This is a genomic window from Pseudomonas oligotrophica (assembly GCF_021726475.1).
In the GTDB taxonomy this organism is placed as follows: Bacteria; Pseudomonadota; Gammaproteobacteria; order Pseudomonadales; family Pseudomonadaceae; genus Stutzerimonas; species Stutzerimonas oligotrophica.
This window is the reverse complement of the sequence record NZ_JAKJRU010000004.1, coordinates 227,551-285,221: the sequence shown is the minus strand read 5'-3', so window position 1 is coordinate 285,221 and position 57,671 is coordinate 227,551. Positions and strand designations below refer to the sequence as shown.

42 protein-coding genes and 1 pseudogene (2 of these 43 only partly in view) are annotated in these 57,671 nt (G+C 61.5%); 25 read left to right on the top strand and 18 right to left on the bottom strand.

Going from position 1 to position 57,671, the window contains the following annotated elements:
• The 5 genes from ligD (L3N39_RS10625) to fdhE form a co-directional block, all read left to right on the top strand.
• On the top strand, positions 1-599 hold the 3' portion of the coding sequence (ligD, locus tag L3N39_RS10625) for a non-homologous end-joining DNA ligase (protein WP_237257300.1). The gene continues 325 nt to the left of window position 1, outside the view; only the last 599 of its 924 coding nucleotides appear in the window; its start codon lies off the left edge, out of view; it ends in the stop codon at positions 597-599.
• A 411-nt stretch (positions 600-1,010) separates the two neighbouring features.
• Positions 1,011-4,076 (top strand): formate dehydrogenase-N subunit alpha, encoded by a 3,066-nt coding sequence (gene fdnG / locus L3N39_RS10620; protein WP_237257299.1) that lies wholly within the window; start codon positions 1,011-1,013, stop codon positions 4,074-4,076.
• Between the two features lie 13 nt (positions 4,077-4,089).
• Positions 4,090-5,028 (top strand): formate dehydrogenase subunit beta, encoded by a 939-nt coding sequence (gene fdxH, locus L3N39_RS10615; protein WP_237257298.1) that lies wholly within the window; start codon positions 4,090-4,092, stop codon positions 5,026-5,028.
• Positions 5,025-5,729 carry a formate dehydrogenase subunit gamma gene (locus tag L3N39_RS10610; RefSeq protein WP_237257297.1) on the top strand — a complete coding sequence of 235 codons (705 nt, stop codon included), beginning with the start codon at positions 5,025-5,027 and terminating at the stop codon, positions 5,727-5,729. The genes fdxH and L3N39_RS10610 overlap by 4 nt, the downstream gene beginning before the upstream one ends.
• On the top strand, positions 5,726-6,667 hold the full coding sequence (gene fdhE / locus L3N39_RS10605; RefSeq protein WP_237257296.1) for a formate dehydrogenase accessory protein FdhE: 942 nt from the start codon (positions 5,726-5,728) through the stop codon (positions 6,665-6,667). The genes L3N39_RS10610 and fdhE overlap by 4 nt, the downstream gene beginning before the upstream one ends.
• Positions 6,668-6,688: 21 nt before the next feature.
• Here the strand turns inward: fdhE and L3N39_RS10600 are convergent, their stop codons facing one another.
• The 3 genes and pseudogenes from L3N39_RS10600 to L3N39_RS18900 all read right to left on the bottom strand — a co-directional run.
• Complete coding sequence (locus L3N39_RS10600) at positions 6,689-7,450, bottom strand: helix-turn-helix domain-containing protein (protein WP_237257295.1); 762 nt, start codon at positions 7,448-7,450, stop codon at positions 6,689-6,691.
• 146 nt (positions 7,451-7,596) lie between these two features.
• Positions 7,597-9,000, bottom strand: coding sequence for a DegQ family serine endoprotease (locus tag L3N39_RS10595; RefSeq protein ID WP_237257294.1), 1,404 nt, complete (start codon positions 8,998-9,000; stop codon positions 7,597-7,599).
• A gap of 757 nt (positions 9,001-9,757) precedes the next feature.
• Positions 9,758-9,922: pseudogene (locus tag L3N39_RS18900) on the bottom strand (transposase); the annotation flags it as partial.
• Between the two features lie 275 nt (positions 9,923-10,197).
• On the opposite strand from L3N39_RS18900, the gene L3N39_RS10585 reads away from it, so the two are divergent.
• The 8 genes from L3N39_RS10585 to L3N39_RS10550 all read left to right on the top strand — a co-directional run bounded on the left by L3N39_RS10585 (position 10,198) and on the right by L3N39_RS10550 (position 27,224).
• Positions 10,198-11,433, top strand: a complete 1,236-nt coding sequence (locus tag L3N39_RS10585; RefSeq protein WP_237257293.1) for a Druantia anti-phage system protein DruA — start codon at positions 10,198-10,200, stop codon at positions 11,431-11,433.
• Between the two features lie 18 nt (positions 11,434-11,451).
• Positions 11,452-13,119: a competence protein CoiA family protein gene (locus L3N39_RS10580; protein WP_237257292.1), complete on the top strand. Its 1,668-nt coding sequence runs from the start codon at positions 11,452-11,454 to the stop codon at positions 13,117-13,119.
• Positions 13,116-15,008, top strand: a complete 1,893-nt coding sequence (locus tag L3N39_RS10575; RefSeq protein ID WP_237257291.1) for a hypothetical protein — start codon at positions 13,116-13,118, stop codon at positions 15,006-15,008. The genes L3N39_RS10580 and L3N39_RS10575 overlap by 4 nt, the downstream gene beginning before the upstream one ends.
• A gap of 158 nt (positions 15,009-15,166) precedes the next feature.
• Complete coding sequence (locus L3N39_RS10570; protein ID WP_237257290.1) at positions 15,167-16,036, top strand: hypothetical protein; 870 nt, start codon at positions 15,167-15,169, stop codon at positions 16,034-16,036.
• A gap of 14 nt (positions 16,037-16,050) precedes the next feature.
• Complete coding sequence (locus tag L3N39_RS10565) at positions 16,051-21,558, top strand: DEAD/DEAH box helicase (RefSeq protein ID WP_237257289.1); 5,508 nt, start codon at positions 16,051-16,053, stop codon at positions 21,556-21,558.
• A gap of 234 nt (positions 21,559-21,792) precedes the next feature.
• Positions 21,793-22,875 (top strand): hypothetical protein, encoded by a 1,083-nt coding sequence (locus tag L3N39_RS10560; RefSeq protein WP_237257288.1) that lies wholly within the window; start codon positions 21,793-21,795, stop codon positions 22,873-22,875.
• Positions 22,876-23,190: 315 nt separating this feature from the next.
• Positions 23,191-25,203, top strand: a complete 2,013-nt coding sequence (locus tag L3N39_RS10555) for an ATP-dependent nuclease (RefSeq protein ID WP_237257287.1) — start codon at positions 23,191-23,193, stop codon at positions 25,201-25,203.
• Positions 25,200-27,224: a UvrD-helicase domain-containing protein gene (locus L3N39_RS10550; RefSeq protein WP_237257286.1), complete on the top strand. Its 2,025-nt coding sequence runs from the start codon at positions 25,200-25,202 to the stop codon at positions 27,222-27,224. The genes L3N39_RS10555 and L3N39_RS10550 overlap by 4 nt, the downstream gene beginning before the upstream one ends.
• Before the next feature lie 59 nt (positions 27,225-27,283).
• Here the strand turns inward: L3N39_RS10550 and L3N39_RS10545 are convergent, their stop codons facing one another.
• Positions 27,284-29,788 carry a nuclease-related domain-containing DEAD/DEAH box helicase gene (locus L3N39_RS10545; RefSeq protein ID WP_237257285.1) on the bottom strand — a complete coding sequence of 835 codons (2,505 nt, stop codon included), beginning with the start codon at positions 29,786-29,788 and terminating at the stop codon, positions 27,284-27,286.
• Positions 29,789-29,967: 179 nt separating this feature from the next.
• The gene (locus L3N39_RS10540; RefSeq protein ID WP_237257284.1) at positions 29,968-30,246 is read right to left on the bottom strand and encodes a helix-turn-helix domain-containing protein; all 279 of its coding nucleotides are present in this window, start codon (positions 30,244-30,246) and stop codon (positions 29,968-29,970) included.
• Positions 30,247-30,699: 453 nt separating this feature from the next.
• Between L3N39_RS10540 and L3N39_RS10535 the strand changes: the two genes are divergently transcribed.
• Positions 30,700-31,260 carry a hypothetical protein gene (locus tag L3N39_RS10535; RefSeq protein ID WP_237257283.1) on the top strand — a complete coding sequence of 187 codons (561 nt, stop codon included), beginning with the start codon at positions 30,700-30,702 and terminating at the stop codon, positions 31,258-31,260.
• Positions 31,261-31,310: 50 nt separating this feature from the next.
• Here L3N39_RS10535 and L3N39_RS10530 read toward each other — a convergent pair whose 3' ends face one another.
• Genes L3N39_RS10530 through L3N39_RS10515 form a run of 4 tightly spaced genes read right to left on the bottom strand, consistent with a single transcriptional unit; the run spans position 31,311 to position 36,617 of the window.
• A complete protein-coding gene (locus tag L3N39_RS10530) occupies positions 31,311-31,721 on the bottom strand; it encodes a hypothetical protein (protein ID WP_237257282.1) in 411 nt (136 codons plus the stop codon).
• A 6-nt stretch (positions 31,722-31,727) separates the two neighbouring features.
• Positions 31,728-33,845, bottom strand: coding sequence for a hypothetical protein (locus L3N39_RS10525; RefSeq protein ID WP_237257281.1), 2,118 nt, complete (start codon positions 33,843-33,845; stop codon positions 31,728-31,730).
• A complete protein-coding gene (locus L3N39_RS10520) occupies positions 33,832-35,352 on the bottom strand; it encodes a tyrosine-type recombinase/integrase (RefSeq protein WP_237257280.1) in 1,521 nt (506 codons plus the stop codon). The genes L3N39_RS10525 and L3N39_RS10520 overlap by 14 nt, the downstream gene beginning before the upstream one ends.
• Positions 35,353-35,363: 11 nt before the next feature.
• On the bottom strand, positions 35,364-36,617 hold the full coding sequence (locus L3N39_RS10515) for a tyrosine-type recombinase/integrase (RefSeq protein WP_237257279.1): 1,254 nt from the start codon (positions 36,615-36,617) through the stop codon (positions 35,364-35,366).
• A 533-nt stretch (positions 36,618-37,150) separates the two neighbouring features.
• On the opposite strand from L3N39_RS10515, the gene L3N39_RS10510 reads away from it, so the two are divergent.
• Together L3N39_RS10510 and L3N39_RS10505 are read left to right on the top strand one after the other, a co-directional pair.
• Positions 37,151-37,792: a cupin domain-containing protein gene (locus L3N39_RS10510; protein WP_237257278.1), complete on the top strand. Its 642-nt coding sequence runs from the start codon at positions 37,151-37,153 to the stop codon at positions 37,790-37,792.
• Positions 37,793-37,922: 130 nt separating this feature from the next.
• Complete coding sequence (locus tag L3N39_RS10505) at positions 37,923-39,110, top strand: MFS transporter (RefSeq protein WP_237257277.1); 1,188 nt, start codon at positions 37,923-37,925, stop codon at positions 39,108-39,110.
• 41 nt (positions 39,111-39,151) lie between these two features.
• Here the strand turns inward: L3N39_RS10505 and L3N39_RS10500 are convergent, their stop codons facing one another.
• The 3 genes from L3N39_RS10500 to L3N39_RS10490 form a co-directional block, all read right to left on the bottom strand.
• Entirely contained in the window at positions 39,152-40,336 is a 1,185-nt protein-coding gene (locus L3N39_RS10500; protein WP_237257276.1) for an MFS transporter, read from the bottom strand.
• 80 nt (positions 40,337-40,416) lie between these two features.
• On the bottom strand, positions 40,417-41,406 hold the full coding sequence (locus L3N39_RS10495) for a GlxA family transcriptional regulator (RefSeq protein WP_237257275.1): 990 nt from the start codon (positions 41,404-41,406) through the stop codon (positions 40,417-40,419).
• 89 nt (positions 41,407-41,495) lie between these two features.
• Entirely contained in the window at positions 41,496-42,383 is an 888-nt protein-coding gene (locus L3N39_RS10490) for a helix-turn-helix domain-containing protein (RefSeq protein ID WP_237257274.1), read from the bottom strand.
• Between the two features lie 150 nt (positions 42,384-42,533).
• On the opposite strand from L3N39_RS10490, the gene L3N39_RS10485 reads away from it, so the two are divergent.
• The 6 genes from L3N39_RS10485 (at position 42,534) to L3N39_RS10460 (ending at position 48,587) form a co-directional block, all read left to right on the top strand.
• On the top strand, positions 42,534-44,567 hold the full coding sequence (locus L3N39_RS10485; RefSeq protein ID WP_237257273.1) for an FUSC family protein: 2,034 nt from the start codon (positions 42,534-42,536) through the stop codon (positions 44,565-44,567).
• On the top strand, positions 44,564-44,767 hold the full coding sequence (locus L3N39_RS10480; RefSeq protein WP_237257272.1) for a DUF1656 domain-containing protein: 204 nt from the start codon (positions 44,564-44,566) through the stop codon (positions 44,765-44,767). Before L3N39_RS10485 ends, L3N39_RS10480 begins: the two co-directional genes overlap by 4 nt.
• Position 44,768: 1 nt before the next feature.
• Positions 44,769-45,674, top strand: coding sequence for an efflux RND transporter periplasmic adaptor subunit (locus L3N39_RS10475; RefSeq protein WP_237257271.1), 906 nt, complete (start codon positions 44,769-44,771; stop codon positions 45,672-45,674).
• Positions 45,671-47,134 (top strand): efflux transporter outer membrane subunit, encoded by a 1,464-nt coding sequence (locus L3N39_RS10470; protein WP_237257270.1) that lies wholly within the window; start codon positions 45,671-45,673, stop codon positions 47,132-47,134. The genes L3N39_RS10475 and L3N39_RS10470 overlap by 4 nt, the downstream gene beginning before the upstream one ends.
• Positions 47,135-47,161: 27 nt before the next feature.
• On the top strand, positions 47,162-48,109 hold the full coding sequence (locus L3N39_RS10465; protein WP_237257269.1) for a LysR family transcriptional regulator: 948 nt from the start codon (positions 47,162-47,164) through the stop codon (positions 48,107-48,109).
• A gap of 244 nt (positions 48,110-48,353) precedes the next feature.
• The gene (locus L3N39_RS10460) at positions 48,354-48,587 is read left to right on the top strand and encodes a DUF2790 domain-containing protein (protein ID WP_237257268.1); all 234 of its coding nucleotides are present in this window, start codon (positions 48,354-48,356) and stop codon (positions 48,585-48,587) included.
• Between the two features lie 42 nt (positions 48,588-48,629).
• Here the strand turns inward: L3N39_RS10460 and L3N39_RS10455 are convergent, their stop codons facing one another.
• The 3 genes from L3N39_RS10455 to L3N39_RS10445 all read right to left on the bottom strand — a co-directional run bounded on the left by L3N39_RS10455 (position 48,630) and on the right by L3N39_RS10445 (position 52,671).
• Complete coding sequence (locus L3N39_RS10455) at positions 48,630-49,673, bottom strand: hypothetical protein (protein ID WP_237257267.1); 1,044 nt, start codon at positions 49,671-49,673, stop codon at positions 48,630-48,632.
• A gap of 166 nt (positions 49,674-49,839) precedes the next feature.
• Complete coding sequence (gene ligD / locus L3N39_RS10450; RefSeq protein WP_237257266.1) at positions 49,840-52,350, bottom strand: DNA ligase D; 2,511 nt, start codon at positions 52,348-52,350, stop codon at positions 49,840-49,842.
• Positions 52,351-52,371: 21 nt separating this feature from the next.
• Positions 52,372-52,671 (bottom strand): hypothetical protein, encoded by a 300-nt coding sequence (locus L3N39_RS10445; RefSeq protein WP_237257265.1) that lies wholly within the window; start codon positions 52,669-52,671, stop codon positions 52,372-52,374.
• A gap of 275 nt (positions 52,672-52,946) precedes the next feature.
• On the opposite strand from L3N39_RS10445, the gene L3N39_RS10440 reads away from it, so the two are divergent.
• A complete protein-coding gene (locus tag L3N39_RS10440; RefSeq protein ID WP_237257264.1) occupies positions 52,947-53,216 on the top strand; it encodes a DUF1652 domain-containing protein in 270 nt (89 codons plus the stop codon).
• 7 nt (positions 53,217-53,223) lie between these two features.
• Here L3N39_RS10440 and L3N39_RS10435 read toward each other — a convergent pair whose 3' ends face one another.
• Both L3N39_RS10435 and L3N39_RS10430 read right to left on the bottom strand, forming a co-directional pair.
• Positions 53,224-53,511 carry a DUF2061 domain-containing protein gene (locus L3N39_RS10435; protein ID WP_237257263.1) on the bottom strand — a complete coding sequence of 96 codons (288 nt, stop codon included), beginning with the start codon at positions 53,509-53,511 and terminating at the stop codon, positions 53,224-53,226.
• A gap of 114 nt (positions 53,512-53,625) precedes the next feature.
• Entirely contained in the window at positions 53,626-54,156 is a 531-nt protein-coding gene (locus tag L3N39_RS10430) for a ferritin-like domain-containing protein (RefSeq protein WP_237257262.1), read from the bottom strand.
• Positions 54,157-54,353: 197 nt separating this feature from the next.
• Here L3N39_RS10430 and L3N39_RS10425 point away from each other — a divergent pair, with 197 nt between their 5' ends.
• Complete coding sequence (locus L3N39_RS10425) at positions 54,354-55,466, top strand: mechanosensitive ion channel family protein (protein WP_237257421.1); 1,113 nt, start codon at positions 54,354-54,356, stop codon at positions 55,464-55,466.
• A gap of 9 nt (positions 55,467-55,475) precedes the next feature.
• On the opposite strand, the gene L3N39_RS10420 is transcribed toward L3N39_RS10425, so the two are convergent.
• Positions 55,476-55,976 (bottom strand): CinA family protein, encoded by a 501-nt coding sequence (locus L3N39_RS10420; RefSeq protein ID WP_237257261.1) that lies wholly within the window; start codon positions 55,974-55,976, stop codon positions 55,476-55,478.
• 295 nt (positions 55,977-56,271) lie between these two features.
• Here L3N39_RS10420 and glgA point away from each other — a divergent pair, with 295 nt between their 5' ends.
• Positions 56,272-57,671 carry the 5' portion of a glycogen synthase GlgA gene (gene glgA / locus L3N39_RS10415; protein ID WP_237257260.1) on the top strand. Its footprint extends 163 nt past the window's final position, so 1,400 of the gene's 1,563 nt are visible here — the first part of the coding sequence; its start codon is at positions 56,272-56,274; the stop codon falls past the right edge of the window.

The following is a 57,671-nucleotide window of genomic DNA, read 5'->3' as shown; positions in this document are numbered from 1 at the left end:
CGGTGCAGATGGGCACCCTCGAATTTCACACCTGGAACGCCCGCAGCGACCGCATCGAGCGGCCGGACCGGGTGATCTTCGACCTCGATCCCGACCCGGCACTGCCCTGGGCGCGGATGGTCGAGGCCACCGAGCTGACCCTGGCGCTGCTCGACGAACTCGGCCTGCGCGCCTTCCTCAAGACCAGCGGCGGGCGCGGCATGCACCTGGTGGTGCCGCTGGACCGGTATTCCGACTGGGACTGCGTACGCAGTTTCGCCCAGGCCGTAGCCCAGCGGCTCAGCCGCGAGCAGCCCGCGCGGATCGCCAGCAAGATGGGCGCGCAGAACCGCGTCGGACGGATCTTCGTCGATTACCTGCGCAACCAGCGCGGCGCCAGCACCGTGGCGGCCTACTCGGTACGCGCACGGCCCGGTCTCGGCGTGTCGCTGCCGGTGGGCCTGGCGGAGGTGCGGCAGCTGGAAGGCGCCGATCAGTGGCGGCTGGACAACGTCAGGGACTACCTGAAAGCGCGCAGCACCGATCCCTGGGCCGACTACGCCAGCACGCGCCAGCGACTGGGGCGGGAACTGCTCGAGCGATTGCGCGAAGGCGGGTAGGCGGCCCTCTGGGCGATGTTGTGGGCGGGGCGTTTCGATGGGGGCGATTCGCGGTCGAGACCGCTCCCACAAGCAAGGGCACCCGGTTCTCCAGCCGATGACTCGCGCCCGCGCTGGCTGGCGCGCTGGCGCGCTGGCGCGCGGGAAGCATCCAGGCTGCGGTAGCGGTGCTGGGTGCTGGGTGCTGGGTGCTGGGTGATGGGTGATGGGTGATGGGCAGTGATCTTGTGGGAGCGGTCTCGACCGCGAACCGGCGGGAGCGACAACCCCGCCACAACCAGCTTCACCTCGCTCCCTCAGCGTACGCCGCATCCCCGGCGGTAGAGCCGCCCGTCATTCAGCCTGAACCTCTGCCAGCCGGCCCCAGTCGACCCTACCAGTTGGGCCGAGCATTCATGACAGGAGATACCGATGACGGTACGAGTATCCCGGCGGCAGTTTCTCAAGTTCGGCGCAGCCGGGCTGGGCGCGTCGAGCATGGCGATGATGGGCTTCGCTCCGGACGAAGCGGTCGCCTCGGTGCGGCACTTCAAGCTCAGCGGCGCGCGGGCCACGCGCAACATCTGCACCTACTGCTCGGTGGGCTGCGGCATGTTGCTCTACTCGCGCGGCGATGGCGCGATCAACGTGCGCGACGAGATCTTCCACGTCGAAGGCGATCCGGACCATCCGGTCAGCCGCGGCTCGCTGTGCCCGCGCGGCGCCGGCGTGCTCGACTTCATCAAGAGCGACTCGCGGGTGCGCTACCCGCAGGTGCGCGAACCGGGCACCGACGAATGGAAGCGCATCTCCTGGGACGAGGCGCTCGGCCGCATCGCCCGGCTGATGAAGGACGACCGCGACCGCAACTTCCAGACCCACGACGAGGAGGGCAGGCTGGTCAACCGCTGGATGACCACCTCGATGGTCGCCGCCTCGGCCTGCACCAACGAAACCGCCTACCTGACGCAGAAGATCACCCGCGCACTGGGCATCCTCAAGCTGGACAACCAGGCGCGCGTCTGACACGGACCGACGGTGGCAGGTCTTGCCCCTTCATTCGGTCGCGGTGCCATGACCAACTCCTGGGTCGACATCCGCAATGCCAACATCGTGCTGTCCATGGGCGGCAACTCGGCCGAGGCGCACCCGGTGGGCTTTCGCTGGGTGATGCATGCCAAGGAGCGCAGCAACGCGATCCTGATCTCCATCGACCCGCGCTACAACCGCACCACGGCGGTGGCCGACTACCACACCTGGATCCGCACCGGCACGGATATCGTCTTTCTCGGCGGGCTGATCAGCCACCTGATCGAGAACGACCTCTATGCCCGCGAATACGTGCATGCCTACACCGATGCCGCGCACCTGGTGAAGGAAGGCTTCGGCTTCGAGGATGGCCTGTTCACCGGCTACGACGAGGCACGCCGTCAGTACGACAAGTCGAGCTGGAACTTCGAGCTGGACGAGCAGGGCTTCGTTCGCCGTGACGAGACGCTGCAGCACCCGCGCTGCGTGTTCCAGCTGATGCGCCGGCACTACAGCCGCTACACCGTGGAAATGGTCGAGAAGGTCTGCGGCATCCCGCAGAAGACCGTGCGGCAGATCTGGGACCTGATCGCCCAGAGCGCCGCGCCGGACAAGACCATGACCATTCTCTATGCGCTCGGCTGGACGCAGCATTCGGTCGGCGCGCAGATGATCCGTACCGGCGCCATGGTCCAGCTGCTGCTGGGCAACATGGGCATGCCCGGCGGCGGGGTCAACGCGTTGCGCGGGCACTCCAACATCCAGGGGCTGACCGACATCGGCCTGCTGTCGAACCTCCTGCCCGGCTACATGGTGCTGCCCAACGCCAAGGCCCAGCGCTACGCCGACTACATCGGCCAGCGCGTGCGCCAGCCGCTGCTGCCCAACCAGGTGTCCTACTGGAAGCACTACGAGCGCTTCTTCGTCAGCATGATGAAGGCCTTCTACGGCGAGGCCGCCACGGCCGACAACGACTGGTGCTACGACTGGCTGCCGAAGTTGTCCGAACCGCTCTACGACGTGCTCTACGCGGTCAACGACATGACCAGGGGCCAGATGACCGGGGCCTTCTGCCAGGGCTTCAACATCCTCGCCGCCTTTCCCAACAAGGCCAAGGTGCTCGACGGGCTGTCGAAGCTGAAGTGGCTGGTGGTGATGGACCCGCTGGCCAATGAGACGGGTGAGTTCTGGAAGAACCACGGCGACTTCAACGACGTCGACCCGGCGCAGATCCAGACCGCGGTGTTCCGCCTGCCGACCACCTGCTTCGCCGAGGACGACGGCTCGATCACCAACAGCTCGCGCTGGCTGCAGTGGCACCACCGCGCCGCGCCGCCGCCGGGTATGGCGATGACCGATACCGGCATCCTCGCCGGCGTGTTCCTGCGCTTGAAGAAGCTCTACGAGGAGGAGGGCGGGGCCTTCCCCGAGCCGATCCTCAACCTCGCCTGGGACTACAGCGACGAGGCCCACCCCTCGGCCGCGGAGATCGCCCAGGAGTACAACGGCCGCGCGCTGGCGGACGTCGAGGACCAGGGGCGGGTGATCCGCCGCAAGGGCGAGCTGCTCAACGACTTCGGCGAGCTGCGCACCGATGGCTCGACGTCCTGCGGCTGCTGGATCTATTCCGGCGCCTGGACCGAGCAGGGCAACATGATGGACCGGCGCGACAATTCCGACCCCTACGACATCGGCGTGACCCTGGGCTGGGCCTGGGCCTGGCCGCTGAACCGCCGCATCCTCTACAACCGCGCCTCGGCACGCCCGGACGGCACGCCCTGGGACCCGGCGCGACGGCTGGTCTGGTGGAACGGCGAGCGCTGGGTCGGTGCCGACGTGCCGGACTACCCCATCGCGGCGAAACCGGAGGACGACGTCAAGCCGTTCATCCTTACCGAGAGCGGCACCGGGCATTTCTTCGCCAGCGAGTGGCTGGGCGAGGGGCCGTTCCCGGAGCACTACGAGCCACTGGAGTCGCCGATCGACAACAACCCGCTCAGCCCGACCAACCCGCTGGCCTATCACAATCCGGTCGCCCGCATATTTGCCGAAGATCGCGACACCTTCGGTACCAACAAGGAGTTCCCCTACGCCGCGACCACCTACCGCCTGACCGAGCACTTCCACTACTGGACGACCCACGTGCTGCTCAACGCCATCGTCCAGCCGGAGAAGTTCGTCGAGATCGGCGCGGTGCTGGCCGAGGAGCTGGGCATCGCCGCCGGCGACAAGGTGCGGGTGCGCTCCAAGCGCGGGCATATCGATGCCGTGGCCGTGGTGACCAAGCGCCTGCGCCCACTGCAGGTGGACGGGCGCACCGTGCACCAGATCGGCATTCCCATCCACTGGGGGTTCACCGGCGTGGCGAAGAAGGCGCACCTGACCAACACGCTCACGCCCTTCGTCGGCGACGGCAACACCCAGACCCCCGAATTCAAGTCGTTCCTGGTGAACGTCGAGAAGCTCTGAGAGGAGGCGACCGATGCAAGGCAGCCAGATAAACCTGCAGAACATCATCGCCCGCTCGGCGACCACGACGCCTTCGCCGCATCTGCGCGAAGGCGGGGTGGAGAAGGTGACCAAGCTGATCGACGTGTCGGTGTGCATCGGCTGCAAGGCCTGCCAGGTCGCGTGCATGGAATGGAACGACCTGCGCGACGAGGTCGGCGAATGCGATGGCACCTACAACGCACCGCAGGACCTCACGCCGTCGTCCTTCGAAGTGATGCGCTTCTCCGAATACGAGAACGAGGAGGGCGACCTGGAGTGGCTGATCCGCAAGGACAATTGCATGCACTGCGCCGAACCGGGCTGCCTGAAGGCTTGCCCGTCGCCGGGGGCGATCGTGCAGTACGCCAACGGCATCGTCGATTTCAACCAGGAGAACTGCATCGGCTGCGGCTACTGCGTGGCCGGCTGCCCGTTCAACATCCCGCGCATCTCGAAGAAGGACAACCGCGCCTACAAGTGCACGCTCTGCTCGGACCGCGTCTACCACGGGCTGGAACCGGCCTGCGTGAAGAGCTGCCCGACCTCGGCGATCGTCTTCGGCACCAAGGAGCAGATGCTCGACTACGGCGCGCACCGCGTCGACAAGCTCAAGGAACGCGGCTTCCAGAACGCCGGCATCTATGACCCGGCTGGCGTCGGCGGCACCCATGTGGTGTATGTGCTGCAGCATGCCGACAAGCCGGAGATCTACAGCGGCCTGCCGAAGGACCCGCACATGAGCCCCATGGTCGAGGTGTGGAAGGGCATCACCAAGCCGATCATGTCGGCGGTGCTCGGCGTCTCGGTGCTGGCCGGCTTCTTCCACTACATGACCAAGGGGTCGAAGGAAGAGCCCGAGGACGACCCCGATCCGGAGCTGGCCGCCGAGGCGCGCGCGCTCGACCGGCATGACGAGGAGCGCCGCCCATGAGCCATTCCAACGTACGCAAGGGCATCCTGCGCTACGGCCCCTGGGCGCGGGCCAACCACTGGATCATCGCCATCAGTTTCGTGCTGCTCACCCTCAGCGGCCTGGCGCTGTTCTACCCGGCCTTCTTCTGGCTGACCGCGCTGTTCGGCGGCCCCCAGGCCACGCGCATCGTGCATCCCTTCATCGGCGTGTTCATGAGCCTGTTCTTCGTGGTCCAGGCGGTGCGCTTCTTCAAGGCCAACCTGTTCCGCCGCTACGACGTGCAGTGGTCGCGGCAGCTCGGCGACGTGCTGAGCAACCGCGACGAGTGCCTGCCGCCGGTGGGGCAGAACAACGCCGGGCAGAAGCTGGTGTACTGGATCTTCCTGCTGTGCGTGCCGGCGCTGCTGATCAGCGGGGTCATCATCTGGCAGCCGTACTTCGCCATGCAGATGCCGCGCAACCTGCTGCGCTTCGCGGCGATGCTGCATGCGCTGGTCGCCTTCGTCGCCATCGTCACGCTGATCATCCATGTGTACTCGGCGATCTGGGTCAAGGGCTCGATTCGCGCGATGACCCGGGGGCGCGTGAGCCATGCCTGGGCCCGCCACCACCACCGCCTGTGGTACGAGGAAGTCATGCGCGGCGAACGGCGCGGCGACGACAGTGCGCTGCCCGGCCACGAACCCACCGACAGCCAAGCCAGGAGAAGCCGTACATGAAGCCCAACGCAGGAGCGCACGCATTCGGCAGTGCGCCGGCGATCATCATGGACCCGCCGCAGGTCGCGCTCGCCGATGCGCAGCTGTTCGCCCGCCGTGCCGCGCGTCTGCGTGAGCTGGTGATCCGCGTGCCGGCGCTGGACGAATACCTGGCCTTCATGGCGCGGCTGGTCCAGGCGCAACACCTGGCGTTGAGCGAGCACGAACCAAGCTGGCGGCCGCAGCCCGGGGCCTTCGACCAGGCCTTGGCGCACGGCCTGCCGCCCCTGGGGCACGTCGCGCTGCGCCGCGACCTGGACTGGCGCGCCGACCTGCAGGCGATCCTCGCCAGCCTCGAGCTGCATGTCGGGCAGCGCCAGCGCCCGCTGCTCGACCAGCTGCGCCAATTGCCCCAGGCGCAACTCGAGGCGCTGGCCGAGGCGGCGCTCGACGGCCGCGCCGCCGAGCCCGCGCTGCGCGGCGTGCAGCCTCTGGTCGCCGCCGCGCTGCAGGTCGCCTGGGTGCGCCTGGCCCTGCAGTTGCCTCGTGCACCGGCACGGCCGGGCGGCGAGGCACGCGGCCTGTGCCCCTGTTGCGGCTCGGCACCGGTGGTCAGCGTGGTGCACAACGAGCAGCATCGCAGCGGCGTGCGCTACCTGCATTGCGGCCTGTGCTCCACGCAATGGCACCTCGAACGCCTGCGCTGCAGCCTCTGCGGCGAAGGCGGCAAGCTGCGCTACCTGGCGCTGGACGACGAGGATGGCAAGCCGTTCCTGCCGGTACAGGCCGAGGCCTGTGGTGACTGCGGCGGCTACCGCAAGCTGGTGTCGCGTGACCTGGACGGGCATGCCGAAGCGCTCGCCGACGACCTGGCCAGCCTGGCGCTGGATCTGGCGCTGGGGGAAGGGGGGGAGTATGCGCGCGGCGGCTTCAACCCGCTGCTGGTGATCGGCGACTAGTGGCCGCCGCGCGCATGACGGTCAGCAGCAGGCCACCGACGCGCTGTCGCAGGGGTCTTCCAGCGAACGGCACTGCAGCAGGCCGTGCAGGGCGGGCGGGTCGAGCAGGTGAACCTCGCGCCCGGTGCACTCGAGCAGGCCGAGCTGGCGGTAGCGGGTGAACAGGCGGCTGATGGTCTCGGTGGTCAGCCCCAGGTAGTTGCCGATCTCCGCCCGGGTCATCGGCAGGTTGAGGTAGGCGGCCGACAGCCCGCGGCGGCCCTGGCGGGCCGCCATGTCCAGCAGGAAGGCCACCAGCCGCGGGCCGGCGGGTTCGCGATTGTTGCCCAGGTGTTCCTTTTCCCCCTTCAGTTCGCGGCTGAGCGCGCGCAGCAAGGTGCTGCGCAGGTGCGCATCCGTGGCTGCCAGCTGCTCGAGCTTGGCCAGCGGAATGATGCACACCACCGAGGCCTCCAGTGCCATCGCGTGGCTCGGGAAGCTGCGGTCGGCCAGTGCATCGAGCCCCAGCAGCTGGCCCGGCATGGCGAAGCCGGTGATCCGCTCGCTGCCGTCGGCACCGAAGGTGTAGGTCTTGAAGGCTCCGGTGCGTACCGCATACACCTGATGCATGGGGTCGCCGTAGTGGTAGAGGTGCTCCTGCCGGGGCAGGCGTCGGTTGTGTCTGATGATGCTTTCCAGCCCAGGGAGGTCTGCTTCCTGCAGTCCGCCCGGCAGGCAACTTCTGCGCAGCGCGCAGCTGCGACATTTGTTCAGGTCATGCACGACGGTGTCTTGGGTGTGCATCGCAAGCTCCTTGGAGAGTCTTCGCAAACAGACTCAACGCTTAATCTAGAGCCAGAAACGGCAGCTTGCCATGACAGAAACACTTGAAAAAAAGAGGCCCGCGGAGTTCGCGGGCCTAGTGGGGGGAGTATCGAGGGGAAAAACGATCAGTTGGGCAGGCGGAAGGTGATGAAGCTGGCGCGGCCCTGGCGCAGCACTCGCATGGACACCGAGCGGTTCTTCGGCAGCTGCGCGACCACGTCGTTGAAGGTCTTCACCGAATCGATCGCCTGGTTGTTCAGGTGGGTGATCACGTCACCCGGGCGCAGCCCGATCATCGCCGCCGGGCCGCTCTGCAGCTCGCGGATGACCACGCCCGAATCGATCTCCATGCCGCGCTTCTGCTCGTCGGACAGCTCCGCAACGGCCACGCCGAGGCGGTTGTTGCTCGCCGCCGCGCCTTCGCCCGGTTCGCCGGCACTGGCCAGGCTGTCGTCATCGGGGAGGGCGCCGATCTCGATGTCGAGCTTCTTGCGCTCGCCGTTGCGCACCACCTGGAAGGTCGCCTCGGTGCCCGGCTTGAGCGAACCGACCAGGTGCGGCAGGTCGGCGGACATGATGATCGGCTTGCCGTTCATGCTGACGATGACGTCGCCGACCTGCAGGCCGCCCCTGGCCGCCGGGCTGCCGTCCATGACCTGCGCCACCAGCGCACCGGCCGGGCGATCGAGCCCGAAGGAATCGGCCAGGTCCTTGTTCACTTCCTGGATCGACACGCCCAGCCAGCCGCGGCTGACCTTGCCGCTGTCACGCAGCTGGTTGGCCACGTCCATTGCGACATCGATCGGGATGGCGAACGACAGGCCCATGAAGCCGCCGGAGCGGGTGAAGATCTGCGAGTTGATGCCGACGACCTCACCCTCGAGGTTGAACAGCGGGCCGCCCGAGTTGCCCGGGTTGATCGCCACGTCGGTCTGGATGAAGGGCACATAGCTCTCGCCCGGCAGGCTGCGGCCGGTGGCGCTGACCACGCCGGCAGTCACGGTATGGTCGAAACCGAACGGCGAACCGATGGCCACCACCCATTCGCCGGCCTTCAGCGAATCGGACTTGCCGAGCCTGACCGTCGGCAGGTCGTCGGCATCGATCTTCAGCAGGGCCACGTCGGTGCGCGGGTCGGCGCCGATCAGCTTGGCCTGCAGCTCGCTGCGATCGGGCAGGCGCACCATGATCTCGTCGGCATCGGCGATGACGTGGTTGTTGGTCAGCACGTAGCCGTCTTCGGAAATGATGAAGCCCGAACCAAGCGATTGCGCCTCGCGCGGCTGCTCCTGGCCCGGCGGAAAGCCACGGCGGAAGAATTCGCGGAACGGCGGCGGGATGTCTTCCAGGTCGGGCATCTGCATCTGGCCACGCGCCGGACGGTTCTGCTTGGTGCTGATGTTCACCACGGCGGGCGAAGCCTGGTCCACCAGCGGCGTGAAATCGGGCAGCTGGGCATGGGCGATGAGCGCCTGCCCGAACAGGACGATGCCGGCAGTGACGCCCAGCAATTTCTTTTGAAGGCACATGGGCTTCGTGTTCTCCCTGTGAAGCATGGATGGCGGGTGTCTGGTTCGACAGCCTGCCAGCGGTTGTTGCGTCGTTACGGCAAGCAATCTACGCCAGCGAAGGTCAAAATCGTGTGATGCCGATGTAAAGGAAAAGTAAGCATGGCGCTTTTGCAACGAACCGGACAACCCGCAGGGAACAAAGCGGGGCGGCAGTGCAAGAGAAAGTGGCAGGGAAAAGCTCCCAGTCAGCGTGCGCCATATTCAGATATGCAATTTAACTTATGGGCGATGTCATCTGTTCATAAGCGGCTCACGGGCCTGAAATTGCTGACTCAATGCTCTCGAAGTTTAACGTGATTGTTCATCAATTGATGTTCATAGGCGCCGTTGCCAGCCCGTCTTAGTCTCACCGCCCGACCTCTTTCAGTCCATCCAGTGAGGTCGAGGCATGCTGCCTTTTAGAACACGCGATTTTGCAATAGACGACAGACCCGGGGCGGATGGGTGATGGCATAATAATGTCTCAGGAGTGCAGTACGCGCACCTAAGGGTGATCTGAAGTAGCCCTGTATTTCCGGCCAACTTCAGCCTTCGCTAATTTTGAAAGTGGACAGCGGCTCAAAATCGACCAGATGTCTCGCTCATTTCGGTGTTCCTGGCTGCTGGAAGCACATCGCAGCGACCATTTCCCGCATCACAGGCGCACCTCTCCTACATTCGACAGCAAATGCCGACGCGCCATCCACAGATTCGATAACGCAAACAACGTTACCAGTTGCGCCGTGTCTTGGGGCTTGCTGTAGAGCTTGATCCAGGCGTAGAGGCGGTGAACCAAGATGCCCAGGCACTGGGCAACATCGGCAACATCGGCAACAGGCTTGCATGTCTCGGTCACTTGTTTGATCGCTTCGATCTTGAGTCTTCGGGGTAACGCTCTCATAAAGAGGCTTGGTGGTGTCTACGAAAGCAGGGGTGATTCATAAGTTGCTCCATCAGGCATGCTTGGCTGTGATGATGTCATTTTGATGGTGCTCCTCTTCATAAAATGCTGGGGTCGGTGTAGGATCAGACTCGATGCGGCAGCCACCTGCATTTCCCCTCGACGTGCAGTGCTGTTGACGCCTGTGCGAATTACTTCTGGGTGCCGGAAGCGAAACAGCACGACCTTTATTCGTCTGCCTCGTTGAGATCAACTCCAAGCAAGGATGCAGCAACATGCCAATCGGCAGAGCGATTATTATTGGAGTCAATCCGAGAGAAGCAAATCTCAAGCGAAAAGTGCGAGAGCATCTGCATCAATTAGGTTTCACGAGGACCCAGGAGGGGGCGCTGTGCCCGCCTGGAAACGGTAAGGAAGCGATCCGTACTTTACACGGCGGCCAACGTGAAGAACGGCTCAGCGCCAGCACACGCCTCATCGAGCGCAGCGGTGCCAAACTAATGCAGTATTTTGCAGATGGCCGCGAGGTTATGCCGGAAAAAATTTCCCCGGTGCTTGAACGCGTGTCTTCCGGCACGTGGCAAAGCGACCTGTTCCGGTTGGCGTCACTGTCGTGGTCCGTCCCTGTGTCTAACGGTTTTGGCAGACGCCTGCGTTACCTTGTCTGGGATCAGGCGAATGGCAAACTGATGGGGTTGATTGCCATAGGTGATCCAGTTTTCAATCTTGGCGTCAGAGACAAATTCATCGGCTGGGATACCGCGGATAGAGCTGCCCGGCTGGTCAACTTGATGGATGCCTATGTCCTTGGAGCGGTCCCACCTTACAACGCTTTATTGGGCGGTAAGCTGGTCGCCTGCCTGCTTCGCAGTCGGGACATTTATGATGACTTTGCCAGTGCCTACGGTGGTTCCACGGGCATCATCTCGCAGGCCGAAAAAAATGCGCGTCTGCTTGCAATCGTGACGACCTCGTCGATGGGGCGTTCCGCGGTCTATAACCGATTGAAACTGGATGGTACGGAGTACCTCAAGTCTATTGGCTTTACCGGTGGCTGGGGACATTTCCATATACCCGACTGGTTGTTTATTGAGCTTCGAGACTATCTCCGTGAGCTCGACCATCAATATGCCGACCAACACGCCTTCGGCCAGGGGCCTAATTGGCGGTTGCGCACCACGCGCGCGGCGCTGAAGGCACTGGGCTTCAAGGACGACCTGATGCGCCACGGCATCCAGCGTGAAGTATTCATCTGTCAATTGGCCGGCAACGCCGCGAAGCTCCTGAATGGCGGCAGTGGAAATCCGGACACCCGATCGTTGTTGTCGGTTGGTGAAATCGGTGAATTAGCGCTGAATCGTTGGATGATTCCACGTTCAAGGAACAGGCCCGAGTTTCGCGATTGGAAGCCGACGGATCTCATTCATCTGTACGGCAGCCAGGCGTGCCATTTTTTAGCACCCAGCCACGTTGCCACTGAGTCGCGCTGCATTGTCGGTTTGCGCGGTTAAATGCGAAGGGTATGAGCGATGGATTGCGCCATAGATCCGGTCACGAATAAACCGGTTACCGCCGATATAGCGTTACGCACCGGCTATTACATTTGTTCCTACTGCCGCAAGCGGGTCGGGCTTCGTTCGGGGCCATTGAGAAAAAACTACTTCGCCCATTGGCGTGGCGTGTCCTCCAGTTCCTGCGCCTATTTCATGTCGGGCTCAGTGAGCCACGTGAATCATGACAAGGTTCTACCACCGCCAAGGCGGCAGATGGACTTGCGCCTGCGGATAAAAAAAGGGGAGAACGCCGGGGCGTGGTGGATTGAATTGGTCCTGCCCCCCTGTCGAGCGTGTCATGCCTTCGTCAAGCTCGATGTCGGTGGCAGGGTACAAAAGCTCGATATGCGCGGGATGGGCTCGGGCTTCAGGGTCATGGCCGAGCCTACGGCGAATGACTACAGGATCATGTCCTTCGAAGGCAAGCCGGACCCTTCGTTCGTCGCCGGAGTTGCGCGGACGTGCCCGGGTTTACCTGCGTTGGGTGCGGCCGCTTTCACCGCCATTGGTCGAGGCGCCGAAAGCGGGTTTCCACGCGCCCAAACCCTGAATCGCTGCGAAACTTACGCCCTGTTATGGTCGGCCCCAGTAGCCCCAGAATTCCCTGAAGAACTGCTGGTAGACAGGCTCAAGCCGCGGCAGGGCTGGAATTTGGCCCTGGTCACCGTGCCGGAAGCCCCCTCAGACGCATGCATCAGTTGGCTGGAAGCCTTTACCCAACTTAGTGTGATGCCGGCGGCGCCCTCGATCACCACTATCTGGCCGTTCTTAAGCCGCAACGCGAGCATCAATACGGTTGAATACATCGAGTCCGACGCGGTCATCCTGGCCGCTCATAGGATGCCGGGAGGCCCGCACGACGGCGGACCAACCTTACAAGCCGTCAATCAGCATGGTCGCCTTTCCGCAACAGCCCCCGATCGATCACCCGCGCTATTCACCGTGATACGCGCTGGAAGCGATGAATTCAGGGTCGGCAAGAGCGGCCACCCGGATGTCGACAAGTTTTTTTCCAAGAGCACGTCGCTAGGGCGAAGCTTTAAACACGCTACGGTGGACCTGGTCTTCATTGACGAGCGTGGCGAACGTCTTGTTGCCTCATTACACCGTAGGGAAAGCCAATCCTATGTAATGGCCACGCGAGCGCGGGAACTGCATTTCGACTCCCTCACAATGCCGAGAGGGGCCAAAGGCAGGCTGGAGGTTGTCTCACCCAGTGGGCTTAAGGAATACCGCCGACTGGTGTCTAGCGAAGTGTCGGCTGACCACGCACCACAGGCATGCCAGTTGCCGCCGGCGATGAATAGTCTGCTCAAACAATACCTCACCGACCCGCAATACCAGCTGCATTTGGATTTTGGCGGGTTGGGCCGGTTGGCCATCGGTGCTACGCAGCCGCTGGCCAACCCCACACCCGCTTTGCTGTCGCTCGGGCGATCCTTGCGCTTGCGTCTGCAGAGCTTTCTATCCCAGCTACACGTCGGTGGGGTAACCGCACTCTCTGGCAGTGATCAGGTATTGGTCAGCGCGTTTGGCGCATCAGTGCCTAGGCCGGAATTGCTCCCTCACTACCGTCAACTGGCGGCTGCTGTGCGCGCCTGTGGATTTGATATTCGTTACTCAGGAGATGGGGTCTCGCGATGAGCTACCTGTACAGCCAAGAGGCACGAGAGCGGATTTCGGCGCTCGGAGTCACGATGATTACCGAGTTCATCGAAGAGGTACCCCATGCCTTTCGCAAGTCGTTCTTCGACCGTCAAGCCTCGATCCCCGGGTTTAGGCGCGGATCCCCGCCAGAATTCAAGGAGAAACAACGACGGTTGATCGGGCACCTGGTGCATCCCCAGCCCGGTCAGAAAGGGGAGGCAGACTGGCAAGCTTTCGCTAGCCTGTGGGTGGCGTGGGCAAAGAGCCGCTTGGACAGCGCGTTTCCCGCGGCAGACAAGTCACCCCAATCGGCGGACACAGGCGCTGGCTTCTTCAAACGATTAGCCGAGTTGTACCCGGACGCCCCTCGGGAAACGGTCGAGCGGCTGGCCGCGTACAGCGGTTTCGCCGAAGACCCGGCGATGCGGGCAGCCCTGAACAGCTTTCATCCGGCGTCCACCCTGGCCAGGGATCGGATGATCGAGGGCTTGCCGGGGCGTTTGGATAAAATCGAGGGTTATTTTGAGCTGGCCGAAACGGCGGCTGAGGAGACCGCTGAGCGCATCGACCAACTGGAAGTGACTGCCACTGCAACGACCGAAGCGGTTAAGCAACTGACGGGCAGTTTCGCTGGCGTTGACCATGATGTCGAAGCATTGCGTACTGCGCTGCACAGTGTCACTGACCGCTTGCAACAACTGAGCGAACTGGCTCAGTCAACGGCCGGGGCGCAGCAAGAGGTATCGCAAGCGTTGGCGCGCTCAGACCTCCACGGCGAGCACATGTCGACTGCGCTGGACTCCCTCGCTGTTCAGGTCGCCGACCTGGTGGCTGAGCGCGCGCAGGTTCTAGCGTTCGAGGAAGCACTGACCACCCTTGGTGCGCGCATTCCCGACTGGGAGGTCACGGCAGCCACCATAGCGGCGTTGCGCGAACGCCTCGACGACCATGATTTTCGGGTTGCCAAACCGCGTGACGAGACAAGTGGCCACGCACGCGTCCGCTTGATCGAGAACGAAGCAACCGGCCCGTTCATTGAAGTCAGCTCTGTGGACGTCGCCTGGAAGGTCATCGCCAACAACCTTCAGGCATGCGGTGTAGTGAAGAACGATGCCAATCGTTACGCACGGCATATCCTGGCAGCAGTCATTTCCGGCCAGTTGATTCAGTTCAAAGGATCAACTGCGGACTTAATTGCTGATGCCGTGGCAGCAGCCGTAGGAGGGGCGATTTTCCATGAGTGGCGGGTTCCCGTCGGCCTCCTGTCGGAGGATGCCGCGACCGACTGCCTCGAAGTCGTGACCGAGTCGTCTGGATGTCTGTTGCTCAAGGGGGCCAACCGGTCTGCGTTTGAGGTGTATGGTAGTGCCATCCGCGATCTTGTGGCGCGTCGTCAGTTCACCCTGCCGGTCGATACGCGCCTGGTTCTGATTGCGACTTGGACTCACGGCCCTGCGGCATTTCCAGACGGCGGTACGTTGTCTGAACTCGGGCCCGTGTTTGATACGGATGAATTCGCTATGAGGGGGTTATCCGCCCAGGTGCCGCTGATGCAGTTTGGCCACCTAGCTGTGGATGACTGGAAAGCCCTGTACGGCCCTGCTGAAAACACGCTATTGGCTTTGCCGAGCACGTTGAGGGAGCGCCTTGAGCAGGTGGACTTTATTCCAGGGAATCTGTGGCTACGGGTCGCTGACCGGGCGTACGCCCAACTGCGACTCCTATCACCGGGTCCTTCGGAGCGAGCGCTTCATACCGTGATGAAGCAGTGGGCACTGCCATGGGCGCAATCACTCGGGGGGCCGGTCGAGGCACTTACGCGTAGCGCTACCGAGCTCCTGAGCGAAATCGACGCGCAGGCTGTCCATGCGGAGCGTGTTGAGTGAAGTGGCTCGGGAACAATCTCGATGCCGCTCGGAAAACCCTGGCAGCCGGTTTGGGCTGTAGAAGTGACGGTGAAGGATTAAGGATCGCAGCGGTAGCTGAGTGCCTGCGTGCGGCATCCTATCTGTGTTCTGCACCCAGTACTGATCGGGAAGCTTGGGTGCCGGCGACCACGCTCAGTTTGACGAGCCTAGTGCGCCGGCGTTTGCTCCCGCTGTGGCCGTCCCTCGACGACGAGCAAACCGCTGAACCGGGCGTCAAAGCGATTCTGGAGAGCCTGGGTGAGCTAGGGGATCTGGTGCGACTCGAAGGCGGACGTTGGCTAACCGCTCCGCCACAGGCGATCAGAACCGGAAGCACGCTGGCCGTGATCACCGGCGGTGGGCCTGCACAAACCTTTCCTTGGTCAATCACGATGCGCGGGGCAGGGAGGCTCAGACTGATCGACGTCGATGCCTGCGCAGGACACATCGACCTCTGGGAGCCAGAGGAATGGATTGGCGCGCCGCTCGAAGGATTGCAGGACTGGTCGATCCAATTGATGACGAGTGCCAAGGCGCGACTGACTCCTGCGACCAGTGAGCTTGCGGACGTTTCAATCCGGACCACTGGCAAATGGCTGGCACTGCCTGCCTGCGCGACCGCCGAAGGTCTCTTCCTTGCCAAATGCCGCACAGGTCCACGGTTTGAATACTTTGTGGTCCAGGTGTCGCGAGGGCATCTGCGGCAGATAACGGGACTGCGACGGGAACAGGCGAGGCGCTTGCAATTTTACCTCGACGCACAAGCCGGACATCCCATGAAAGTTCAAGCGCATGTGTCGCAATCACAGGTTCGACTGCGCCTGAATCGTCCTTTGCCGCGGGAAGAGGCACGAGCGCTGCTGCTGGGCTGGCAATTATCGTCACCTGGCGGTGCAGGGACGACCGACTATGTGATACCGCGTGAGATGTTTCCGCTCCTGCGCCAAGCGCTTGCCGGGTTGCGCGTGGACCTGACAGAACGCCAGATTGCAGAGGGAGGACAATAATGGGAGGGATTTCAATGAATGAAGCATCGGGTGTTCACGAGACAGCGAAAAGTTTGGCCGATAGCCTTCGCCAATACATCGAAGCACAATACCATATTCGTGATGAAGGGCTCGTCAGAGAGCGTCATGCTCTGCTGCTACGCCCTGAAACTATTGTCCAGATGCCTTATGTGGAAGCGACGGCGGTTTACAAAGTAGGCGATCCGTTCGATCAACTCGCTATTCCGAAGATTGCCTCCGATACGCTCACCCAGTTGTCGCTCATGGGGCTCGGGCTTTACCCTCGTCCCTACGAGCACCAATCGCAAGCGCTCACGGCGTTTTTAGGTGCCGAGGCAGCGGATCTGGTTGTTGCAACGGGTACCGGCTCCGGCAAAACCGAAAGTTTTCTTATGCCAATCATTGGTCAATTGGCGATTGAGGGGCAGGAGCGGCCCCAGTCAGCGCAGTTGCCGGGTTGTCGGGCGCTGTTGCTCTACCCCATGAACGCCTTGGTCAATGACCAGTTGGCGCGGATCCGACGCCTCATAGGAAACACTGAGGCATCGTCGATCTTGACTCAAAGCCGCTCCCAGCCGATCCGTTTCGGTAGCTATACCGGGCGCACCCCGTACCCGGGAGAGCGCTCCAAAGAACGCGACGAGCGCTTTATAGAGCCGCTGTTTGAAGAGTTTTATAACAAAGTGGCCGTGAAGCCTGCCGTGAAAGATGAACTGGTCAGGATCGGGCGCTGGCCGAGCAAGGACTTGGAGGGGTTCTACGGCGCCGCAGCCATTGAAACCAAGACCTATGCATCGGGGAAGAAGAAGGGCGACAACTTCACCAAAAAGCATTGGGCGGGCCGGCTTCAGACCCAGCCCACTGATCGCGAGATGATGACTCGCCATGAAATGCAAGCGCGTTGTCCCGAGCTATTGATCACCAACTACTCCATGCTCGAATACATGCTCATGCGACCGATCGAGCGCGATATCTTTGATCAGACGAAGGCATGGCTCAAAGCGGACCCGCGCAACGAGTTTATCCTCGTTCTGGACGAGGCGCATATGTACAGGGGGGCCGGTGGAGCCGAGGTGGCTTTGTTGATCCGGCGTCTCTGCGCGCGGCTCGACATTCCACGAGAACGCATGCGATGCATTATGACCAGTGCGAGTCTGGGCCCCGCAGACACCGCCGAGGTTGATGGCGAGCGTTTTGCGCGGGACTTGACGGGGTTGGCCGACACATCGCCACGACGCGTCAGGGTGATCCAGGGGACACCGGAGCAACGTTGCGTATCACAGGCAGCGCCAGTAGCACAGCTTGAGGCGCTGGCAGATTTCAATCTGGCGGATTTTCAACGCTCGGCCGAGGACCTCAATGCGGCTACTGAAGCTGCGGCGCAACTCGCCCATCGGCTCGGCTGGAGCCTACCGCCGCGCGGGGATCATGCTGCGTTTCGCAACTGGTTGTTCGAACGTCTCACGGGATTCGAACCGCTGGAAAACTTGATTACCGCGGTATCGGGTCGTGCGGTTCGACTAGACGATCTGAGTGATCGGCTGTTTGGCAATCACACGGCGGTCCACGCGGAAAAAGCCACCGACGCGCTCTTGGCACTGGGTAGCTACGCACAGCGGAGCACGGATGGCCGGGTGTTGCTGCCGACACGCCTGCACCTCTTCCATCGCGGATTGCCTGGCCTGTTCGCTTGCGTGAACCCTGCCTGCTCCAAGCGCTTAGGCCATCACGACGGTCCCACTATCCTGGGCCGTCTGTATACGAAACCTTCAACCCAGTGTGGCTGCGAGGCCAATGGCCGCGTGTATGAACTGCTCACACATCGTGACTGCGGAGCCGCTTTTTTACGTGGCTTTGTAAACGAGGACCAGGACTTCGTTTGGCACCAGCCCAGTGGCCCGTTATCCGACGGTGCGGTTTCTACGCTGATGCCGATAGAGTTGTGCGTGGAGCACGCGGTCCATCCTCGCAGCCGACATATCGAGAAATGGCTACATATGGCCAGTGGCAAGCTCTTGAATGAACAGCCGAGCGACGAAACCGGGTTCCGGAGGGTCCGTGTACCGGACAAGGCGGCGGACGCAGGCAATCTGACTTTTGATCATTGCCCGGTCTGTACGCGTAAGATCAAAAACGCCAAAGATGCCCCATCGAAAATCATGGATCACCTCACCAAGGGGGAGGCGCCGTTCACTGCGCTCGTCCGGACGCAAATGGCGAAACAACCCGCCAGTCGAGCCAAAGATAAACGGCACCCGAACGCCGGGCGGAAGGTGTTGATTTTCTCAGACGGCCGGCAAAAAGCCGCTCGGCTAGCACGTGATATTCCACGCGATATTGAACTCGACGTGTTTCGACAGGCTGTCGCATTGGCTTGTCACAAACTCATGGATTTAGAAAAACCCGCCAAGCCCACGGCCTTACTCTATTTAGCCTTCCTTTCCGTGTTGACCGAGCACGACCTGCCGATGTTCGATGGCGGTGATTCGAGAAGAGTCGAGAGTGCACGTAAATTATTTGATGACAATTATGATTCCGACCTAGTGGAAGCCATTGGAGCGAATTTTACGCCACAGGAAATCCCGGCGCGCTACCAGATTGCCCTACTCAAACTTCTTTGCGGCAACTATTACTCACTGACGGGGACAATGGTCGGTTTCGTTGAGCCAACCCCTCTGAAATTGCGAAAACTCAGCCAGGACTTGTCGACGGCCGGGCTCGCGATCAGCGAAGCGAACGTCCGTGAATTAGCGGTAGGGTGGATTGACTCGATGCTGCAGGAGTATGCCTTCGACAAATCCATTGAGTCGGTCTATCGCTGGAAGGCAGCCGGTTATGCAAACTCAGCCTGGGGCAGCAACGGTCAGTTTGGGAAATTATTGAAGGAGAGTCTGATCAATCATTTCGGTTGGTCAAGTGAGGCTGTACAGCGCGTTGAAGCGATCTTCCGAGATCAATTGGCGGAAGAATTCGAGGGTGCCTGGTTCCTGGTGCCTGACTCCTTAGCCGTTGTTGTCGACTTAGCCCACTGTTGGGCGCAATGCGCTGACTGCACTGCGCTGATGCCTTTCGCCTTGGCGGGCAAGGTTTGTCTGGCGTGCGGCAGCGACGCAGCGTCGTCCCTCGATCCGAAGAACAGCGACTATGTCACGGCGCGTAAAAACTTCTGGCGACTTCCAGTGGCTAGGGCCCTAACGCCCGGAGCAGAGCTGTCCAACATGAGCGTCGAAGAACATACCGCACAATTGTCGAACCGTGACCGTAGCAGGGTGCATGCGACCACAGAACTCTATGAGATGCGGTTCCAAGACGTACTGATCGAGGATCGAGATCGCCCGATCGACGTACTCAGTTGCACAACGACGATGGAGGTAGGCGTCGACATCGGCTCGTTGGTGGCAGTAGCTCTGCGAAACGTCCCTCCGCAGCGGGAAAACTACCAGCAGCGCGCTGGTCGGGCAGGGCGGCGCGGTTCGTCGGTCTCTACCGTAGTCACCTACTCACAGAATGGTCCACATGACAGCCACTACTTCTTGAACCCAGCACGTATCGTGGCAGGTCCACCTCGTACACCGGAGGTCAAGATCGATAATGCGAAAATCGCCCGTCGGCATCTTCACGCGTACCTGATCCAGACTTTTTTCCATGAAATCATGGCGCAATGCACCGGTGCGTTGACTGAGAAAAACTCGTCGCTGCTCAAAGCACTGGGGCCGACTGAGGATTTCTTCTGCAGCACCGAGCAAACCGGCCCCACTTTGAACAGCTTCGAAGCTTGGGTGGCTCGCCGGGTGCTGGCCAGTGACGGCGATCTGCGCGAGTCCATTGTCGCTTGGCTACCGCCGGGCTTGGATACCCGCGGGCTTTCATTGATGGAATGGCTAGCCGATACCAGTAAAGGCTTGCTTGAGGAACTCAAGAAGCTGGGCACAACCGTCGAAGCGACTACGACGCATGAAGTTGTCGCTGAACAAGGTATGCAGGATGGAGAATATCCCACATCGGGTATCGAACAGGCGGAACTTCTGGAGTTCTTGTTCTTTCACGGATTGCTCCCCAGCTACGCGTTCCCGACCAGTCTTTGCAGCTTTCTCGTTGAAAAGTTGAGCAAAAACACACGGGATCGTTGGGAAGTGCGGACAGTGCAACGCCCGCAACAGTCGATCATCAAAGCCCTGAGCGAGTACGCCCCGGGGCGCCTCATCGTTATTGACAAGAAAACCTATCGCTCAGGCGGTGTCTTTGCAGATCTACCAGCGGGTGTCGTAAATCGTGCAGGCCCCCTCTTCGAGAACAAAAAACCGCACACGCACTGTAAAGCTTGCTCGTTCGTGCGTGACCCCAATCGTTCAGCTAAAGAACAGATGACCTGTCCCGTCTGTGGCCAACAGTTGGTGACTGAACAGATGATTGTGCCAGAGGTGTTCGGGCCGGAGGGCGCCGCTGATTTGCCGGAAAATGACCGCGAACAGGAAATCACCTACGCGACGATGGCGCAATTGCCGCAACCCGTCGATCCGGAGATTTTCAGCTTTTCTGCCTGTGGTCCGTATGCGAGCTACACACATGCCATCGACCGCACGCTCGTCACGGTAAACCGAGGCAAGGAAGGTACAGGGGAAGGGGGCTTTTCAGTCTGCATGGAGTGCGGCCATGCCTCAGTCTTTGATCCAGAGGCGAACGCGGGGCCACATGACCGTCCCTACAAGCAACTCGGCCCCAAAGGAACACCGCCGAAGTGCTCTGGCCAGTTTGCACGTGTATTGCTGGGCCATCACTTCGACACGGATCTTCTGCTGTTACGTCTCAAAATCGCAGAACCGATCGTGACCGATACGGTAAACGGGGTGGTTTTGCATATTCTCGAAGATGCTTTGCATTCACTTGCAGAGGCGCTACGGCTAGCGGCCAGTCGGCATCGGCAACTGGATCTGGACCCTGCCGAGTTCGGCTCTGGTTTTAGGATTGAGCCTGCGCTGCAGGATGACGCCCGTATCCTGGATATATTTTTGTACGACACGTTGTCAGGGGGCGCAGGGTACGCGGAGATCGTAGCGCGGCACATGGATGAGGTACTAGACGCGACGCTTGAGCTGTTGGAAAACTGCACATGTGAGATCTCATGCACAGAATGCCTCAACCACTTCCATAACCAACACCTTCAGCACCGCCTTGATCGGCATTTGGGTGCAATGCTCTTGCGTTACGCGGTACGAGGAGAGGTTCCAGCCTGTTCATCGGCCACCGGCCAGTTGGTAAAACTCGCTCAGCTTCGAGCCAGCCTTGAGTTAGCGGGATATGCCTGTAGGGTTGCCCCCACTCCGTCTGCGCCTTTGCTGGTTGAACAACAGGGTAAAACGGTGGCGGTTGGCTGCTACCCGGGGCTGATCGATAACCTTGAGCGCCAGCAACCCAGCGCCGGCACGGCAGGCATTCACGCGGTGATCGGGCTCAACGACTACCTGTTACGCTCGGATCTCGCGAGCGCTCAGTTGAAAGTTCAAGCACTTTTCAAAGCGTAGCTTTGGAACTTAGCCACCCGCTCAGTTAGGTACGGTGCGTGACTGAGCGGGTCATTTCGTGAGATATCACCTGCGGCGGGGCGCCAGACATAAGCTTGGCATCCTAGATGCTTGAGTAGGGCGCCAACTTATTTCAGTCTGTGATGAATCAGGGCACACTCGTTCCTTTCTCTTTGGGCGCCATTTATCCGTCATGGCGGCATACTCCCCACTCTTTGTATCCAAAGGCCAGATATGACGAGTCTTGACGATTTCATAAACCCCACCGCTAGCCAGCATTTCGTTTCACGGTCCGAGCAGCGGCTGAACTCTTGCTCGGCAGATCCTCAGTCAAAAAAAGCTGAAATCTATCGCTTTTCGATTGTCGATAGAAAGACACCAACCATTCATCTGAAAGGAAAGACTCAGATCTGGAGAAACCTTGAGTTTCAGGACCTGTTTACTTTCATGCGGACAGGCGAGAAAGACCGGTTGAATTTTGAGCGCTTGTTCGAACGTTACGAAGCTCCCTATCCTGAGCATGTGTCCAGCTTACTTGCAATGATCAACGGCGTTAGAGAATGTCTGGATACGCAATCTAAAATCTATTTGAAGGATTTAGAAGGATTCGATTTTGAGAAATTTCTCGGTCACGTCAAATTCATTTATACCTATAAAACAATGAACTGGCTGAGAAACCCTCACAAAATCAAGGTGGTGTTGAAGCAGTTCGATACCTTCTTAGATTACTCCCTCGATAAATCTGGTGCGCTTGCGCTGTATTTGGCACTAGCCGAAAAAAATTCCGCTGAAGAAGCGTACATCTGCAAGACTTACGGCGTTTCGTCGAGGGAGTACCAGCAGTGGATTCGCCTGTTGCTACTGTTTCTCTACGTTGATAGGGATGACAAGGCATCCCACTTGGACGGCTTTATAAATGAATTTTTTATAGCCCCAGAGTTCTCCACAACTATATTCGTCGCTGTGTTCGATGAGCGATGTGCGCTACTCACGGATACTGGGGTGGTTAAAGATTCCGGAAGTGGACCGCTCACCTATATGAACGTGTCCAAGAACTGTATTATCGCACTTGAGCACGCGTTTGTTGATGTCACATTGGACAGAGTGATGAGGGAACATGGCTTTGATGAAAGTTTACGAGAACAAGCCAGGGCTAGGGTGGCCACGGGGGTGAATGCACTCCTCATGGTAAATAGCTACGAATTTCTTGCCGGATACAACAAAATTTGCGTTAACGCCGCTGCGTTAGAAGCCTTTTGCGCAACACCTGACGTCCACGGCGTGCAGGTCCTAAAATCCGAGCAGGATAGAACGTAGACCGCTGCCTGGGTCGATATGCAAAGGATTCGGGAAACCGTCGTCTGCTCTGGGTCATGAACACTTCTTGTGGCAGACATTATCCAGCTTAAGTCAGTGTCTACTCAGCCCGGGGCAGACCAAGGTGATGCGATCCGTGCGCCCGCCTGGATGAGCCAAACTCATGCATCAGCAGCCACCGCCAAGTTGCGTTAGCATGCAGGCCAGAATGGCGCTTTGCCTCTATCTTTGGCGGCTCACCTTCAGGTAGTGCATGCTCAATTTATGCTCGTGTGCCGCCCCAGGCCGCGAATGGATCATACGCAAGGAGCAAGGATGTATTTGTCTGAGCTGACCATCAAGAATTTTCGTCAGTTTGGTGATGGGAAAACACCGTTCAGCGTTGAGTTCAACCGGGGTGTGACGGCACTCGTGGGCGAAAATGATGCGGGTAAAACGGCGATCATGGATGCAATTCGCCTTGTCCTGCAAACGCGCGATGCAGACTACTTCAAGCTTCAACCTGAAGACTTCCACATCACCCCGCAGCGGGTTCAGAAAACCGAAATTGAGATTGTCTGCAGATTCTCCGACCTTGCGCCAGAGGATCGGGGCGCATTCGCGGAATACTTGAGTTATGAGGGGGCAGAAGTCGTACTCTATGTTCAGTGGAGGGCTCGGCGACTGAGCGACTCCACTGCCGCCCGGCGCTGGGTCGACATCAGTGTCAGGGCTGGTCAGTCCGGCACAGGTCCGAACCTCGACGCAGGAGCACGACAACTGCTCGCAACTGCGTATCTGAGGCCCTTGCGAGACGCTGAACGAGAAATGTCGTCTGGTCGCGGTTCACGACTGTCGCAGATCCTATATAGCTTCCCTGATATTGGTGTCGGGGATGCCTTCAAGGAAGACCAGCCTCCTGCACAACTTGTCGATGCGCAATCACTGAGCCTCGCCGGGATGTCCGACCTGCTTCGGCACCTGGTCAATGCACACCCCGGAGTCACCAGCGCTCAGTCAGCCATTAATGATCAATACCTGCGTAAGCTGGCTATGGCGGGTGAAGACCTCAGTAGCCATATCAGCTTCGCCGAGGGAGCCACAGAGATTACCAAGCTGCGGCAAATCCTTGAACGCTTGGAACTGGGGCTGCTGGATAACCAGTCCGGCGTGGCACGCGGCAGATACGGGTTGGGCTCCAACAACATTTTGTTCATGGCTTGTGAGCTGCTGCTCCTAGGGAAGGAACCCGAAGGACTTCCCTTGCTACTGATCGAGGAGCCCGAAGCGCACTTGCATCCTCAGCGCCAGCTTCGCCTGATGCAGTTTCTAGATACGGCGGCCAAGCCGAAAGAGCAAGGGCAGCGCGCTGTGCAAGTGATCCTGTCGACACACAGCCCAAACCTCAGCTCCAAAATACCCATCGAGAACCTGGTACTCATCCGTAATCAACAGGCTTTCTCTTTAGCCCAAGAGGCAACCAAGCTGGACGCTGGGGACTATCGGTTCCTTGCTCGCTTCTTGGACGTGACGAAGGCAAACCTCTTCTTTGCAAAAGGCGTCATGATCGTGGAGGGGCCGGCAGAGGCCATTCTGATCCCAACGCTAGCTGCTCTCTTGGGGAAAGATCTGACCGAGCATGGCGTCTCGATTGTCAATGTGGGAAGCACGGGACTAGGCAGGTATGCTCGGATTCTCCAGCGGAGTGATCCCGCGCGGGGCTTGTTGAGCATACCGGTAGCCTGTATCTCAGACTTGGACGTCATGCCTGACTGCGCCCCCCTGATTCTGGGCAAGGTCGACGGTGATGACGACAAGGCCTGGCAGAGCACTCGCCGCAAGTGGCGGGCCAAACGCGACTTCGGAAGCGATACTCAGGCACAAGCTCAAGGTCTTCAAGCGCTGCGGAAAAAGCTGCAAGACGGCGACGGGCAAAACGTCCAGACATTCGTTGCTGATGAGTGGACGCTCGAGTATGACCTGGCCTATGCGGGCTTGGGGAAGGAACTCTATATCGCCGCCACCTGCGCAGCGAATGATGATCCATTGAACGACTATCGAAAAACGCTAGAGGTCGTTCAGCAGGAAGCCAGCGAGGCTTACGATAAACTGGCGGTCGGCACCTCATCGAAAGAGGAGCTCGCATCCCATGTGTACGAGATGTTTTCCAGCAAACGCGCATCGAAAGCGATCGCGGCGCAGTACCTGGCAGACCTGCTGACGGATCGTCAACAGTCAGGCAAATTGACCGCCGACCAACTGCACACGCTCCTGCCTCAGTACCTGATCCAAGCCATTGAGTTCGCGACTGGAAGCATCAGCCAGGATCTAGGTGGAGGAGAGACATGATTCCTTTCACTGATCTGGTCGCCCCGGTTACCGATGAAGACATTGACTGGGTCTGCGAGCTGATGCAGCTCAAACCGCTCGATGAAGCCCGTCGTGAATTCCTCAAGGTCAGGGAAACTCGAGACGTCTCGGCCTGTCCCGGGAGTGGCAAAACTACCCTGATCGTGGCAAAGCTAGCGTTACTGGCGCGGCGCTGGAAGAGCTCAACGAGGGGGTTGTGCGTGCTATCGCACACCAATGTGGCCCGAGAAGAAATTCAACGGCGGTTGGGAGGCACGGCGGTAGGGCAACGCCTACTCCAGTACCCACACTATATCGATACCATCCATGGTTTCGTCAGTCGCTTCCTGGCAAAGCCTTGGCTCCACTCGGCGGGTATCCCGCTTACAGCGATTGATGATGACCTCACGCACTCGGCACGGCGAAGGGCGCTGACCCTAAAAGAGTATCGGACGCTCAACAACTACCTTGAGAGGTCTTTTACCAGTTTGGAACGCTTGACCCTCAGCTCCATGGATTTCTCAGCGCCATTGGATCTGGAGACCTTTCCCTGCGGTAAAGACACGCGGATGTACCGACTCGCGGCGTCAGCTGTCGGCAGCGCCGCTCGTGAAGGCTACTTCTGCTACGACGATATCTTCGTTATCGCTCAGGAATTGCTGAGCCGACAGCCCTCGGTAGCCGCGACACTGCAGGAACGCTTTCCCTGCATCCTATTGGACGAGATGCAAGACACCTCTCGCCAGCAAAATCAGCTCCTGTCTCAGATTTTCCGTCGCGACAATGAGAGCATCTGCGTGGTGCGAGTTGGCGATCCGAATCAGGCGATCTTTGAGCATGGTGACGAGGCTGGCGACGACAGCTTCCCCGATTCGCCTCGCAGCATTGCAATTGCCGACAGCTTTCGATTCGACGGCTCGATTGCCTCTCTGGCCTGTCGCTTTGCATACACCCCCATTCTACCCACCGGCCTGCAGGGCAAGCGTGCCTCCGAGGCCCAAGCCGCTCCCATCCCGCATACGGTGTTTGTATTTCCAGACGATGATGCTACTGGCGTACTCAGCGCCTACGGCGAGCTTGTCCTACAGCACGTGCCTTCGGATGTAATTGCCTCCTGCGCCGTATCTGCGCTCGGGGCTGTACACAAAACAATTGAGCGGGATCCTCAGGATAAGTTGAGCCCGAGAACCGTGGGGCACTATTGGGAGCCCTACGTGACCGCCAAGCATCCCACCACTCACCGTCCAGAATCATTGATTGACTATTTCCGAACGGCCAAGCAAAGAGCCAGGTTGGGCAACACAATGCATGCAGGGCTGGAACGCATAGGTGCGGGACTCATACACTTGGCAAATCTGCAGTCGCCGCCAGTACCGCTTAGAGCAGAAAGCCGTATCCATCGTCAACTGGATGGGATGCTCTCGCTCACCCCTAGAGGCTTACGCATCTATCGCAAATTGATTGATCGTCTGCTATGTCAGGACGAGCAGATCGACCAAGCTGCGTGGACTTCGTGGGTCAGGTTCATCGACGAACTGGGCGTTCTCATCGGTGGCGGCCAGCGCGACCAACCCGATGCAATGCGCTTCCTCGAGTGGCATGCAGCTCCCGTTGAAGACACCGAATCAGCGGGGCAGCTCGCACCAGCGTTTAACCACTACCGCTATCATTACCAGGAGCGGCATGTCGATATCAAACTGGGATCAATCCACGTAGCAAAGGGCGAAACACATGCTGCCACCCTTATCCTGGACACCTACAACCGTACCCATTTCCTCAAAGCGTTGATGCCGTGGCTCAGCGGGAAGTACGTCAACGGGGGGCACTGTGATAACGACGGCAAACGCAGGCGACTGATGGAAATGTACGTTGCCATGACCCGCCCCAGCCACTTGCTGTGCTTGGCTATACGAAAAAGCTCGCTTGGCAACGAGAGGAAAGCCCAACAGCATCTAGAACAGCTACAGGCGCATGGTTGGACGGTTCACCATTTGAACCGAGATGACTCGCTTGGGAGCTAACGGCTGCGCAGACTCTACATGTTCTAGCTCTGAGTCAAGGGCAGGGTTTGAGCAACTACTCATAGACTGTCATTTGAACTGTCTGGAGGACCATAAATCCCCCTATCAATTTTTGCTATGAGCCCCTTCCCGTATAGCGTAGAAAGGGCTTGCGCTATTTTTGTTTGCCATGAAGCTCCATCTATAACCTTTAAGTCCTCGTAACGACTATACAGCTCGCCTGCAAGTTTTTTGTGTGAAATCATCTTCCCCGGCTTTAGTAGTAGGGCTCTTGATTGAACAAACGCGAGAGCGGAGCGGTAAAAATACTTGCCGGGTGGCAAGGCTAGTAGATCTTCATTAAATTGCTTTGCTCGTTGCTCAGAATACAGCCTGGCGCCCATTGCGGCCAAGGGGAGGGGCAGCACTTGTAGCTCGACTTTATCAGGAGACACTTGATAGCTGAGATTTCTATAAATTAGTTCATCCAACATAGATATGGTAGAAACTACATTGCTTTCTAAAGTAAAATCCTGCGAGCTAGCGAGACAATTGCCGCTCTTGCAGAAACTGCATTCCTCTGAATGAATGTGGTGCGGGGTATATTCTTTGCAATCGTCACAATAAAAAAGCTTATAAGAAAGCCTTCCTACGTACGACTCTCCTTCATCATCGTCTTTTAGTATTAGGCTAATCTTTCGGCGCGCATCGCCACTCCATGCATACACTTTCCACGGCCAATTTTGCACTAAATAATCAGCCCATAATTCATGCGCACCTCCCTCGGAGGGGATATGCACAAGCCAGCTGCCCCAAGACTTCGACCAGTATAGATCGACTGTATGCAGGCTGTATTTTATCGCGTCATTTTCGTGATTGATAATATTTGTAGTGAGAGAATCATTATATGCGCGATCTATTTTTCGTGCATTTACGTCATCCTTAGCAAGGATGTTTTGAAATGCACCCTCAATCTTCCATGTGAGGGTTTCTATCATATAGATTGCTATGCAGAGAGTAGTGGCCCTAGAATAGGCACAGAATAGCTCAGAGTCGCTCATTTTATCACAGCCGAGTATGATCACCACAGGGGACTCCAACCCCCTATAGCGGCTAACTAGCGCATGTCTTACCCCTAAGTTACTGACAAGATTTCTAAAGTACTCAGACGGTTCAAGTCGAGTTAAAATCAATATATCTTCCTTTGCTATGCCTCTTAGGCACAATTTCTGAACCTGCAAACTGATATCATTTACCCAGTCGTCAGTCAGTATCTCTCTTAGAGTGTCGTCCTCTTCGGGCCTCGGAATGTGTAGTTGATAGTCACACTCCCTGGCTTCAATTAGTCGTTTTGTCACTTTTCTAGGCATTCTAATGACCGAAGTCAAATAATATGGTGACTTAATGCCTGCCTCATTGCACAAGCTCAATATTTCTGTCGTGTTTTTCTCAAAAGAAAAAACTTGTGATTCATCAGCAAAGAAAATAGCGGGCTTATCGCCCAGCCAGCCAAGCAGAGTCCTGTGCCAAACAATATTAAAAGCTTGCGCCTCATCGACTACTATTGCATCGTAGGGTTTTATAAGCCCCCTTTTTATTGCTTGGGCAAGGTCGTCACAGCATTGATTCTGAAACCAATCCTGTGGCTCAATATTTTCATCTGAAGTTACGCCAATCTTTTTCTTCGCTTGATGGCAGAATGTGTGCCAGGTCGACACCGTACAACTTCCAGCATCCTTTAGCTGAAGCTTAATATTTTCCGCCAGCAAAGAATTGAATGTAAGGAATAGAACATTTTTCCCTTCATTCGAAAGCCTTCTGGCGACCTCTATTCCGATGAGTGTCTTCCCTGTACCCGGCCAGCCTGTAATTACTGTTTTGTTCTTATTAAGCGCTCTTTCAACAGCCGAGGCCTGCTCTTTAGTCAGCCGTAACCACATATGATTGTCGAATAATATTCTTGCTCCCCATGCCAGGGTTCCATCGTACTGTGGACATAGGGCGGATAAGATAGCATTTGCTTTCTCCCTCCCAAGGGGAGGGTTATTAAGAGCGGCCTTCCAATATGCCATGATATCGACAACTCTGGATGATAGGGAGCTCATCTCATCATGCTGCACAAAGATCTTGGAAGGCAGATGCGTGCTGCGATCAGTTAAAGCTGGGCCTAAGTCGTTTTCTCCAAAACTACTGTCCGGGAAAACGAAGCCGTATCCGATTCTTATCCGTAAACTCTCATCACAGCCGAGCCATCTCGCTAGCCCGTGAGAGTTCTTCCGAGTCTGCATAACCGGATTGGATGCTCTTTGAGAGCGCACATGTACAAAAATAGAGCCCTCAACACGGTAGGCGCCACTTTTAACCTCCAGCGCGAGTACACCAAGGTCCTCATGAATGATAAGAAAGTCAATCTCTCCAGTTGGGGCGAAACTGGAGTCAATTTTTTTAATCGCAGAACAGAGCCACGGGAGGCTATGTATGACCGTATACTCTTCAGGCAAGCCGTCTCTCAGCAAAGAAAATACTGTACTTTCACCAAAGCTGTTTGTATCAATGGCACCTTGACTAGGTATCATCTTTGCCATTTTGCAACACCAAAAACTCGCCCGCAATTCAGGCTAAATGGGGAAGAATTATATTGCTATAAGCCTTATCTGATTTCATCAGATCGCATGGCTTAGCTACCTCATTAGCTGGAGGCATTTATGCGGCCACGTCCACACATTGTACGATATTTCAGCGTCGAATTATGTTTCGATAAGGCTCACGAAAGCTCTGAAAGATCTTTGCGAACACGACGAAGAATCTCATCAATGCTCTGATCAGGGCGTTGGAGGGCATAGGTGTAAAGCAGCAAGGATACTGGATGCACATCCATAACTGCCGCAATTTCGTCAAGCTTGTCGAGCGTTGGACTTTTTAATCCCCTTTCCAAGGTGCTCAGGTAGGTTCTGCTACTTACCTCGGAGAAATCTTCCTGCGTCAGGCCGTGGCTGGTTCGGGTTCGTTTCAAAGCCTGGCCAAAGGCCTTTCTCAGCTCCATTTTGCTCATCTCGCAAAATAAGCGATGAAGCCTTCTCGCGCCCTTTAGGGCTACAATCTATAGTGTTCATTTTGGGGGCGATGGTTATGTTCAGAACGCATAAGCAAGCCGAGATAAGCGGTTTTGACGTCACTACGCTCTCTCGTGAGGGAGTCCAGGTATGGCGCTACATTGAGCAGGCTCTGCATTGTCCATGGCTATATGTCTCCTGCCTTGAAACAGGTACTGAACTGTCAACGCGTAGAATGCTACTGATTGCGGACATCCATCTGTTTGAGGATTTCCTGAGTCAAGATGGCGGCACCAGCACTGTGATTGATAGGGTCCAGCTAGTAAGCCCTGGCTGGTTAAATCAAAGCTTGAATTGGAAAATGGAAGAGCTAGTTAGTCTGAGCGAGGTGCAGGACCACCACGGTAAGCATCTAGCGTACATATATCGGGTGGTCGGTGGCAATGAATATTGCGAAGGTCATATTCAAAAGAAGAAATCAACAAAGCATAGAGGGATATATAAAAAGCCCTAACCGAATTACTGGAGAATTTATGGATGTCGGTTGCAAAACAGATGGGGAATTTTTATCTCTTTTTAGGAGGTTCTATAGCAGCCATCCAAGTAACGCCTCCGTTGAGCTTTTGAAGGAGCTCGCATTAGAGTTTTGGTATGGAGATCTTGACATTGAAAAGCTAATCAATGGAGAACTGACAAGCGGGCGCTTAACTTCTTTGCAAGCGAGAAGAGCTATGTATCTTGTAGATAGGATGATTAGCTTTCCATGCTTGAGTCGCAACAAAGCAAAGCTGCTGAGAGATATAGTTAAGCTGCAAGGAGCAGGATTAAAAAGCACTCCACCCTCAAAAGCAGCCGAGCAACTATTTAAAGAGTACAAGCTAGATAAAAAAGCATTCGAGTGGGGTCTTCAGGGCGATATAACTATACAGATGAAAAGCCTGCTTGAGTACCAGACTCGGCACTTTGCAGCAGCAACAGGAAAGAAAACAGGCTATTCCGAATAACTCGGCCTGCGTCCATATGTGTGTTCCAGCAACTTCTATACGTACGACTTTCACGTGCTATCGGTTGAGTGCCTACGCAGCGGCGCGAGGACTTCCTCTACATCTAACCCCCTCACCAAGCAACGATGAGAAATCAAACATAAAGCCTCAAAGAGTTGATCACGCTGTTTGATCAAGTCAGCATTCTCAGACTGCAGGTACTTTATCCGCTCCTCAAAAGTCCTGCGGCGGCGTTCGCGGTCAGGATCTTTGCCACTTTCCTTTAGTTGTGCGACTCTAGCTCGGTCTATGCTCTCACCCCGCTTACCCACCAAGGTTGCACGACTCGTTAAACCCAAGCGTTTTTGTACCTCGGAGCGTGATATAGGTGCAGATTCAAGCCCCAAACTGATCATCTCGGCGAGGAGGGCATCAATAGCCTCATCCAGAGCAGCCCCTCTCAATAATTTCTGTTTAACCATAAGTCTCTATTCCTCTGAAACTGAGCTTCGCCGCTGAGTCTCCTTGGAAGCAGTGATAGGGCGGCCTGAAGGAAATACCTGGCGTGTTCCCTTCCCAACATCACTTGCAAGTGCTTTCTGCAAATTTTTAAGCTTGTGCTCCTGATCCTCCAGCCAGACGTCACTGCCAGCCTCACCGCTACCAGCGTTGCGCATAATGATGATGGATTCCGCCAGCCTATCCGCTTGCTCTTGGAGATTCTTCTTCTCTGATGGTGTTCCCAGCATGTGTAGATGTGAACAGTCATTCCAGCATTGCAGATGCTTAGGGCAGGGCGCCTGTGAAAAATCATGGACACAACCGCCAAACGGAGTGATATGTAACGCCGTGGCGTGAACAGTCAAAAAAGTTTCAGCAGTAGTCATACCCTTGCTCTGCAAGAGTGCATGATAGCTGTCGGTTAGAGCCCCTTGGATCGTCCCCTTTCTGATTTCTGTATGAAGAAAGTCAATGCGGTCACGATAACTGTTAAACGTTAAAAACCCCTGATGAGCAGTGGTGTCCTCTTCGATAGTTGAATGCTGGTAATACTTATTTTGCTCCAAGCGTTTTCGTCCCAGCGCCAGAGCCTGCTGGACATCGCTCATGCCTGTCAGGTGATAGATGGTATTGCGCCAGTGCCGTGGTTGGTGACTGGTCAAACAAATTGGCGAACCATCTGCCTCAACCAATGAGCGTCGAGCAAAGATAGACGGGCACCTGGGATCTGCTCCAAGGGCCCGATTAATGTCAACGAGAGTTACACGCCGCGGGATAGCTCGAAATACATTCTCATCACGGCCGCCAAATCGGAACTGACCGTCAAAACAGATCGCAAGTGTTTCGCTGGTCCTGAGCACAATACGATTTTTACCCGCGCTATATTCTGTAAGCACCGAGTGTGCTTTAAGCTTTGGAGCAATCAGACGTTCAATTTCACCTGCCAAGTATCTCCGCCGCTTTATTTTCCCTCGTTGAACGGGCGACTCACTGCCATGCGGAAAAATTCCATTGCGGGATAAATATAAATAAAGATTTCTGCCGTATTCTTGTTCGTTACTAAAACCCAGCCATTCCATGACCTGATCGTCCGTTAATAGTTCTTCTGGCGGGTATTTCCATATACGCCCTGGATTGTTTTCTTGCCAAATCGCAATTTCCCTCTGCTCTGATGTCAGTGCCTTTAATCGCTCAATTGCACGCTTCGCTAGAGGAATATCGCTCTCCGCTAGCCAATGCACTCGAGATTGAAATTGTTTTTCTGCAAAATATCTTATTCCGCACTCAAGAATAGGCTTGCCGTGAGCATCAACTACAATATTTCCTTCACTATCTTTGATATTTCTTTCTACCCAGCAGTCAAAGGGTATGACAGCAACCTCATTACCCCGTTGCCCTGTTGCGATCAATAAGTCGATCACACGCAGCAAGATTTCCTCGCCCTCACTGACGGGGTTATTCGAGCATAGGGCATACGCTTCCATCGCCTCGAGAGAAGGTAACCGGTCATTAGATTTTCGCTGTTTTACCGCACGATCTGGATCATGCAATGAAATATAATCGTGGCGGCGTTTCTCTGGTCTCGCATCATGCTCAAAATGTATAGCGATCTCGGTTAACTGGTGGTTATCAATCGTATCCGCGATTACTTGTAGATAAGAAATTGCGTCATAAAAATTTTTGTAGCCACTCTCACGGAGAAAGCCTACGACACGGTCGAAATCGCCCTGCGTCAATAGTGCGGGGTCAGATACGCCGCGCTCAAACAATGGATTATAGAGTCGGCGGACGACAATATTGTATGCAACCACCATCGAAAACTTCAGATTTCGCGTGCGCTGCAGATATACAATCAAGGCCTTGCTAAAGTCTTGAAATGCGAAGGGGAGTGGCCCCTTGTTCGGGGCAGGATAACCTGTCTTCTCGAGGGACTGTCGGTGGGTCTCGAAGGTAAGTGTATGTTTGCCAGGATCTCTTTGCGGTAGCCAATTACCGATTTCCCACAGTGGTTCCGACCACTGTGTTGAAATCGGTAATGACCGAAAAATCGCCTGTTCCTGCGTAATAAATCTTTCGAGGTTCTGCCTTGCATTAGACAGCTCCATCTGCGGCATCCTCTGTGTGCTGCCGGCAGCGCTCGATCGTAGCGCTTACCGCCAGGATGGTTGTCTGATGCTGGGCGAGGGGGCGGTTGTGAATGAGATCACCGGCTTGCTCTGCGATATCAATGAACCGCTGGGCCTCTCGTTGAAGCGCCTCTCTCACCTGCTCATGGCGACCGTCAGCAAAGGGGTGAAACTTCTTGCAGGTGTAGCAGGCATAGACGGGATTGTAGGGGCAGTGAGTGTGGACAGGGAGGACGCAAGCACCTATATCCCCGATGTATTGCGTATCGATGACGCCGCGGATCGCTCTTTCGGGAGCCGTATCTCTGCGTTGCACGACTTCCCCGGTTAGCAAACTTCGCATTATGCGCTGATAGGAAGGGCTCTTACCGAGCGCTTTCTCTTTGATCCGGGCAATATTGGGAGTTGCTGTCACATAAGCACGCGCTGCAACGGTGCTGTTGTGGCCGAGTAGATCAGCAATCATGTCTGCCGGAGTTCCCTGATCCGCCAAACCTTGTCCGAGATGATGACGCAGCAACATGCTCACCTGGTTCGGCTTTTCTACCCCTGCTTCAAGAAGCTCATGCTTGAGGCCTAAACCGATTTTTTGAACCGAAAGGCGCTTTCCACGACGGCTGACAAATAGTGGTTCGCAGTCGCTACCAAAGCGTCGTTGAACTTCTGCAATGTGCCGTGAGATTTTCTCACCCAGGCGGGTGGTTATTTTACGAGGGCGTCGCTCAGGTCTGCGCTGGCCGACCTTTTTAGCCATGGGTAGCCACAGGGTGTAGTACTTCTCATGATCAGCGCTTTCAACGAACTCAAAATCCGTAATGTCTAGCGAATGAAATTGAATCGACCTCGGCGCGAGTTCGAACCCTAAGTGAAGAACTATATTAAACTGGAGTTCCTCCCAAGAATCAGATGAAAGCTCTCGCTCAATGCGCTTAAGGAGTCGAATCTCTTCATCAAGGGCTAAGCCGGACTGGGATAGGAATATACGTTCGTACGGATCAAGGCGGCTTGTCTTTATTTCTTTAAGTGCGAGATATGTTTCTTTGTCGAAGCCCAATATTCCTCGACCAAGGGCCCACCGGTAAAAAGTTCTAAAAAAAATGATGCTCTCGCGAAATTTTGTCCATGCACTTACTGTCGTGACCACTTCTTGCCTCGTCCAAGGAAACTTGGATGAGATATCGCTTTCAGCTAGCCGTCCAAACACTCCGGATGCTTTGAATGCCGTCACCGGTGCGTACTTTTCGAGTGCATATGCAACGAACGCTTTGGCAATTTGCATGATGTCAGGATTCAGATGGAGCGCAGCCCAATCGATTGTCATTGCGAGCCCACCGTCGTACCACGTCCACACCGGCAAACGGGTATCGACGTACTTTGGCTGATCATTGGTACGAGTTCGAATCGCAACCTGAGCCGGGCCCTCGAACACGTAGGCCGGAAAAGAGGAGGAGGGTGAAGCGTGTTCTTGATCGGCTGATTCGGTCACGGCGACCCCCCTTAACTGTCAAGACGGCTCCAGGCTGCCGAGGCGCGCTGCGCGTTATGGCGGTTGGCCGATTCCGCTAGATAGCGATTTGCATAACGGCGTGGCATCGCCGAAGTCTCAGACCAACCGCAGACACGTCGAAGCTCGTCCGTTGCGCGCTCGAGGTCATGCCCACGCTGCTCGATTAGGTAAGCCAGAAAACGGTCGGCGAAGGTATGGCGAAAGTCATGCGCGGAAAGTGTAAGCAACAACCCAGGATGAGCCAGTTCAATGGTCAGAAACAGGCGATCGAGTACGTTAGACAATGCGCGAATCGACAGCGGGCGGCCTCTGTCAGAGATGAATAGATAACGGTACAACAGTTTCATCGGTTTGCCGTCACGCAGAGGGCGCCGTTCGCCCTGAATATAGCGCTCGTAGACCTCATACAACTGCGCGGAGATACCTACGGTTCGTCCGTGTGTTTTCAGCGCAGGCTCTTCAGCGCGCGGGTCGCCGGGGTCATGTTCGCGATCATTGATGCTGACATAGGCATGCTGAGAACCCTGGTTGATATCCGTGGTGTAGAGCTTAAGAAGCTCTCCGCGGCGGATACCGGTTTCCAACAACAATTCAATCATTAGCCAATTGCGCAACTGCAATCGTTCCGGAAACGGATTCTCCGCAGCGCCCGGGCGAATCAGTGTGCGGATGATCTGGAGTTGGGTATCTGTCAGGCTTCGGTAACGAATGTGGTCGGGACGGACATTGATGATATAGCTCTCAAAGCGTCGTTCAATGACGTCGGCGACATCTGCAAATGCCACCTCGATGTTAGCCAGAGTGGTTGAGTTCTGACGAGCGCGCGGGATGTATCGGGTGACACACCAGGACAGGTACTGCTTCAACAGCCGCAGGTACTGGTCACGGGTGCGCGGATCGATCTGGGGAAAAGATGCCATTGCAGCTGTGCCGATTCGGGCGACCAGATTATCGGCCTGACGGCCGCTTTGGAGCCAAAGGGCGTAACCGTCCAGTAGCGCCAGAATCGCTTCAAAGTGGCAGGCCAAGATGGCCTCATCGATATCCAGCTCCCGGCTTTTGGCATAGGTGTAGAAAGCTTGGATCGCACGCAGGTGCGCTGCGGCAGTGTTGTATGCGCGATGTCTGAGCTTGAGCTGGACGTAGATGAATGGGACTAGCTTGGGCAATGGCGTTGCTAGACCATCCTGCACAAGCAGTGGCACGCGCTGACCGGACGAGAAACGACACTGAATCAGCTTCATTGGCAGTCATCTCATGCAATGACTCGCCATGAACACAAAGGACATGGCCTGTTGAGAGAGTGGACGTCAGAAGCGAATTTGTCGAATCAGTGCCTTACGAGGCTCATGAACATTTCTAACATAGCATCTGGTTTAACATAATATAGATTATGCGAAGTATGACGTACGGCGATCCGGCCGAGTCACCACAGGTTCCGCCCTGGCTGAGTTGTCGCTAGCGGCCCCCGAAGCCCGCGCCGCCAGTTTGCCAAGCTCCAGGCCAGCCCGCGTCAGTCGCCTCCAGGCTGGCCGCAGGTTATCGGCAATCTTCGGGCTCTGTGCTGTTCAGGTGTGCTGCAGTACGCATCGCTTCTTTGCCTGATCACGCACGCAAGCCGCTGGCCAAACTGGTTCTGCACGACCCAGGCTGACCATCGGCAACCATCGGGCCTACACTGGCGCCTGACGCCCAGGCGCCCGGCTGTTGCCAGCCAGCAACGCCTCCAGCTCTACGCTGGACGCGAACTTCGCCGTCCATGAGGCAGATCGCAACCGTGATACCCGAACATGTCAACGCAGCACTGCACGAACGAGCCATCGCCCACGGTGCGCGGCTGCCCTGGCTTGCCAGCCCGCTGGCTGGCGTCGAACGGCGCCTGCTTTACCGGCTTGGTGGCGAACAGGCGCGCGCGACCTCGCTGGTGCGCTACCAGCCCGGCAGCCATTTCAGCGCGCACGAACACGGCGGCGGCGAGGAAATCCTCGTGCTCGAGGGCGTGTTCGAAGACGAGCATGGTCGCTACCCGGCCGGCAGCTATCTGCGCAATCCGCCTGGCAGCCAGCATGCGCCGGGCTCGACCGGGGGCTGCGTGATCTTCGTGCGGCTGCGCCAGTTCCATCCGCGCGACCGCGAACAATGCGTGACCATGCTCGACGCCTCGGGCAGCCAGGCGCTGTTCGAGAACCGGCACGAGCGCGTCGGCGTCCAGGCCCTGGCGCCACAGGCCACGATCGAGCAGCCCAACCCGCGCGGCCTCGAGTTGCTCTTGCTCGAAGGCCACCTGGCCGGCGCGGATTTCAGCCTCGGGCCATGGAGCTGGATGCGCCTGCCTGCCGGCGAGCCGCTGAAGGCGCAGGCCGGCCCCGGGGGTGCGCGCTTCTGGTTCAAGGACGCGCCTGCGACGCTGGGGCTCTGATGTCCCTGGCCTTGGGCCAGACGAGAAATACTTGTGCCCGGTTGAACAAATCTCTTTTGCGCAACGTCGGGACCAACACCGACACTTGCCCGGTTGGACACCCCGGACAGGCCCCAGGAGCCGCAGCCAGATGTCACTCAATTCCCAGGTCGCGCGCCTCGCGACCGCCCAGGCGCTGTCGGGCGCGAATTCGGTGGTGGTCTACGCCACCGCCGCCATCATCGGCCACCAGCTGGCGCCAGCGCCCTCGCTGGCGACGCTGCCGATTTCCGTCTTCGTGATCGGCATGGCGCTCTCGACCCTGCCGGTCGGCGCCCTCACCCATCGCTACGGTCGCCGCGCGGCCTTCCTGCTCGGCAACCTGAGCGGCGTGATCATGGGCCTGCTGGCGGCGCTGGCGCTGGTCATCCAGTCCTTCCCGCTGTTCTGCGTCGCCATGCTGTTCGGCGGGGCCTACGCGGCGGTGGTGCTGACCTTCCGCTTCGCCGCCGCCGAATGCGTCGCACCGGCGGAGAAACCGCGGGCACTGTCGGCGGTGCTGCTCGGTGGCGTGGTCGCCGGCGTGCTCGGCCCGCAGCTGGTCAACGCGACCATGGACGCCTGGCCGCAGCACGCCTATGCGCTGACCTACATCGCGGCGGCTGCCACCGCGGTGCTGGCGGCCATGGTGCTGGCCGGCATGCGCATCCCCCGCCCGACACGCACGCCCGGCACCCATGCGGTGCCGATCCGTTCGGCGCTGCTGCAGCCGACCTTCATCGTGGCGATGGCCTGCGGCGTGGTCAGCTACATGATGATGAATTTCATGATGACCTCCGCGCCGCTGGCCATGGAGCTGCACGGCCATTCGCGGGCGCACTCGAGCCACGGCATCGAGATGCACGTGGTGGCGATGTACCTGCCGAGCTTCTTCACCGGCCGGCTGATCACCCGCTTCGGCAGCAACCGCATCATCGTCGCCGGCCTCTTGCTGATCGCCGCAGCGGCGCTGGTCGGCATGCAGGGCACGGGCGTGGCGCACTTCTGGGTTGCGCTGGTACTGCTCGGTTTGGGCTGGAACCTGAGCTTTCTCGGTGCCTCGGCGCTGGTGCTGACCTGTCACAGCACCGAACAGGCCCCGCGTGTGCAATCGGTGAACGACTTCGTGGTGTTCGGCTCTATGGTGATCGGTTCGTTCGCCTCCGGCGCCCTGCTCGACCGCTTCGGCTGGACGCTGGTGTGCAGCATGATCCTCGCACCGGTGGCGCTGGCGATCCTCAGCCTGCTGTGGCTGAGGTTCGTGCACCGGCCGGCGGCTCGCGCGATGGCCGCCGACTGAAACGATGCAGGGCCAGGGCCGACCGCCCTGGGCACGGCGCCTCAGGCGACCGCGCGCGGCCGGGCCAGCCCGCCGCGCAGCTGCATCACCAGCACCAGCAGGACCAGCGGCAACATGCCCAGGTTGACCGCGCTCCAGCCGACACTGGCGATCAGCGCCCCCGAGGCGAACGACATGGCCGTCGCCGCGCCGCCGTTCGCCAGCTCCATCAAGCCTTGTGCGCTGGCTCGCTCGCTTGCGCCGTGGCCACTCCCGAGCAAGGTCGTGCCGGCGACCAACATCAGGTTCCAGGCCATCCCGAGCAGGCAACTGCTGACCAGGAACGCCCCGTGGCCGTCGCCGTTCAGCGCCACCGCGGCGCTGGTCGCCAAGGCCACCGCGCCGATGATGGCCACCGCGCGGTCGCCCAGGCGGTCGATCAGCGGCCCGGCCACGAATGCCGGCAGGAACATCCCCAGCACGTGCCAGCGGATCACGTCGGCGCTGGCCTGGAGGCTCATGCCGTAGTCGTGCATCGCCAGCGGCGTCGCGTTCATCACCAGGATCATCAGGCCATGACCGACCGCAGTGGTCACGATTGCCACCCGGACCGGTGCCCGGCCAAGCAGTTCGCGATAGCTCGTCCGGACGCTTGCGCCTTGCGACACCGCGCCTCCCGAAGCACCGGCCAGCCCGGCGACCACCAGCAGGCCGAGCGCGGCCAGCGTCGCCAGCAGCAGGTAGCTGGCGACATAGGGCGTTGGCAGCGCCCCCTGGCTGAGCGCTGCCAGCTGCGGCGCGCAGAGTGCCGCGAGCACCCCGCCGCCCACCACCCAGGCGGCCGCACGGCCCTGGAAGGCCCTGCTCACCGCCTCGACCGCGGCGAATCGATAGAACATCGCCGAGGCCTGATAGATGCCGAACACCAGCATGCTCAGGTTGAACAGCACAAAGCTGTGGCGCTGCACGGCCAGGGCTGCCGCCAGCCCGGCTGCGATACCGGCCAGTGCGCCGAGCATGAAGCCGCGGCGGCGGCCGTGGCGCTGCATCAGCCGCGCCAGGGGCTGCACGCTCGCCAGGTAGCCGAGCGCCAGGAGCCCCAGCGGCAACGTCGCCAACTCGGCCGTGCCGGCAAGTCGCAGGCCCGCCACGGCATTGAGGATCACGCCGATGATCGCGCAGGACCAGTAGATCGCCTGGGCGAGGAACAGCCGTATTACCTGGGCACCGCTCTGCGGGATTCGCATGGACAACCTCCGACTTGCCGACTGACGCGCACGGCCTGCCCGCCAGACGCGGCCGGCAGCCGTGCAGTTACGGGGAAGATTCAGCCGAAGCGTTCGGCCAGTTCGCTCGGGCTCACCGAGAGGTGCTTCTGGAAGGTACGGCGCAGATTCTCCGGGTGGCCAAAGCCGGTCAGGCGCGCGGTCGTGGCCACCGAGGCGCGGCCATCGAGCAGCAGGCTGCGCGCCGCCTCGAGGCGCACCTGTTCGACGTAGCGCCCCGGCCCCATGCCGACTTCCTGCTTGAACAGCCGGCATAGCGTGCGCGGCGTCATGTGCGCCTGGAACGCCAGCGCCTCGATCGACAGGTCCTCGGCCAGGTGCGCCGGTATCCATTCGAGCAGCCGGGCCAGGCGCTGCACCCCACTGGCCGAAGGTGCCAGCAACGGGCTGAACTGTGCCTGGCCGCCGGGCCGGCGCAAGAACATCACCAGGCGCTGGGCGACGGCCAGGGCCAATGGTCTACCCAGGTCGGCCTCGACCAGTGCCAGCGCCAGGTCGATACCGGCAGTGACCCCGGCTGAAGTGAACAGATGCGCGGCCTGGGGATCGTCCGGGTCGAAGGTGTGCAGCCGATCGCCCTCCACGTCGATACCGGCGAAGCCGCGCAAAGCCGGCACGTCGGCCCAGTGCGTAGTTGCCTTGCGGCCGTGCAGCAAGCCGGCCTCGGCCAGCAGCAAGGCACCGGAGCACACCGAACCGAGGCGCCGCACCGACCCTTCTGCCCGGCGCAGCCAGGCGAGCAGTTCGCCGTTGCGGCGCTGCGCCTCGACGCCCTGCCCGCCGGGTACCAGCAGCGTGTCCAGCTGGTCGACCGCCAGCTCGCGCCAGCTGGCGTCGATGCACAGGCGGATGCCACACGAGGTGGTCACCGGCTCGCAACGCTCGGCCAGCAGCAACTGCCGATAGGCCGGCGCCCTGCCCTGGCGTTGCAGCTCGACATTCGCCGAGGCGAACACCTGCAGCGGGCCGGTCACGTCGAGGCTCATGACATCCGCAAAGGCCAGGCAGGCGATGGTGCGGGGCAGGTTCATGGGGGCAGCTCCAGGGTTCGATGGCCAAAGTCTGCGCGTCGGCTGGCTCGGCAGCAATGACAAGCACCCCACGGATCTTGCCAGTCGCGCTAGCCAGCCGAGCCGAGGAAGGCGGCGCGGAAGTCGCTCGGTGTCACGCCACACTGGCGGCGGAAGAAGCGGGCGAAATAGGCGGCGTCGGCGAAGCCCAAGTCGCGGGCGATCTGTTGCACGTCGAGGTCGGTGTAGGCCAGCTGGCGCTGGGCCTCGCGCACCAGGCGCTCCTTGACGATCGAAAGCGGCGCTTCGCCGGCCTCTTCGCGACAGGCGCGGCCGAGCGTGGCGGCCGTGACCCCCAGCGCCTCGCAGTAGCGCCCGAGGGTCCAGTGGCGGCGGAACTGCGCATCCACCAGCTCGCGGAACTGGCCGACCAGCGCGGCACGACGGCCGCTGGCCGGCCCGCGGGTGGCGACCGGCTCGGCGAGGCTGGCGACCCTCGCCAGCAAGGCCACCAATAGCGCCTGGCCGGCGGCGAGATTGCCGCCCTCCCCGGCGCCGGCTTCGCTCTCCAACAGTTGGATCAGCGGCCAGATCGGCTCGCTGCCATCGGCCTGCCAGGGCAGGTCGAACACCCGCGGACGGGTCAGCAAGGCGAGGATGCGCGGTGAGAGGATGCGCGCGATGGATTCGAGCGGGCGCTGCGCGGCGGTGATCACCGGGCCGTCGGTGTCGGCCGAGTAGCTGAAGGCATGCACGGTACGTTGCGGCAGCAGGATGATGCACGGCGCGCGAAAGCGCAGGCGGCTGTTTTCCAGCGACACCTCGCCCTGGCCGCGGCGCACGTAGATCAGCTGCAGCAGGTTGTCGTGGCGATGCGCCGAGATCTCGCGCAGGTCACTGGCGCGGCCGCGGTTGATCCACTCGAGGTGCAGCAGGTCCTGCCAGCTGGGCAGCGCGGCCTCGCCGTAGAGCGCGTAGTTGGGGATGCGTTTCTTCATCTCGATAGTCGAAGCGGAGCCGGATTTGCACGGATTGTCCGGTTGGTTGAACGAATCGTCCAGCCTGTTTGCCGTTAAATGTAACCACTTGTGTGCATCCGCAGCGCCTGGCGGGTCTTCTGGCGCTGCTTCTCGACGAAACCAACTCCTATGAATCTGCCGACCTGGCGCGAATGGCTGTTCTCGGCCAAGGCGCTGCTTGCGGCATTGCTCGCGCTCTACGTCGCGCTGGCGATCCCGCTGGACAACCCCTACTGGGCGATGGCCTCGGTCTACGTGGTCTCGCACCCGCTGTCGGGCGCGACGCGCTCCAAGGCGCTGTATCGTGCGCTGGGCACCGTGCTGGGCGCGGTGGCGTCGGTGGCGATCATCCCGACCTTCTCCCAGCAGCCGCTGCTGATGAGCCTGGTGATGTCGGCCTGGATCGGCGCCCTGCTCTACCTGTCGCTGCTCGACCGCACGCCGCGCAGCTACATCTTCATGCTCGCCGCCTACACGGTGCCGCTGATCAGCCTCAGCGAGGTCAACGATCCCTCGACGCTGTTCGACGTGGCCCTGGCGCGCTCCGAGGAAATTCTCCTCGGCATCGTCTGCGCCAGCCTGGTCAACGCACTGGTGCTGCCCAGCCGCATCGCCCCGACCCTCGGCGCGCGCATGGACCGGCTGCTCGGCGACGGCCGAGCGGTGGCCGCCAGGCTGCTCGCCAGCCGCCAGCTCGGGGCCGCCGACCAGGCGTTGCTCAACCGCTTGCTGGTGGACGTGATGGGCCTGGACGCAATGATCGTGCACCTGAGCTACGACAGCAGCAGTCACCTGCCGGAGCGCCACGCCCGGGACTTTCGCGCGCGCATGGCAATGCTCATTCCGCAACTGGTCTCGCTCGGCGATGCGCTGCAGGCGTTGCAGCGCGAGCTGGACCAGCCGCTGCCGGAACTGGACGAGCACCTGCAGCAGGTCGAGCGCTGGCTCGAGGGCTCGACCAGCGGCATCAGCGCCCGCCAGCTGCGCGAGCGCAGCCGGCAACTGGAAGCCTGGCTGGGCGACCAGCACCGCGGCCAGGCGCTGGCGCTCGAGAGCGCCCTGCGCCAGCTGCGCGGGCTGATCGACCTCTGGCAGGACTGCATCGCCCTGCGCCAGGGCTTCGCCGAAGGCCATCCCGAGCGGGCGCCGGCGTTGCGCTACCGGGTCGGGCAGCTGGTCGGCGGGCCGCGCCACCATGACCACGGCCTGCTCGCCTTCAGCGCGGCCTCGGTCGCCGCCGGCATCTTCCTGCTTTGCGTGCTCTGGTACTTCTCCGGCTGGGAGCACGGCTACGCGGCGGTGTTCATCGCCGCCGTGGCCAGCTGCTTCTTCGCCGGGCAGGACAACCCCGCGCCGTTCATCCGCTCGTTCCTGGTGGCGACGCTGATCTCCACGCTCGCCGCAGCCACCTACCTCTTTGCGCTGATGCCCAACGTGCAGGATTTCGGCAGCCTGGCGACCCTGCTGGCGGTGCCGCTCCTGCTGCTCGGCACCCTCACCGGCCGCCCGCAGTACACCGGCACCGTGGTGCTGCTGGCGGTGCAGACGATCAGTACCATCACCATCCAGGACAGCTATCGCGCCGACTTCCCGCTGTTCGCCGACATGGCGCTGTCCACCGCCGGGGGCGTGGTCTTCGCGCTGGTCTGGGTGCGCCTGACGCGCCCCTTCGGCACGCTCTGGGCGGCGCGGCGGCTGGCACGCCAGGGCTGGTCGAGCCTGGCTGCGCTGAGCGCGAGCGAGCGCCGTGACGATTTCGCCCGGGTGGTGCCGCGGGTGGTGGACCGGGTCGGCCAGCTGCTGCCGCGCATCGGCCAGCTGGAAGACGGCGGCGTGGCTTTCGGCGATGCGATCCAGGAATTGCGCATCTGCTTTCGCCTGCTCGAGTTGCAGCGCGCCCCGGCGACGCTTTCCGGCGTGCTGGGCGGGCTGTTCGCCGCGCTGGGCGAGCACTTTTCCGCTTGTGCACGGGCGCAGCGACAACTGGCGCTGCCCGCCGCGCTCGATGCGCAGCTGTCGCGCACCCTGGACGCCCTGCTCGCACGCCCCGAGCAGAGCGCCCGCCACGCCGCGCGCGCCGTGCACGGCCTGCGCCTGGCGCTGCAGGCGCCGGCTGCGCCGCGCGCCGAAACCACGCGGCAAGCCGCAGGAGGCCTGGCATGACCGGTCATCTCGACATCTATGGCGTCTACGTGCCGCTGCTGCTGGTGGCGATGCTGGCCACCTACCTGCTCAACAGCCTGCTGACCCGGGGCCTGCGGCGCCTGGGCTTCTACCGGTGGGTCTGGCACCCGCCGCTGTTCAACCTCGCCCTCTATCTGATCCTGCTGGGCGGCCTGTTCAACCTGATACCGCGGACCTGACATGAACAAATGGTTATCCGGCGCCGGCTCGGTGCTGCTCACCCTGGCGGTGGTCGCCGCTGCGGCGCTCGTCTGCGTCCACCTCTGGGACTACTACATGGAGTCGCCCTGGACCCGCGACGGCCATGTCCATGCCGACATCATCCAGGTCGCGCCGGACGTTTCCGGGCTGGTCACCGAACTGCACGTGCGCGACAACCAGAAGGTCGAGCGCGGCCAGCTGCTGTTCGTCATCGACCGCGCGCGCTTCGAGCTGGCCGTGGCCGAGGCCGAGGCCGCCGTGCTCGAGCGCCGCGCCCAGCTGGAACAGGCCCGCCGCGAGGCGCGGCGCAACCGCGTGCTCAAGGACCTGATCGCCGCCGAGACGGTCGAGATCGGCGACACCCAGGTCAAGCGCGCCGAGGCCGCGCTGGCCACCGCCGAGGCCGCGCTCGGCGTGGCGCGCCTGGACCTCACACGCACCCGTGTGCTGAGCCCGGTGGACGGCTACCTCGGCGACCAGACCATGCGCGTCGGCGACTACGTCAAGACCGGCACGCCGGTGCTGTCGATCGTCGACACCGGCTCGCTGCGCGTGGAGGGCTACTTCGAGGAAACCAAGCTGCACGCCATCGAGATCGGCCAGCCGGTGGACATCCACGTCATGGGCGAGGCCCAGCACCTGCGTGGCCACGTGCAGAGCATCGCCGCCGGCATCGAGGATCGCGACCGCGTGCGCGGCAACTCCCTGCTGCCCAACATCGACCCCAGCTTCAACTGGGTCCGCCTGGCCCAGCGCATCCCGGTGCGCGTGGTGCTCGACGACGGCCAGCAGACCGACATCCGCCTGGTGGTCGGGCGCACGGCCACGCTCTCGGTGCTGCCCTGGCCGGACGCCGGGCAGCCTGCCCGGGTCAGCGCACCATGACGCGCCTGCCCGAGACACTGCGCCGGGGCGCGCTGGCCCTGGCCATCGCCGGGCTGGCGGCATGCAGCGCGGTCGGCCCCGACTACCGGGTGCCGGACGAGGCGGCGATCAAACGCCCCACGGCCGGCGCAGCCTTCGACCTGGCGGGCAATGCCCGGGTCGCCGAGCAGTCGCTGCCGGCCGACTGGTGGAAGCTGTACGACGATCCGCTGCTCGAGCAGCTGATCACCGAGGCCCTGGCGCGCAACGCCGACGTACGCCTGGCCTACCACAACCTGCGCCGCGCCTACGAGGGCTATCAGATGGCGCACCACGCGCAGGAGGTGGAAATCGGCGGCGAGGCCTCGGTCGCCCGCGGCCAGCTGTCCAGCGAAGCGCTGGCGCTGCACGAGAAACTGCCGGTGATGAACCTGGCCGACGGTGGCGTCACCGTCGGCTACCAGCTCGACCTGTTCGGCCGCCTGCAGCGCGCCACCGAATCGGCCGCGGCCAGCGCCCAGGCCAGCCAGGCGGCGCTGGATGCCGCGCGGATCACAGTGGTCGCCGAGGTGGTGCGCCACTACATGAGCGCCTGCCATGCCAGCGAGGAACTGGCCATCGCCGCCCACTCGCTGGATATCCAGGCCCGGCAGTTCGAGGTGGCCCGGCGCCTGCTCGACGGCGGTCGCGGCAACCAGGTCGACGTGTCGCGGGCCAGTGCCCAGGTCGAGGCGCTGCGCGCCGAGCTGCCGCCGCTGGAAATACGCCGGGCCAGCGCGCTCTACGGCCTGGCCGCCCTGCTCGGCCGCACGCCGGGCGAACTGCCCGAGGCGGTCGCCGCCTGCCGCCACGCGCCGCAGCCGAACCAGCCGATCCCGGTGGGCGATGGCGCGGCGCTGCTCAAGCGGCGCCCGGACGTACGCGCCGCCGAACGCCAGCTGGCCGCGGCCACCGCCGACATCGGCGTGGCCACCGCGATGCTCTACCCGGAGGTCAGCCTGGGCCTGGATGCCGGCTACACCGGCATGCTCGAGCATATCGGCGACCCGATCACCCGGCGCTGGGGGTTCGGCCCGCACATCGCCTGGCATATTCCGACCCAGGTCGACCGCGCCCGCATCCGCGCCACCCAAGCCGGCGCGGACGCCGCACTGGCGCGCTTCGACGGCGTGGTGCTGCAAGCCCTGCGCGAGACCCAGACCCTGCTGGCACGCTACGCCAACGACCTGCAGCGCAACCGTGCCCTGCGCGATTCGCGCGATGCGGCGCGCGACGCGGCCACCTACAATCGACGGCTGTACCAGCAAGGTCGCATCGACTACGTGGCCAGCCTGGACAGTGAACGCACGCTGGCCAGCGCCGAGGCCGCGCTGGCCAGCTCCGAGGCCCAGCTGTCGGTCGACCAGGTGGACCTGTTCCTGGCCCTCGGCGGCGGCTGGCAGAACGCCGAGCGCGGTCCCGGGCCGACGACCGCGCACTGAAACGGGTTACGCCTGAGGTAACAATCGATGGACATGCTCAATGCCATGCGCGTCTTCGTCCGCGTCGTCGATGCCGGTTCGTTCACCGCCGCCGCCGAGCAATGCGCGATGTCCACCGCGCAGGTCTCGCGGCTGGTCTCCGAACTGGAGAACCACCTGCAGGCCCGGCTGCTGCATCGCACCACGCGCCGACTGGCGCTGAGCGAAGCCGGCTCGCGCTTCGCCGAGCGCTGCCGGCAGATCCTCGGCGAAGTCGAGCAGGCCGAGATCGAGGCCGGCTGCGCGCGCATCGACCCGCGTGGCCGCCTGCGGGTGCACTCGATCACCGGCCTCGGCATCCAGCTGCTGGCCAGGCTGGCCGGGCGCTACAGCGAGCGCTACCCGGCGGTCGACCTGGAACTGACCCTCTCCCAGCACCACCCCGACCTGCTGCAGGACGGGCTGGACGTGGTCATCACCCTGCGCCACCAGCTCGAGGATTCGGAGTTGATCGCCCAGCGCCTGGGCAGCGTCAGCCAGGTCCTCTGTGCGGCACCAAGCTACCTGGCGCAGCATGGCGTGCCGCGGCATCCCGAGGATCTTCACCGGCACCGCTGCCTGCGCCTGGCCGACCCGTCGCTGGGCGACCGCTGGCGCTTTCTCTGCGACGACGGCGAACAGCTGATCGAGCCGGGCGAGAGCTTCAAGGTCAACGTCGCCGAGGCCATGGCTAACGCCGCGGAAACCGGCATGGGCATCTGCATGCTGCCCGACTACGTCGCCGCGCCGGCGCTGCAGCGCGGCAGCCTGCGCCGGCTGCTGCCGGGCTTCCAGCTGCAGGAGAAGACCATCTACGCGCTCTACCCTTCGCGGCGCTTTCTCGATGCCAAGATCAAGACCTGGGTCGACTTCCTGCGCGAGGAACTGCCGCAGGTGCTGGAGGCCAACCGCGCGATCCTGCACGCCCCGGCGTGCCAGGCCGATTATTACCAATAGCGCAAAGGTTCTTGACCGCCAGCCGGGTTTTTCCAGCGCCCGCCTGCCCCTATCCTGACTCGCATGACACGCAGCGGCCGTACCGTCCCGCTGCAGCGTTCGGCAATCACGCTCCTTTGGCGAACGACAACGTCATGTTGGCTGCTTCTCTCCTCGTGGCAGCCCTTTTTATTCCCCCGGCCGGACAGCCCTGTCCGGTCACGCCGCGGCGAAAAGACCGACGGCACCACCTCTGGAGGTCGTTATGAAAACGTTCGCCTGTGCGATCAGCCTGGCCCTGTGCGCATCCTTCGCCGTAGCCGGCGAGTCCACCCCGTCGCGCGCCGCCGAGCGCCCGGACATCGCCAAGGTCGTCTCCATCGACGTGCCGGCCGGTGGCTGCAACGTGGTCGAGGCGAAGATGACCTACCTCGACTCGAAGGGCGAAAGCCACGTCATGACCTACCTGCGCCACGGCAGCGACTGCTTCGATCATTGAGCCCTGGCGCGACCGCCTGGACGGTCGCGCTCGCCGGCCCGCTCAGCGCTGGGTGACCGACGCGCTGTTGCCGGTTCCGGCCTGGGTGATGCTGGCGCTCGGCGGCTGCACGTCGAACATCGTCACCTGGTTCAGCACGGCGATGTTGGCGTCGCCGGTCTGGCTGATGGACGCCGTGCTGTAGGCGGCGTCCTGCACTGCGTCAATCTCGTTGAACGAGCCGTTCTGGGCGATCGTCAGCAGCGGGCCGTCGTAGCCCTGGACGATGTCCACGCGGTTCTCGTTACCCACCGAGCTGCCGCTGATGAGACCGCTGCGCGTCGTCTGGCGCGCGTTCAGCTCGTTGCCGACGCCGTCCTGGGTGTATTCGACCGTGCTGAAGCCCGCCCATTGGGTCACGTCCGCACTGTTGGCTTCGCCGCGCTGCGCCAGGCGCACCTCGCCGGTGTAGTAGCGCCCACCGATCTGCGTCACCGCCGCCTGGTTGAGGTCGCCTTCCTGGCTCACCCGGGTCGAACTGCCGTAGGCCGGCGATTCCTGGAAGATCTCCAGGCGGTTGCCGTCGCCCAGTTGGCTCAGCTGTGCACTTCCCCCGCCGTCCTGCACCACTTCGATCAGGTTGCCATCGCCCTCTGAGCGCGCATCCAGGGAGTTGACGTAGAAGGTCTGGTCGACCTGCTGCACGTTGCCCGCGCCCGCCTGGCGGAGCACGGCATAGTTGCCATTGCCATCCTGCTGCACCAGTTCGACGAGGTTGGTCGTGCCCAGCTGTTCGACCTGCGCGTCGCTGCGGTAATCCAGGTTGGCCTGGTAGATGCTGGCCTGGTTCTGGCTGCCGACTTGGACGATCTGCGCCTGCAGCTCGTAGCCGCGCTGGTCGGTGAGCGCGAGGTTGTTGTCGCCGTCCTGGACCACGCGGGACCAGTTCAGCGTGCCCTGCTGCAACTGGGTCGCCGAGTTCGGGCCGGTCTGCTCGAGGATGATCTGGTTGTCGCTGCCCGACTGGCTGGTGAGGGCCTGGGCGAGGGTGAGGCCCGGCAACGAGCCGAGCAGGATGCAGGCAATCAGCGGTTTGCGCGCGAACATGCGGGACACTCCTTTGAATATTGTCGTGGGCCGACTTCATGCTGGCCTGTCCGGCGCGTCCTTCGCCCGGTGCCACTCCCTGAACGGGGCGATTGTTCGTCGCTGCGGGTTAACGCCGCTATCGCCCGGACGATGCAGCCGCGCCGCCATTCGGACGAGCGGAGGCTTAAGCCTTCATGCCCAGGCGTTCGCGCATCTCGGTGCTGATCTGCTGCTCGCTGTGCCAGAAGCCTTCCCAGGGGTCTTCGCGGCCGAGCTCCTCCAGCCTCGGCAGCAGGTTGCGCAGCGTCCAGGCGTTCGCCCCCTTGAGTTCGGCCAGCTCGTCGCGGTGGATCGGCACCGAGACCGGCAGCCCCTCGCGCGCGCGCACCGAGTAGGCCGCCACGGTGCTGGCGCCCTGGCTGTTGCGCAGGTAGTCGATGAAGATCTTGCCGACCCGGTTCTTCGGCCCGCTGACCGCCGAGAAGTGCGCCGGCAGCAGCCGCGCCAGGTAGCGCGCCACCGCCTGGCTGAAGGCCTTCACCTCGCTCCAGCCATGCTCCGGGCGCAGCGGCACGAGGATGTGCATGCCCTTGCCGCCGCTGGTCTTGAGGAAGGATGCGAGGCCGATTTCATCGAGCAGCGTCTGGGTCAGCTGGGTGGCTTCGAGCATGCGTTTCCAGGGCAGCGCCGGGTCCGGGTCGAGGTCGAGGACGAAGCGATCCGGCCGCTCCAGCTGCGGCGCCACGGCGTTCCAGGTGTGCAGTTCGACGGTGCCCATCTGCGCCGCGCCGACCAGCGCCTCGGCGCTGTCGATCACCATCAGCGCGGCGTGCCCGGGGTACAGCGCCGGGTCCAGCTGGGTGATGTGCGGGATGCTCAGCTTCTCGGCGTGCTTCTGGAAGAACAGCTCGCCGTCGATGCCCTCCGGCGCGCGCACCAGCGCCAGCGGACGTCGGCGCAGGTGCGGCAGCGCCCAGGGTGCGACCTCGGCATAGAAGCGCGCCAGCTCCAGCTTGGTCGCCCCGCTGGCCTTGTCGATCACCCGCTCGGGGTTGCTGATGCGCACCCGGCTCGCGGCCAGGGCGTCGCTGTCACCGCCCGCCTTGGTCGGCCGCTCGCGGGTGATGGCACGGGCCGGCTTGTCGGCGCGCAGGCCGTGGAACACGGAGTGGCGCACCACACCTTGGCGGGTCATCTCGGCGTAGGCCACCTCGCACATCAGCTTCGGCTCGAGCCAGTGCGCGCCGCGCACGTCGGCCGCCGGCGGCGCCTTGGCCAGCGGCGAGCGGGCGGTTTCCAGCGGCTGCATCTTCGCGTGCAGGCTCTGCAGGCTGGCCTGGTTGAAGCCGGTCCCGACCTTGCCGGCGTACTGCAATGCGCCCTGCTCGTCATGCAGGCCCAGCAGCAGGGCACCGAAGCCGCTGCGCGCACCCTTCGGCTCGGTGTAGCCGACGATGATGAACTCCTGGCGGTTCTTGCACTTGATCTTCACCCAGCTGTTGCTGCGCCGTGACACGTATGTACTGCCGGCGCGCTTGCCGATCAGCCCTTCGAGGCGCATCTGGCAGGCGCTCTCGAGGATGCTTTCCGGCTGCTCGCTGAAATAGGCGGAATAGCGCAGCAGCTCGCTCTCGTTGCCTTCGAGCAGCCTGGCCAATGCCGCGCGCCGCTGCTCCAGCGGCACCTGGCGCAGGTCGTGACCGTTCAGGTACGGCACGTCGAACAGGTAGTAGGCGATGCCGCCGCTGCGCCCGGCCTCGAAGGCGTTCTGCAGCGCCTGGAAGTCCGGCGTGCCTGCTTCGTTGAGCACCACCACCTCGCCGTCGAGCCAGGCGGACGCCAGGCCCAGCCCGGCCAGGGCCTCGGCCTGGCGCGGCATCTTCGCCGTCCAGTCGTGGCCGTTGCGGGTGAATAGCTGGACCCGCTCGCCCTCGATGCGCGCGAGCAGGCGGTAGCCGTCGAACTTGATCTCGTAGCGCCAGTCACCGTCTGGCACCGACTCGACCAGGGTCGCCAGCTGCGGCTTGAGGCTGGCCGGCAGGTCGGCGGCCAGGGCGCCCGCGGGCATCGCCTGCGATGACTTGCGCGCGGTGCGGCGGCTGGTGGTTTTGCCCGCCGCCGCCGCACCGCGCCGACGCGGGATCAGCGTGCGCTCGCTGAGCACGCTGTCCGGCTGCTCGGCGACGATGTCGTACTCGCTCTGCGGGCGCGCATGTTCGTCGCCCGACTTGATCAGGAACCACTGCTCCTTGCTGCCCTGCATGTGGGTGCGCACCAGGTTCCACACGCCGGCGAGCTTCTCGCCCTGCAGCTCGAACTTGAGCTTGCCCTTGCGATAGCCCTCGGCGGCGTTGCCCTGGGGAAGCCAGATGCCGCGATCCCAGACGATCACGTCGCCGGCGCCGTAGTGCCCTTCGGGGATGTGCCCTTCGAAGCCGGCGTAGTCCAGCGGATGATCCTCGACGTGCACCGCCAGCCGACGCACCTTCGGGTCCAGGCTCGGGCCCTTGGGGATCGCCCAGCTCTTCAGGGTGCCGTCCAGTTCCAAACGGAAGTCATAGTGCAGCCGCGTGGCGTCGTGCTTTTGCACGCAGAACTGCAGCGCGTGGGCCTTGGCCGCGCTGCGCCGAGGCTTGCCGGCCGGCTCCGGGGTGGCGGCGAAGTCACGCCGGCGGTTGTATTCCTCGAGTGCCATGGCCTGCCCTGCCCCGTGGCCTCACTCGATGGAGCCAGGCGAGGTGGAATCGTCGTTCGGCCCACCCGGGGCGCTATGCCGGTCGGGCTGCTCGGAGCTGTCGGCGTCCTCCTCGGTGCCGTTGCGCACTGGCTTGCCGTCCTCGGTGACCAGGCGGCCCTGATGGTCGCGGCGGGTTTCCACCTCTTCCTGCGGGGCCGGGTTGCCCGAGGGGCTGGGCGGCGAGCCCTGGTCGTCGCGCGGCGTACCGGCGGGCCACTGGGCGGCGGCCGGCAGGGCCACCACGGTGCTCAGGGCAAGGGTCAGGATCAAGCGCTTCATGCCACCTCCTGCAAACGACGCCGTTACGCGTCTGTCATCTTCGGCTGGTAATCCTTGTGACCGCGGATCAGCGCCACGCTCGGCTGCGTCCTGACCAATGGTCATCCCCGCCAGCGGCCGAAACAGGGCGCTCGCGGAGCAGCGGCGGGGGCTGTGACAAATTTGTCCATGGACACCACGAGCGTGGCTGCTAGGGTTCAGAAGTCGTTCGCAACCAACGATGCGCCGCCAGTTTCGCGCACGGCCCAGTCACCTCCCACTTCACAGGAGGACTCATGAGCACTCGGCTACCTCTGTTCAAGATCGAAGCGATCCTGCACGACCACCTGCAACCCTATCGCTGCGAATGCCACCCGCAAGCGGACCGCTCCCTCACCGTGCGCCTCTACGGCGAGCAGGCCGAACGCGACGAGCTGACCGTGCTGGGCATCCGCTACGACCAGTGTCGCGATGCGGCCAACCTGGTGCGCCTGGCGCAGGAGCTGCGCATCGAGCTCTACGCGACCCGCAGCGAACTGGCGGGTGACCGCGCCACCGCCAAGTGAGCCGCGCTCAGCGTCGCGGCGGGACGCTGCTCTGTGGCGATCCGGCGCGCGAACGCTCCAGGTAGCGCACGAACACGTCATGCCCGTAGCTGTGGCTCTGCTCGGCCTTGCGCTGGCTTAGCCGCTGCCAGACGCGCTCGTGCAGGTAGAACACGAAGGTGTTGACCACCGGTTCGATGAGTGCCGCGGCGCTGCTGACCAGGAAGCTGCCGGTCAGCGCGTAGATCACGATGAATGCGGTCGCGAAGTGCAGGATGGCGAAGGTGAAGGTCTTCAGCAGGGGTCTTTGCTTCATTGCGGATCCAGTCCGGGCCGCGACGGTCCCTGCCGGTCGCGGCCCTTTTTTGCTTTGAGCCAGCTCTGGCCGGGCGCCAGGCCCGCGCCCGTCGTTCCGTGACGCCGGGGACGATCAGCGCTTGGCTTCGACGTCAGGCGTCACGGCGCGGGTCAGGTAGGCCTGGGTGATCTGCGGCAGGTGCTGGCGCATCCACTCGGCCATGGCGATCTCTTCCTGCAGGATGCGCTCGCAGATCTGCTGGGTCTGGGTATCGCCAAGGGCCTCGGCCGCGGCGATGAGGATGGTGTACGAGGCGATCTCCAGGTTCTCGAACACGTAGCCCATCTGCGCGCCCTTGACTATCTCGTCGCTGACCATCATGCCGCCCATGGCCTGCCCCATCGCCATCATCTTGCCGCCCAGGTCCTTGATCCCCGAATAGGACTTGTCGTAGCGCTGCAGGCAACTCTCGATCAGCCGGGCCTGGTTCTGCGTCTCGACGATGTGCTGCTCGATCCGGGCCTTGAGTTCGGGGTAATTCTCGATACGCGCGGCCTGCTTGTTGAGCATGGTCTCGGCCTGGGCCTCCATGGCGTGCGCGTCGCGCAACCATTCGATCAGTCGTTCGACCCGTACGTCGTTGCCGGTCTGGGCGCTTTGCATGGTCGTCTCTCCTGTGGCTTGGGAAGTTCGAGGGCACTCGGCCCGTCTGTGGGTTGTGAGGCCGACGGCCGCTGGCAAGTTCCGACCATCCGACTGGCTGCACGCGGCCCGCCGGGCCTGAACTTTGCGGCCTCGCCCCAGTCACTGGGCACATGTAAACGCGACGGGGGTGCCCCATCGAACTGCCCGCTTTTCTCCTGCAATGGAACAGCTACATCAGCCAGCCCGGTCTGCGCACGCTGACCCTGGCGGTGGCCGTGCTCCTGCTGTTCAGTCTCAGCGGGCGGGTGCTGACGGCGGTGGCGCTACGCCTGGCACGCGGCTTCCTGCTCACCCGCGAACTGGCCGAGCATCTCGAACGCCCGGTGCGCGTCTTGCTGCCACTGCTGGGCCTGCAGGGCGTCTGGCAGGCCGCGCCGGACGACTTGCCGTTGATCGGCGGCGCCCGCCACGTCACCGGGCTGCTGATCATCGTCTGCCTCACCTGGCTGGCCCTGCGCGTGCTGCGCGGCTTGCAGCAGGTCATCCAGATCAGCAACCCGGTGGACATCGCCGACAACCTGCGCGCCCGGCAGATCCATACGCAGTCACGTGTGCTGCTGCGTACCCTCGGGCTGTTCATCGTGATCATCGGCGCCGCGGCGATGCTGATGACCTTCCCCTCGGCGCGCCAGTTCGGCGCCAGCCTGCTCGCCTCCGCGGGCCTGGCGGGCCTGGCCGTGGGTTTCGCCGCGCGACCGGTGCTGGCCAACCTGATCGCCGGGCTGCAGATCGCCATCACCCAGCCGATCCGCCTGGATGATGTGGTCATCGTCGAGGGTGAATGGGGCCGCATCGAGGAAATCACCGGCACCTACGTGGTGGTGCGCATCTGGGACGACCGGCGGCTGGTGGTGCCCTTGCAGTACTTCATCGAGAAGCCGTTCCAGAACTGGACGCGGCGCAGCTCCAGCCTGATCGGCACGGTGTTCGTCTGGGTCGATTATTCGCTGCCGCTCGAACCGCTGCGCGACGAGCTGCGCCGCCTGTGCAAGGAGGTGCCGGAGCTGTGGGACGGGCGCGTCTGCGTGCTGCAGGTCACCGACACCAGCGAGAAGGCGATCCAGCTGCGGGTGCTGGTCAGCTCGCCGGACTCCTCGCGCAACTGGGACCTGCGCTGCCACATCCGCGAGAACCTGGTGGGTTTCATCCAGCGGCGCTACCCCGAGGCGCTGCCGCAGCTGCGCGCAGACCTCGCCGTCGCGCGCCGGCACCCGGTGGACAAGTCCAGCCCGGCGCCGGCCGAGCCGGAGCGCCAGCCGCCGGTCTGAGCGCCGCCGTCAGTCGTGGAAGGCGAGCTTGCGCTCCAGCTCGGCGAGGCGCGCCGGAATCTGCATCAGCCCGTAGCGCGCGGCCTGCTTGCGGATCTCTACGCGGTCGCCATCGAAGCGCATGGTCTGGCTGACCACCACCTGGCGCTCCCCGCGCATCAGCGCCCAGGCGTAGCACTGGGTGCCGCCGGCGTCCTCCTGATCATCATCGGCGACCCCGGTGTTGGCCACCGACAGGTTGGCGACGCTGGTGTTGAGCGCACCCACGGCCATCTCCGTGGCGACTTCCTCGCTGGTCAGGCCGAAGCGCTCGATGGTCTCGAAACTCACGCCCAGCAGGCGGTTCTTGGCCTTGGGCGAATACACCACCAGGCCCGAGTCGAGCACCTGGCCGCAGCCCGGGATGTCGCCCAGCAGCGAGGCCATCAGCCCGCAGGTGCAGGACTCGGCCGTGGTGAGCGTCAGCTCCCTGGCCCGCAGAAACTCGAGAATCTCGGTGATGTCTTGCATGGTTGGCTCCGGCGATATGCCAAATCGTTATCGGCTGCGAGTTCGAATCGGTTTGTCGCGAGCGAGTTCCTTGACTTTACTTTTCGATCGTGGACGCGAACTTCTACCAGGCCGCTCGGTCTGGTTTCTCTAGCGGGGCCGGAGAAGCCCAGCTGCCCGGGGCTTTCTGCCGCGGGCCCGATAACAAAATCCAGTCGATACCTGCGTGTTCATGGTTAGCGACCGTCATCAGACCGTCGCATGGGAAAAATATGCTCGATCGGGACGCCGTTCCGACGCGCTTGGGGAGATCGTGATGAGTATCGCTGTGAACGCCGGGCCAGTTCGCCAGAGCCAGATCCAGATCCAGATCCAACCACTGCAACCCGCCGTATCCCGCCCTGTGCTGCGCCTCGGCAGCTCCCAGGAAGACAAGAAGAAAATCCTGTTCGTGACCTCCGAGCTGACCGACCTGATCAAGACCGGCGGCCTGGCGGACGTATCCGCTGCCCTGCCCCGCGCGCTCGGTGCCCGGCACGACGTACGCGTGCTGATCCCCGGCTATCGCCAGGTGGTCCATTCCGGCCATCCGATCCTGGTGGTCGGCACCCTGGCCGCCCACGCCGGCGTCCCGGCCTGCAAGATCGGCCGGATGGACATGCCCGACGGCCTGATCATCTACGTGCTGATCAGCCCCGAACTCTACGAACGCGACGGGTCGCCCTACGGCGACCCGGACGGCGGCGACTGGCCGGACAACCCGGTGCGCTTCGCCCGCCTGGGCCTGGCCGCGGCCGACATCGCCGCCGGCACCGCCTGCATCCGCTGGGCACCGGACCTGGTCCACGCCCACGACTGGCCGGCGGGCCTGGCCCCGGCCTACATGCACTGGCGCGGGCTGCGCACGCCCAGCGTGTTCACCATTCACAACCTGGCCTACCAGGGCAACATCGACATGAGCCTGCGCCGCACCCTGGGCATCCCGCACGAGGCCTGCGGCCTGGAGCGCATGGAGTTCTACGGCAAGCTGTCGCTGCTCAAGGCGGGCATCGCCTACGCCCACCGGGTGACCACCGTCAGCCCGACCTACGCCCAGGAGATCACCACCCCCGAGTTCGGTTGCGGGATGGACGGCTTCCTGCGCATGAAGGCGCGCCAGGGCCTGCTCAGCGGCCTGCTCAACGGCATCGACGAAAGCTGGGAGCCGCACAGCGACCCGCAGCTGGTGCAGCGCTTCGCCGCGCACAACTGGGACGGCAAGCGCGCCAATGCCGACTACTCGCGGCAGATCTTCGGCCTGGACCGCGATGACAGCCCGCTGTTCGCCGTGGTCTCGCGGCTGGTGCAGCAGAAGGGCATCGACCTGACCCTGGGGGTCGCCCGGACCATCGTCGAAGGCGGCGGCCAGATCGCCGTGCTCGGCCAGGGCGAGCACCGCATCGAGGACGAGGTGCGCGAACTGGCCCGGCGTTACCCCGGCCGTGTCGCCGCCAGTATCGGCTTCGACGAAACCGACGCCCGGCGCCTGTTCGCCGGCAGCGACTTCCTGCTCATGCCCTCGCGCTACGAGCCCTGCGGCCTCAGCCAGATGTACGCCCAGCGCTACGCCTCGCTGCCGATCGCCCGGCGCACCGGCGGCCTGGTCGACTCCATCGAGGACGGCGTCACCGGCTTCCTGTTCGACGAGCCCAGCGTGGACAGCTACCGCCAGGCGGT

Excerpts from the sequence above, each read along its gene's own strand:
- L3N39_RS10440 (WP_237257264.1), top strand. The coding sequence starts at position 52,947 with ATGAGCACTCGGCTACCTCTGTTCAAGATCGAAGCGATCCTGCACGAC.
- L3N39_RS10530 (WP_237257282.1), bottom strand. The coding sequence starts at position 31,721 with ATGGTTAAACAGAAATTATTGAGAGGGGCTGCTCTGGATGAGGCTATT.
- fdxH (WP_237257298.1), top strand. The coding sequence starts at position 4,090 with ATGCAAGGCAGCCAGATAAACCTGCAGAACATCATCGCCCGCTCGGCG.
- L3N39_RS10600 (WP_237257295.1), bottom strand. The coding sequence starts at position 7,450 with ATGCACACCCAAGACACCGTCGTGCATGACCTGAACAAATGTCGCAGC.
- fdhE (WP_237257296.1), top strand. The coding sequence starts at position 5,726 with ATGAAGCCCAACGCAGGAGCGCACGCATTCGGCAGTGCGCCGGCGATC.
- L3N39_RS10565 (WP_237257289.1), top strand. The coding sequence starts at position 16,051 with ATGAATGAAGCATCGGGTGTTCACGAGACAGCGAAAAGTTTGGCCGAT.
- L3N39_RS10430 (WP_237257262.1), bottom strand. The coding sequence starts at position 54,156 with ATGCAAAGCGCCCAGACCGGCAACGACGTACGGGTCGAACGACTGATC.
- L3N39_RS10455 (WP_237257267.1), bottom strand. The coding sequence starts at position 49,673 with ATGTTCGCGCGCAAACCGCTGATTGCCTGCATCCTGCTCGGCTCGTTG.
- L3N39_RS10465 (WP_237257269.1), top strand. The coding sequence starts at position 47,162 with ATGGACATGCTCAATGCCATGCGCGTCTTCGTCCGCGTCGTCGATGCC.
- L3N39_RS10515 (WP_237257279.1), bottom strand. The coding sequence starts at position 36,617 with ATGAAGCTGATTCAGTGTCGTTTCTCGTCCGGTCAGCGCGTGCCACTG.
- L3N39_RS10525 (WP_237257281.1), bottom strand. The coding sequence starts at position 33,845 with ATGGAGCTGTCTAATGCAAGGCAGAACCTCGAAAGATTTATTACGCAG.
- L3N39_RS10575 (WP_237257291.1), top strand. The coding sequence starts at position 13,116 with ATGAGCTACCTGTACAGCCAAGAGGCACGAGAGCGGATTTCGGCGCTC.
- L3N39_RS10420 (WP_237257261.1), bottom strand. The coding sequence starts at position 55,976 with ATGCAAGACATCACCGAGATTCTCGAGTTTCTGCGGGCCAGGGAGCTG.
- L3N39_RS10555 (WP_237257287.1), top strand. The coding sequence starts at position 23,191 with ATGTATTTGTCTGAGCTGACCATCAAGAATTTTCGTCAGTTTGGTGAT.
- L3N39_RS10535 (WP_237257283.1), top strand. The coding sequence starts at position 30,700 with ATGAATATTGCGAAGGTCATATTCAAAAGAAGAAATCAACAAAGCATA.
- L3N39_RS10475 (WP_237257271.1), top strand. The coding sequence starts at position 44,769 with ATGAACAAATGGTTATCCGGCGCCGGCTCGGTGCTGCTCACCCTGGCG.
- L3N39_RS10480 (WP_237257272.1), top strand. The coding sequence starts at position 44,564 with ATGACCGGTCATCTCGACATCTATGGCGTCTACGTGCCGCTGCTGCTG.
- L3N39_RS10550 (WP_237257286.1), top strand. The coding sequence starts at position 25,200 with ATGATTCCTTTCACTGATCTGGTCGCCCCGGTTACCGATGAAGACATT.
- L3N39_RS10470 (WP_237257270.1), top strand. The coding sequence starts at position 45,671 with ATGACGCGCCTGCCCGAGACACTGCGCCGGGGCGCGCTGGCCCTGGCC.
- L3N39_RS10560 (WP_237257288.1), top strand. The coding sequence starts at position 21,793 with ATGACGAGTCTTGACGATTTCATAAACCCCACCGCTAGCCAGCATTTC.
- L3N39_RS10585 (WP_237257293.1), top strand. The coding sequence starts at position 10,198 with ATGCCAATCGGCAGAGCGATTATTATTGGAGTCAATCCGAGAGAAGCA.
- L3N39_RS10505 (WP_237257277.1), top strand. The coding sequence starts at position 37,923 with ATGTCACTCAATTCCCAGGTCGCGCGCCTCGCGACCGCCCAGGCGCTG.
- ligD (WP_237257266.1), bottom strand. The coding sequence starts at position 52,350 with ATGGCACTCGAGGAATACAACCGCCGGCGTGACTTCGCCGCCACCCCG.
- L3N39_RS10610 (WP_237257297.1), top strand. The coding sequence starts at position 5,025 with ATGAGCCATTCCAACGTACGCAAGGGCATCCTGCGCTACGGCCCCTGG.
- L3N39_RS10460 (WP_237257268.1), top strand. The coding sequence starts at position 48,354 with ATGAAAACGTTCGCCTGTGCGATCAGCCTGGCCCTGTGCGCATCCTTC.
- L3N39_RS10545 (WP_237257285.1), bottom strand. The coding sequence starts at position 29,788 with ATGGCAAAGATGATACCTAGTCAAGGTGCCATTGATACAAACAGCTTT.
- L3N39_RS10580 (WP_237257292.1), top strand. The coding sequence starts at position 11,452 with ATGGATTGCGCCATAGATCCGGTCACGAATAAACCGGTTACCGCCGAT.
- L3N39_RS10445 (WP_237257265.1), bottom strand. The coding sequence starts at position 52,671 with ATGAAGCGCTTGATCCTGACCCTTGCCCTGAGCACCGTGGTGGCCCTG.
- L3N39_RS10500 (WP_237257276.1), bottom strand. The coding sequence starts at position 40,336 with ATGCGAATCCCGCAGAGCGGTGCCCAGGTAATACGGCTGTTCCTCGCC.
- L3N39_RS10485 (WP_237257273.1), top strand. The coding sequence starts at position 42,534 with ATGAATCTGCCGACCTGGCGCGAATGGCTGTTCTCGGCCAAGGCGCTG.
- L3N39_RS10495 (WP_237257275.1), bottom strand. The coding sequence starts at position 41,406 with ATGAACCTGCCCCGCACCATCGCCTGCCTGGCCTTTGCGGATGTCATG.
- L3N39_RS10435 (WP_237257263.1), bottom strand. The coding sequence starts at position 53,511 with ATGAAGCAAAGACCCCTGCTGAAGACCTTCACCTTCGCCATCCTGCAC.
- L3N39_RS10595 (WP_237257294.1), bottom strand. The coding sequence starts at position 9,000 with ATGTGCCTTCAAAAGAAATTGCTGGGCGTCACTGCCGGCATCGTCCTG.
- L3N39_RS10540 (WP_237257284.1), bottom strand. The coding sequence starts at position 30,246 with ATGGAGCTGAGAAAGGCCTTTGGCCAGGCTTTGAAACGAACCCGAACC.
- L3N39_RS10490 (WP_237257274.1), bottom strand. The coding sequence starts at position 42,383 with ATGAAGAAACGCATCCCCAACTACGCGCTCTACGGCGAGGCCGCGCTG.